The 53,889-nt window shown below is 62.0% G+C and carries 50 protein-coding genes and 4 pseudogenes; 23 read left to right on the top strand and 31 right to left on the bottom strand.

The genetic code is table 11. The features are described from left to right. Positions 1 to 578: ABC transporter substrate-binding protein (locus OBACDRAFT_RS21995; RefSeq protein ID WP_043589065.1), on the top strand; the 578-nt coding region annotated here is incomplete at its 5' end. 66 nt (positions 579 to 644) lie between these two features. On the opposite strand, the gene OBACDRAFT_RS22000 is transcribed toward OBACDRAFT_RS21995, so the two are convergent. Next, positions 645 to 1,667 (bottom strand): PDDEXK family nuclease, encoded by a 1,023-nt coding sequence (locus OBACDRAFT_RS22000; protein WP_043589066.1) that lies wholly within the window; start codon positions 1,665 to 1,667, stop codon positions 645 to 647. Positions 1,668 to 2,014: 347 nt separating this feature from the next. Between OBACDRAFT_RS22000 and trpA the strand changes: the two genes are divergently transcribed. The 14 genes and pseudogenes from trpA (at position 2,015) to OBACDRAFT_RS22080 (ending at position 16,346) form a co-directional block, all read left to right on the top strand. After that, a complete protein-coding gene (gene trpA / locus OBACDRAFT_RS22010; RefSeq protein ID WP_043589068.1) occupies positions 2,015 to 2,836 on the top strand; it encodes a tryptophan synthase subunit alpha in 822 nt (273 codons plus the stop codon). Between the two features lie 380 nt (positions 2,837 to 3,216). Continuing rightward, positions 3,217 to 3,465, top strand: coding sequence for a hypothetical protein (locus tag OBACDRAFT_RS22015; protein ID WP_043589069.1), 249 nt, complete (start codon positions 3,217 to 3,219; stop codon positions 3,463 to 3,465). A 35-nt stretch (positions 3,466 to 3,500) separates the two neighbouring features. Further along, entirely contained in the window at positions 3,501 to 4,157 is a 657-nt protein-coding gene (locus OBACDRAFT_RS22020) for a cytochrome c3 family protein (protein WP_043589070.1), read from the top strand. 27 nt (positions 4,158 to 4,184) lie between these two features. Beyond that, positions 4,185 to 7,539: pseudogene (locus OBACDRAFT_RS31315) on the top strand (TAT-variant-translocated molybdopterin oxidoreductase). Beyond that, on the top strand, positions 7,536 to 8,378 hold the full coding sequence (locus OBACDRAFT_RS31320) for an REP-associated tyrosine transposase (RefSeq protein ID WP_112787797.1): 843 nt from the start codon (positions 7,536 to 7,538) through the stop codon (positions 8,376 to 8,378). Before OBACDRAFT_RS31315 ends, OBACDRAFT_RS31320 begins: the two are co-directional and overlap by 4 nt. Then, positions 8,378 to 9,844, top strand: a complete 1,467-nt coding sequence (nrfD, locus tag OBACDRAFT_RS22040; protein WP_043589072.1) for an NrfD/PsrC family molybdoenzyme membrane anchor subunit — start codon at positions 8,378 to 8,380, stop codon at positions 9,842 to 9,844. Before OBACDRAFT_RS31320 ends, nrfD begins: the two co-directional genes overlap by 1 nt. 12 nt (positions 9,845 to 9,856) lie before the next feature. Continuing rightward, a complete protein-coding gene (locus OBACDRAFT_RS22045; protein WP_043589073.1) occupies positions 9,857 to 10,396 on the top strand; it encodes a DUF3341 domain-containing protein in 540 nt (179 codons plus the stop codon). A gap of 42 nt (positions 10,397 to 10,438) precedes the next feature. Continuing rightward, the gene (locus OBACDRAFT_RS22050) at positions 10,439 to 11,086 is read left to right on the top strand and encodes a c-type cytochrome (RefSeq protein ID WP_043589074.1); all 648 of its coding nucleotides are present in this window, start codon (positions 10,439 to 10,441) and stop codon (positions 11,084 to 11,086) included. Between the two features lie 183 nt (positions 11,087 to 11,269). Continuing rightward, on the top strand, positions 11,270 to 12,640 hold the full coding sequence (locus OBACDRAFT_RS22055; protein ID WP_043589075.1) for a hypothetical protein: 1,371 nt from the start codon (positions 11,270 to 11,272) through the stop codon (positions 12,638 to 12,640). A 155-nt stretch (positions 12,641 to 12,795) separates the two neighbouring features. Continuing rightward, the gene (locus OBACDRAFT_RS22060) at positions 12,796 to 13,125 is read left to right on the top strand and encodes a hypothetical protein (protein WP_043589076.1); all 330 of its coding nucleotides are present in this window, start codon (positions 12,796 to 12,798) and stop codon (positions 13,123 to 13,125) included. Continuing rightward, positions 13,122 to 13,382, top strand: a complete 261-nt coding sequence (locus OBACDRAFT_RS22065; protein ID WP_052362373.1) for a hypothetical protein — start codon at positions 13,122 to 13,124, stop codon at positions 13,380 to 13,382. Before OBACDRAFT_RS22060 ends, OBACDRAFT_RS22065 begins: the two co-directional genes overlap by 4 nt. A 14-nt stretch (positions 13,383 to 13,396) precedes the next feature. Continuing rightward, positions 13,397 to 14,914 (top strand): cbb3-type cytochrome c oxidase subunit I, encoded by a 1,518-nt coding sequence (locus tag OBACDRAFT_RS22070; protein WP_043589077.1) that lies wholly within the window; start codon positions 13,397 to 13,399, stop codon positions 14,912 to 14,914. Continuing rightward, positions 14,911 to 15,657, top strand: coding sequence for a cbb3-type cytochrome c oxidase subunit II (locus OBACDRAFT_RS22075; RefSeq protein WP_043589078.1), 747 nt, complete (start codon positions 14,911 to 14,913; stop codon positions 15,655 to 15,657). Before OBACDRAFT_RS22070 ends, OBACDRAFT_RS22075 begins: the two co-directional genes overlap by 4 nt. Continuing rightward, positions 15,654 to 16,346 carry a c-type cytochrome gene (locus tag OBACDRAFT_RS22080; RefSeq protein WP_043589079.1) on the top strand — a complete coding sequence of 231 codons (693 nt, stop codon included), beginning with the start codon at positions 15,654 to 15,656 and terminating at the stop codon, positions 16,344 to 16,346. The genes OBACDRAFT_RS22075 and OBACDRAFT_RS22080 overlap by 4 nt, the downstream gene beginning before the upstream one ends. Positions 16,347 to 16,575: 229 nt before the next feature. Here OBACDRAFT_RS22080 and OBACDRAFT_RS22085 read toward each other — a convergent pair whose 3' ends face one another. The 8 genes from OBACDRAFT_RS22085 to OBACDRAFT_RS22125 all read right to left on the bottom strand — a co-directional run bounded on the left by OBACDRAFT_RS22085 (position 16,576) and on the right by OBACDRAFT_RS22125 (position 25,561). Further along, on the bottom strand, positions 16,576 to 17,151 hold the full coding sequence (locus OBACDRAFT_RS22085; protein ID WP_052362374.1) for a hypothetical protein: 576 nt from the start codon (positions 17,149 to 17,151) through the stop codon (positions 16,576 to 16,578). Between the two features lie 26 nt (positions 17,152 to 17,177). Continuing rightward, complete coding sequence (locus OBACDRAFT_RS22090) at positions 17,178 to 17,984, bottom strand: hypothetical protein (protein WP_043589080.1); 807 nt, start codon at positions 17,982 to 17,984, stop codon at positions 17,178 to 17,180. A gap of 51 nt (positions 17,985 to 18,035) precedes the next feature. Further along, positions 18,036 to 18,854, bottom strand: coding sequence for a hypothetical protein (locus tag OBACDRAFT_RS22095; RefSeq protein WP_052362375.1), 819 nt, complete (start codon positions 18,852 to 18,854; stop codon positions 18,036 to 18,038). Next, positions 18,851 to 19,657 (bottom strand): hypothetical protein, encoded by an 807-nt coding sequence (locus OBACDRAFT_RS25950; protein WP_052362376.1) that lies wholly within the window; start codon positions 19,655 to 19,657, stop codon positions 18,851 to 18,853. The genes OBACDRAFT_RS22095 and OBACDRAFT_RS25950 overlap by 4 nt, the downstream gene beginning before the upstream one ends. Positions 19,658 to 20,042: 385 nt before the next feature. Beyond that, positions 20,043 to 21,809, bottom strand: a complete 1,767-nt coding sequence (locus tag OBACDRAFT_RS22110; RefSeq protein ID WP_157837250.1) for a hypothetical protein — start codon at positions 21,807 to 21,809, stop codon at positions 20,043 to 20,045. A gap of 776 nt (positions 21,810 to 22,585) precedes the next feature. After that, positions 22,586 to 23,320: a hypothetical protein gene (locus OBACDRAFT_RS22115; protein ID WP_043589083.1), complete on the bottom strand. Its 735-nt coding sequence runs from the start codon at positions 23,318 to 23,320 to the stop codon at positions 22,586 to 22,588. A 9-nt stretch (positions 23,321 to 23,329) separates the two neighbouring features. Beyond that, positions 23,330 to 24,052 (bottom strand): hypothetical protein, encoded by a 723-nt coding sequence (locus tag OBACDRAFT_RS22120; protein ID WP_157837251.1) that lies wholly within the window; start codon positions 24,050 to 24,052, stop codon positions 23,330 to 23,332. A gap of 9 nt (positions 24,053 to 24,061) precedes the next feature. Then, positions 24,062 to 25,561, bottom strand: coding sequence for a hypothetical protein (locus OBACDRAFT_RS22125; protein ID WP_043589085.1), 1,500 nt, complete (start codon positions 25,559 to 25,561; stop codon positions 24,062 to 24,064). 63 nt (positions 25,562 to 25,624) lie between these two features. Between OBACDRAFT_RS22125 and OBACDRAFT_RS27105 the strand changes: the two are divergent. Further along, a pseudogene (locus OBACDRAFT_RS27105) lies at positions 25,625 to 26,388 on the top strand (IS5 family transposase). Between the two features lie 81 nt (positions 26,389 to 26,469). Here the strand turns inward: OBACDRAFT_RS27105 and OBACDRAFT_RS22135 are convergent. From OBACDRAFT_RS22135 to flgB, 19 genes are all read right to left on the bottom strand, one after another. Then, entirely contained in the window at positions 26,470 to 27,228 is a 759-nt protein-coding gene (locus OBACDRAFT_RS22135) for a flagellar biosynthetic protein FliR (RefSeq protein ID WP_043589086.1), read from the bottom strand. Between the two features lie 63 nt (positions 27,229 to 27,291). After that, positions 27,292 to 27,561: a flagellar biosynthetic protein FliQ gene (locus OBACDRAFT_RS22140; RefSeq protein WP_043589087.1), complete on the bottom strand. Its 270-nt coding sequence runs from the start codon at positions 27,559 to 27,561 to the stop codon at positions 27,292 to 27,294. A gap of 30 nt (positions 27,562 to 27,591) precedes the next feature. Continuing rightward, entirely contained in the window at positions 27,592 to 28,485 is an 894-nt protein-coding gene (gene fliP, locus OBACDRAFT_RS22145) for a flagellar type III secretion system pore protein FliP (RefSeq protein WP_081722270.1), read from the bottom strand. Next, complete coding sequence (locus tag OBACDRAFT_RS22150; RefSeq protein ID WP_043589088.1) at positions 28,470 to 28,943, bottom strand: flagellar biosynthetic protein FliO; 474 nt, start codon at positions 28,941 to 28,943, stop codon at positions 28,470 to 28,472. Before OBACDRAFT_RS22150 ends, fliP begins: the two co-directional genes overlap by 16 nt. Next, on the bottom strand, positions 28,940 to 29,245 hold the full coding sequence (gene fliN / locus OBACDRAFT_RS22155) for a flagellar motor switch protein FliN (protein ID WP_043589089.1): 306 nt from the start codon (positions 29,243 to 29,245) through the stop codon (positions 28,940 to 28,942). The genes OBACDRAFT_RS22150 and fliN overlap by 4 nt, the downstream gene beginning before the upstream one ends. After that, positions 29,242 to 30,276 carry a flagellar motor switch protein FliM gene (locus OBACDRAFT_RS22160; protein ID WP_043589090.1) on the bottom strand — a complete coding sequence of 345 codons (1,035 nt, stop codon included), beginning with the start codon at positions 30,274 to 30,276 and terminating at the stop codon, positions 29,242 to 29,244. Before OBACDRAFT_RS22160 ends, fliN begins: the two co-directional genes overlap by 4 nt. A 35-nt stretch (positions 30,277 to 30,311) precedes the next feature. Then, positions 30,312 to 30,869: a flagellar basal body-associated FliL family protein gene (locus OBACDRAFT_RS22165; RefSeq protein ID WP_043589091.1), complete on the bottom strand. Its 558-nt coding sequence runs from the start codon at positions 30,867 to 30,869 to the stop codon at positions 30,312 to 30,314. Positions 30,870 to 30,890: 21 nt separating this feature from the next. Continuing rightward, the gene (locus tag OBACDRAFT_RS22170; RefSeq protein ID WP_043589092.1) at positions 30,891 to 31,676 is read right to left on the bottom strand and encodes a flagellar hook-basal body complex protein; all 786 of its coding nucleotides are present in this window, start codon (positions 31,674 to 31,676) and stop codon (positions 30,891 to 30,893) included. A 71-nt stretch (positions 31,677 to 31,747) separates the two neighbouring features. Further along, positions 31,748 to 32,182, bottom strand: a complete 435-nt coding sequence (locus tag OBACDRAFT_RS22175; protein ID WP_043589094.1) for a flagellar hook capping FlgD N-terminal domain-containing protein — start codon at positions 32,180 to 32,182, stop codon at positions 31,748 to 31,750. A gap of 18 nt (positions 32,183 to 32,200) precedes the next feature. Then, positions 32,201 to 33,901, bottom strand: coding sequence for a flagellar hook-length control protein FliK (locus tag OBACDRAFT_RS22180; RefSeq protein ID WP_043589095.1), 1,701 nt, complete (start codon positions 33,899 to 33,901; stop codon positions 32,201 to 32,203). 9 nt (positions 33,902 to 33,910) lie between these two features. Then, complete coding sequence (locus tag OBACDRAFT_RS22185; protein ID WP_043589097.1) at positions 33,911 to 34,546, bottom strand: MotE family protein; 636 nt, start codon at positions 34,544 to 34,546, stop codon at positions 33,911 to 33,913. A 4-nt stretch (positions 34,547 to 34,550) separates the two neighbouring features. Continuing rightward, positions 34,551 to 35,063, bottom strand: a complete 513-nt coding sequence (locus OBACDRAFT_RS22190; protein ID WP_081722271.1) for a flagellar export protein FliJ — start codon at positions 35,061 to 35,063, stop codon at positions 34,551 to 34,553. Further along, positions 35,060 to 36,409: a FliI/YscN family ATPase gene (locus OBACDRAFT_RS22195; protein ID WP_043589098.1), complete on the bottom strand. Its 1,350-nt coding sequence runs from the start codon at positions 36,407 to 36,409 to the stop codon at positions 35,060 to 35,062. Before OBACDRAFT_RS22195 ends, OBACDRAFT_RS22190 begins: the two co-directional genes overlap by 4 nt. A 175-nt stretch (positions 36,410 to 36,584) precedes the next feature. Next, complete coding sequence (locus OBACDRAFT_RS22200) at positions 36,585 to 37,187, bottom strand: FliH/SctL family protein (RefSeq protein ID WP_043589099.1); 603 nt, start codon at positions 37,185 to 37,187, stop codon at positions 36,585 to 36,587. A 19-nt stretch (positions 37,188 to 37,206) separates the two neighbouring features. Then, positions 37,207 to 38,229, bottom strand: a complete 1,023-nt coding sequence (fliG, locus tag OBACDRAFT_RS22205) for a flagellar motor switch protein FliG (protein ID WP_043589100.1) — start codon at positions 38,227 to 38,229, stop codon at positions 37,207 to 37,209. A 36-nt stretch (positions 38,230 to 38,265) separates the two neighbouring features. Next, on the bottom strand, positions 38,266 to 39,864 hold the full coding sequence (gene fliF, locus OBACDRAFT_RS22210) for a flagellar basal-body MS-ring/collar protein FliF (RefSeq protein WP_043589102.1): 1,599 nt from the start codon (positions 39,862 to 39,864) through the stop codon (positions 38,266 to 38,268). 36 nt (positions 39,865 to 39,900) lie between these two features. Then, a complete protein-coding gene (gene fliE, locus OBACDRAFT_RS22215; protein WP_043589103.1) occupies positions 39,901 to 40,293 on the bottom strand; it encodes a flagellar hook-basal body complex protein FliE in 393 nt (130 codons plus the stop codon). A gap of 156 nt (positions 40,294 to 40,449) precedes the next feature. Continuing rightward, positions 40,450 to 40,872: a flagellar basal body rod protein FlgC gene (gene flgC / locus OBACDRAFT_RS22220; RefSeq protein WP_043589105.1), complete on the bottom strand. Its 423-nt coding sequence runs from the start codon at positions 40,870 to 40,872 to the stop codon at positions 40,450 to 40,452. A 34-nt stretch (positions 40,873 to 40,906) separates the two neighbouring features. Then, positions 40,907 to 41,341, bottom strand: coding sequence for a flagellar basal body rod protein FlgB (flgB, locus tag OBACDRAFT_RS22225; RefSeq protein WP_232767553.1), 435 nt, complete (start codon positions 41,339 to 41,341; stop codon positions 40,907 to 40,909). 173 nt (positions 41,342 to 41,514) lie between these two features. Between flgB and OBACDRAFT_RS30955 the strand changes: the two are divergent. From OBACDRAFT_RS30955 to OBACDRAFT_RS22245, 6 genes and pseudogenes are all read left to right on the top strand, one after another. Then, positions 41,515 to 41,988, top strand: a pseudogene (locus OBACDRAFT_RS30955) (CheR family methyltransferase); the annotation flags it as partial. Between the two features lie 148 nt (positions 41,989 to 42,136). Continuing rightward, on the top strand, positions 42,137 to 42,448 hold the full coding sequence (locus OBACDRAFT_RS30960; RefSeq protein WP_064502887.1) for a CheR family methyltransferase: 312 nt from the start codon (positions 42,137 to 42,139) through the stop codon (positions 42,446 to 42,448). Between the two features lie 15 nt (positions 42,449 to 42,463). Beyond that, positions 42,464 to 43,747 carry a protein-glutamate methylesterase/protein-glutamine glutaminase gene (locus OBACDRAFT_RS22235; RefSeq protein WP_043589107.1) on the top strand — a complete coding sequence of 428 codons (1,284 nt, stop codon included), beginning with the start codon at positions 42,464 to 42,466 and terminating at the stop codon, positions 43,745 to 43,747. A 44-nt stretch (positions 43,748 to 43,791) separates the two neighbouring features. Further along, positions 43,792 to 44,334 (top strand): chemotaxis protein CheD, encoded by a 543-nt coding sequence (locus OBACDRAFT_RS22240; protein WP_043589108.1) that lies wholly within the window; start codon positions 43,792 to 43,794, stop codon positions 44,332 to 44,334. Positions 44,335 to 44,793: 459 nt separating this feature from the next. Continuing rightward, positions 44,794 to 45,129 (top strand): annotated as a pseudogene (locus tag OBACDRAFT_RS31325) (PAS domain-containing protein); the annotation flags it as partial. Between the two features lie 100 nt (positions 45,130 to 45,229). Further along, positions 45,230 to 46,987, top strand: a complete 1,758-nt coding sequence (locus tag OBACDRAFT_RS22245) for a hybrid sensor histidine kinase/response regulator (protein WP_232767554.1) — start codon at positions 45,230 to 45,232, stop codon at positions 46,985 to 46,987. 268 nt (positions 46,988 to 47,255) lie between these two features. Here the strand turns inward: OBACDRAFT_RS22245 and metH are convergent, their stop codons facing one another. The 3 genes from metH to OBACDRAFT_RS22260 form a co-directional block, all read right to left on the bottom strand. Continuing rightward, a complete protein-coding gene (gene metH, locus OBACDRAFT_RS22250; RefSeq protein WP_052362377.1) occupies positions 47,256 to 49,988 on the bottom strand; it encodes a methionine synthase in 2,733 nt (910 codons plus the stop codon). An 88-nt stretch (positions 49,989 to 50,076) separates the two neighbouring features. Then, positions 50,077 to 50,493, bottom strand: coding sequence for a GxxExxY protein (locus tag OBACDRAFT_RS22255; RefSeq protein WP_052362378.1), 417 nt, complete (start codon positions 50,491 to 50,493; stop codon positions 50,077 to 50,079). Between the two features lie 119 nt (positions 50,494 to 50,612). Beyond that, positions 50,613 to 51,737, bottom strand: coding sequence for a homocysteine S-methyltransferase family protein (locus OBACDRAFT_RS22260; RefSeq protein ID WP_043589118.1), 1,125 nt, complete (start codon positions 51,735 to 51,737; stop codon positions 50,613 to 50,615). Between the two features lie 192 nt (positions 51,738 to 51,929). Here OBACDRAFT_RS22260 and OBACDRAFT_RS22265 point away from each other — a divergent pair, with 192 nt between their 5' ends. Then, on the top strand, positions 51,930 to 53,849 hold the full coding sequence (locus OBACDRAFT_RS22265; RefSeq protein ID WP_052362379.1) for a TonB-dependent receptor plug domain-containing protein: 1,920 nt from the start codon (positions 51,930 to 51,932) through the stop codon (positions 53,847 to 53,849). Positions 53,850 to 53,889 lie beyond the last annotated feature (40 nt).

Below are 53,889 nucleotides of genomic sequence, written 5' to 3' on the forward strand. Positions count from 1 at the left end.
CGCCCCCCCCCCCCCCCCGCACCCTTCGTTACAATCCCGACGCCGCCCGCGCCCTCCTTGCCGAAGCCGGCTACCCCGGCGGCAAGGACGCCCCCGTCATCGAACTCCTCTACAACACCTCCGAAAACCGCCGCGCCATTGCCGAGACCCTTCAGCAAATGTGGCGGCGCGAACTCGGCATCGAAACCCGCCTCGTCAACCAAGAGGTCACCGCCACCTTCGAAGCCCGTCGCACCGGCGGCTACGAACTCCTTCGCTCCTCTTGGACCGCCGACTACGCCGATCCCATGACCTTCCTTGATCTCTTCACCTCGGCCAGCGCCAACAACTTCACCCACTGGAAAAGCCCTGCCTACGACCAACTCCTTTACCGCGCCGACCGCACTCCCAATCCCGTCACTCGCGCCGCCCTGCTCCGGGAGGCCGAGTCACTCCTCCTCGACGCCGCCCCCATCATCCCGCTCTACCACTACACACACGTCTTCCTGATCCACCCCACCGTACGCGGCTGGCACCCCACGCCGCTCGATCACCATCCCTATAAACACGTCTCGCTCGACGTGACCGCACAGCCATAGGGTTACTAGCACGGTTCCTGCGCAGCGGGAGACGTGTCAGACATAGATGTTGGTGCTGGCGGCTGGTTATGTTCCTTCTTTCAGAAATATATTTAGTTCCTTTAGCAAAGCATCCGATTCTGTTTTGGACAAATATGGCACCTTTATTGTTCGGGCCCAATAGAAGCTCTTATCTGTAACTAGCGACACCCTTGAAAACGGGAATCCTTTCAATATATTCTCTCGCTTAGGAACGGGAGTAAGAAATTCAACATTGCGAAGGAGAGTATCATCATCTGGAGCTTTAATGTCACCTTTTCTCACTCGTCCAGCGGCAACGATGCCAGTCCACTTGTGCGAAAAAAATACTATATCGCCAGGCTGAACATACTCTATAAAACGCTTTGCCTCACCAAAAGCCGCGACACATTTATTTTCCATCATATACCATACGGAATCCTCATTATAGCTGCGATTAGTATCAAACAGAACACCTTTTACATCACCAGGATTCTGATGTCTATCATAAGGCTGGGAGAAAAATTCAAAGTATTTTTCGCCTGCAAACTCATAGATCCGATAAGGAGAAAACTCAATAGACACCCCTTGAATCCTCCAGTAATTCACCGCATTAATCAGAGCATCATCCGCCGCACTTCCAATAACCACCAAATGCTGTTTGTTGTTGATTTCTTTAGGACTGAGTTCATGGCCTAGGCCAAATGCTTCTCGGTGAGCCTGTGCCAAATCTATTTCCTTGCCAATATATTTTCTATAGTTTTCCTGCAAAGTTGTATAGCTCCACTGTCCGGCATCTTGAGCATATCGCAATGCTTGTTGAAGAGCTCCCTCGCCAGCTGACGCCCTCTTCAGCTCAAATATAATCAAATCCCCTTTTTCATTAAGGGCATATATATCAGCTTCCGCTTGATAAGGCCGTTCTTGAAAAACCGGCATCAGACTAGTGTCTTCATAAAGCACACCGAGTATATTTTGTGCGACAAGCTCCTCTAATTCTTTTTCACTCTTCCCAAAGCTTGCAAAATCCTTGAAAGCTATTGGCTCAAGTTTTTCCGCGTTATCTTGATTCGTTGTAATTTTATATAACATAAATAATTTTTATCAACCAGTGACAATCTCCCTGACCAAACACGGTGTTTTGGCCGGCATCATGGTCAGGTTGGGCGAGTTAAGCGCCGAAGATGACGGCTCGGTGAAATCAAACCTTCCACAACCAAGCGGCCTTTGACGGAAGGATTCCCTCATTGGCCGGAGCGGAGAGTGGATTAAGGGGTGAGGCATGTCGGACTTGTTTTCTTCCGCAATCACCTCTGCCTGGCAATTCAGGAATTTCACATGGAATCTCACCATTGCTTCCAGCCCCCCCCCCCCCCAGCGCACAGCGGCAAGCGCGGCGTTGCCAAGTGCGGCAAAGTTTGCGCCCATGGTCCTCCTCAATGAAAGCAACCGACCGCATCGCCGAGACGTTTCAACGCTGCCACAACGAAAATCGCGCCGCCTTCGTCGCCTACCTCTGCGCCGGGGACCCCGATTTCGACACCTCGCTCGAAGCCTGCCGCGCCGTCCTGCGCAACGGCACCGACATCCTCGAACTCGGCGTGCCCTTCTCCGATCCCCTCGCCGACGGACTTACCAATCAACTCGCCGCCCAGCGCGCCCTCGAAAGCGGCATGACCGCCGCGCGCGTTTTCGACCTCGCCCGCACCCTCCGCGCCGAATTCCCCCAAACTCCCCTCGTATTCTACACCTACTACAACCTCGTTTTCGCCAACGGCATCGACGCCTACGTACGCCGCGCCAAGGAGGCGGGTATCGACGCCCTCCTCACGCTCGACCTCCCCCCCGAGGAGGCGGACGACCTCGCCGCCGCCTGTCGCCAGCATGGCGTGCGCACCGTGTTCATCATCGCGCCCACCACGCCCGACGAACGCATTGCCACCATCGCCGCGGCCACCACGGGATTTATCTATTATGTGTCGCGCGAAGGCGTGACCGGCGTGCAAGACTCCGTCGCCACCGGCTTGGGCGCGGCCATGCAACGCATAAAAAGCCGCACCACCCTGCCCGTGGTGATCGGTTTCGGTATCGGCAAACGCGAACACGTCGCGGAAGTCGCCCGCCACGCCGACGGCGTTGTCGTGGGCAGCGCGCTCGTCAACGTCATCCGGGCCAACCTCGACAACCGCTCCGCCATTGCCCCCGCCATCGGAGCCAGGGCCGCCGACCTCGTCGCCGGAGTCGGACGCGCCAAAACCTGAGAAAATCAACCACTGATGTTACACAAACGGAGCAAGGAGCGGCGGTTTCCAACCGCCGGACGACGCGAAGCGTCGCCAATTTGGATAGCGCACGATTAGCCACCAAGGCGATCCTGTCGCAGTGCTATCAGTGAAAACGATAACTTTTCCAGTTCTCCCCAAAACACCGCTCCACCAGCCCCGCAGGCTGCGCATTTTTTGCGACATCGCCCCACCTCATTTTCCGGGGCTTCCCTCGTAAAGCGATTAGTCTGAGGACGCATTACGCATAAATTGTCTTATAGTTGTGTCCAACTTCTAGCCTCTAGAAAATTTGGTTTACATTGGAAATACCCAGGCATTCGTTCTCCCTTCGACTTTAACCAGACCAACCACGACCAGTGAGCCATCCACACTCGCGAAAGACCTTTTTCGCCAAGCTTCTCGGTATCTCGGCCGCCATCGGCCTTATGCCCCGACTGCTTGCGAAACCCGTATCTTCCACCGCCAACGCGGTCGCCACCCAGGCGTCAGTCCCGGGTGCTCCCGGCTCCGGCCGTCCTGGTTCTGGTGGCCTTGGCAACAAAACCCCGGCATTCATCCTTCGGCCTGACCCGCGCGCCATCGCGCGCACGGCCGGCGCGGAATGAGCGGCACAGTCGTCAACCCGGGAAAACCAACGGCTATGTCCTACCTCTTTCCGAAGTCAGCCAACCGGCTGCCGCTGCAAATCATCGTGTATCTGTTCATCCTCGGCGGCATCGCCACCGCGGCCATCACCTACTACGCCACGCCGAAGTATGCGAATGTCGGATACGCGCCGACGCAGCCCGTCCCCTTCAGCCACGCCCTCCACGCCGGCCAGCTCGGGCTCGACTGCCGTTACTGCCACACCGGCGTGGACAAAGGCCCCACCTCCACCGTCCCCACCTCGCAGACCTGCATGAACTGCCACAACCAAGTGCGCACCGACAGCCCCCTGCTCCAACCCGTGCGCGACAGCTACGAATCCGGCCAGCCCGTGCCCTGGGTCAAAATCCACGCCCTGCCCGACTACGTTTATTTCAACCACTCCGTCCACATCGCCCGCGGCGTCTCCTGCGTCGAGTGCCACGGACGTGTCGATCAGATGGAAGTCGTCCGTCAGGAAAAACCCCTCAGCATGGCTTGGTGCCTTGAGTGCCACCGCAACCCCGCCACTGGCATCCGTGACCCCAAACTCGTCACCCAACTCGCCTGGCAACACCCCGGCGGCGACGACGCCAAACTCAAAGACGGCAAAAAGTTTATCCACGATTGGAACGTCATGCCCCCTCAAAGCTGCTCCGGCTGCCACCGCTAAATCATCCAACGCCGCACCGCCCGCCGAATGAAACGCAAATTTCACCATCCCGAACCCGACACCAACGCCACCACCCCCTCCGGACGCAATTATTGGCGCAGCCTCGACGAACTCGCCGCCACGCCCGGCTTCAAGCAACAACTCGAACGCGAATTCCCCGAAGGCGCCTCGACCCTCGCCGGAGTTGACCGCCGCCAGTTCTTCAAGCTCATGGCCGCCGGCTTTGCCCTCGGCGGACTCGGTTTGGCTGCTGGTTGCCGCCGCCCCGAAAAACACATCCTCCCCTACGGCAAATCCGTCGAAGACATCATCCCCGGCCTCCCCCTCTACTACGCCACCGCCTTCCCCCACCGCCGCGGAGCCATCCCCCTCCTCGCCGAGACGCATCAGGGCCGCCCCACCAAACTCGAAGGCAACCCCACCTACAAACCCTACGGCGGAGCCACCACACTCCTCGCCCAAGCCACCGTCCTCGACCTTTACGACCCCGACCGCGCCACCACCCACATCATCAACCGCGCCGCCGCCACCCCCGCCGCGATTCAAGACATGTTAACCAAAATCGCCAAGGACCACGCCGAGGACAAAGGCGCAGGCCTCGCCCTCCTCGCCGGTCACTCCTCCTCACCCACCCGCGCCCGCCTCGTTGCCGCGCTGCGCAAAAAATTCCCCGCTGCCACCTGGACCGAATACGAACCCATTCAGGACGAACCACCTCCCGCCGCCGCGCAAGCCGCGTTCGGCAACCCCGACATCAAACCCCGCTACCAATTTGCCAAAGCCGCGCGCATCGTCTCCATCGACTCCGACTTTTTCCACGCCGAGTCCGGCTCGCTCTACTATACCCGCGAATTCGCCAAGGGTCGCAAAGTCCAAAAACGCGACGACCCGATGAACCGCCTCTACGCCGTCGAGAGCACGCTCACGCTCACCGGCTCCATGGCCGACCACCGCCTGCGCCTTGCCAGCAGCCACATGCTGGCCTTCATCGCCGCGCTCCACGTCCGTATCACCAAGACCGATACATTCGCCCCGCTCGCCGCCGGACTCGATTTCAAAAACAAGGACGCGTGGCTCGACGCCTGCGCCGCCGACCTCCTCGCGCACCGCGGACGCAGCATCATCGTCCCCGGCGCGCACCTCCCCGCGCAAGTCCACGCCCTCGCCCACGCCATCAACGCCACCCTCGGCAACATCGGCCCCGGCAACCCCGTGGAACTGCTTCAACTCCCCTCCCCCCCCCCCCGGCACGATCCAAACCCTCGCCAAAGCCATCGACAGCGGCTCTGTGACGACGCTCATCATCCTCGGCGGCAATCCCGCCTACGACGCGCCCGCCGACCTCGACTTCCCCACCCTCCTCAAAAAAATTCCCCGCATCGTCCGCCACGGCTATTACGTGGACGAGACCACCGTGGCCGCCAGCGCCGCCGCGCCCGAAGGCACCGCGCACATCGCCGCCGCCCACTTCCTCGAATCCTGGGGCGATGCCCGCACCGCCGACGGCACCATCGTGCCCGTGCAACCGATGATCCAGCCGCTCTTCAACGGCCTCACCGAAAACGAAGTCCTCGCCCACCTCGCCGACCTCGAAAAAACCGATCCCTACACCCTCGTTCACGACACCCTCGTCCCGCTCGCGGGCAAAGGAGCGGGAGGCGCGATCGATGCCGACGCCGCCTTCCGCAAATTCCTCCACGACGGCCTCCTCGAAGGCAGCGCCTACAAGCAGGCCGACGCCACCTTCAACCCCGCCGGACTCTCCCCGCTCTTCACCGGCCCCGCCACCGTCACACTCCGCCCCCCTGCCCTCTCCGCGCAAAACCTCGAAGTCCGCTTCGTCACCGACCACAAAGTCGATGACGGACGCTTTGCCAACAACGGCTGGCTCCAAGAATGCCCCGACCCGATCACCAAGGTTGCCTGGGACAACGCCATCCTCGTCTCCCCGCATCTTGCCCGTCACCTCGGCATCGAACCCGGCGGCTCCAAACTGCAAGTTGCGCGCAAAGAAACCGCTGAATTCGCCGCCGGCAAAGAACGCGCCTTCATCGGACGCGTCACCCTCAACGGACGCACCATCACCGGCCCCCTGCAAATCCAGCCCGGCCTCTCCAACTTTACCATCGTCCTCCCCCTTGGCTACGGCCGCACCGTTTCCGGACGCGTGGGCAAAGGCACCGGCCACAACTTCTATCCCATCCGCACCAGCGACGCGCCCTGTATTGCCGTTGGCGCTACAATCGAAGTCACCACTGACCGCTACCTCCTCGCCAACACGCAGGAGCACTGGTCGATGGAAGGTCGCGACATCGTCCGCGAGACCAACTACGAAGAAGGCGGCAAGACCGACCTCGCCTGGGTCAATCAGATGGGCATGGAGTCGCACGCCCCCGCCAACCTCGGCCCCGACAAAGACAAACCGCTCGCCGAACTCGTCACCACGATCCCCCGCGGCAACTCGCTTTACCAAACGCCCGAGTTCGACGGCCTGCACCAATGGGGCATGTCGATCGACCTCAACACCTGCATCGGCTGCAACGCCTGCGTCGTCGCCTGCCAGGCCGAGAACAACATACCCATTGTCGGCAAAGACCAAGTCCTGCGCGGACGCGAGATGCACTGGATACGCCTCGACCGCTACTACTCCGACGGACGCGCCGAGGGCGCCGCCTTCGGAGGCGAAGGCAACCGCGAGATTCCCGAGGACCCGCAAGTCAGCCTCATGCCCGTGGGCTGCCAGCACTGCGAACTCGCCCCCTGCGAAACCGTGTGCCCCGTCAACGCCACCGTGCACGACAACGAAGGCCTCAACACCATGGCCTACAACCGTTGCATCGGCACCCGTTACTGCGCCAACAACTGCCCTTACAAAGTCCGCCGCTTCAACTTTTTCGACTGGAACAAGCGCGCCACCGACCAGCTCTACATGGGCCCGCTCGGCGAGCAGAAGCAGATGCCTGAACTCGTCAAAATGGTGAAAAACCCCGACGTCACCGTGCGTATGAGAGGCGTCATGGAAAAGTGCACCTACTGCGTGCAACGCATCCAGCAGGCCAAGATCGCGCAAAAACGCAAAGCCGGCGCCAGCGACGCCGTGCTCATCCCTGACGGCACGATCAAGACTGCCTGCCAGCAAGTGTGCCCGGTCGATGGAGTCACCTTTGGCAACCTCCGCGATCCGGAGAGCGCCGTATCCAAAGCGAAAGCACGCGAGCAGGACTACGCCTTGCTCGGCTACCTCAACATCCGACCGCGCACCACGTATCTCGGCAAGCTCCGCAACCCCAACCCCGCGATGCCCGACTACGCCGCGCCGTACAGCCGCACCGAATACGACTCCAAGAACCACCCACCCGCCGCAGGAGGCCACCACGGATGAGTAACAACGCCTCATCTACATTCCCTGGTAGGGAGGCCTCTCCGAGGCCTCCGCAAGACGCTGCGCCCGTCCCCAACGCCACATCCGCCAAATCTGTCCCAATACCATCCGTAGCAGCCCCCGTTGGCGGCACTCCAACCGGAGGCCTCGGAGAGGCCTCCCTACCAGGACAACATGCCTTAATCACAAGGCCACCTGATCGCAAATGGCTGAATCACGAAACTCCGGCATGGATCAAATTCCCCACCTTTTTCATCACGCTCAATTGTAGAAAACGCGGGCACAATCATCTGGCCTGCCCCAGCGTCGGCCCGGCACTTCTCGACAGTGTTCGCTTCTATCAAAAATCGGGCAACTGGTATCCACTCATCTGGCTTTTGATGCCTGACCATCTGCATGCAGTGATTTCAGTGTCTCTCGATAAAGACATCACAAAGCTGCTTGCCTCTTGGAAACGCCACACTGCCACGCATCAACACATTGATTGGCAAGAAGGCTTTTTCGATCACCGCCTGCGCCAAGATGAAAGTGCCAACGAAAAAATTGCCTACATCGCCAACAATCCCGTCCGCGCCAACCTAGTCGCACATCCGGACGACTGGCCGTATCGTCTTTTCGGTTACGAACTAAAAACCACCCCCACCCCTGGTAGGGAGGCCTCTCCGAGGCCTCCGCAAAACGCTGCGCCCGTCCCCAACGCCACATCCGCCAAATCTGTCCCATTACCATCCGTATCCAGCCCCGCTAACGGCACTCCAACCGGAGACCTCGGAGAGGCCTCCCTACCGGGCGCTGCCGCGCCAACATCACTCACCACTCATCCATCCATTTCCCGCTAATGGCCCACGCTGACACATCCGCCGCCACTGCCGACGCGCACACTGCCATTCCACGGCCCGCCATTCTCGACGAAGTCCGGCCCGCGCACCTGCCGCGCGCCACCCTCGTCGAGAACAACCACTCCTTCGCCTGGGTTACCGACAAAATCGCCGGCATCATCGAAGCCAAAACCCCAACCTGGTGGTGGGTCTGCTTCGCCATCGCCTGCTGCGTTGCCTCGTTCACCGTCGCCGGCCTCACCTACCTCGTATCCACCGGCGTCGGCGTCTGGGGACACGCCAATCCCGTCAACTGGGCGTGGGACATCGTCAACTTCGTCTTCTGGATCGGTATCGGCCACGCCGGTACACTCATCTCCGCCATCCTCTGCCTGCTCCGACAAAAATGGCGCACCTCGATCAACCGCGCCGCCGAGGCCATGACGATCTTCGCCGTCGTCTGCGCCGGCCTCTTCCCCGTGTTTCACGTTGGCCGCGTTTGGTACGCCGTCTGGCCAGGCTTCCTGTTCCCTGTTCCCAATTCCAACGCCATCTGGCCCAACTTCCGCTCGCCCCTCGAATGGGACGTCTTTGCCGTCTCCACCTACGCGACGGTTTCCGTTCTCTTCTGGTACGTGGGACTCGTCCCCGACCTTGCCGTGCTCCGCGACCGCTTTGCCCGCGCAGGCAACCGCCTCAAAGCCACCCTCTACGGCCTCTTCGCCATGGGCTGGCGCGGCAGCAACCGCCACTGGAGCAACTACGAAATGGCCTACCTCATCCTCGCCGGTGTATCCACTCCGCTGGTAATCTCCGTGCACACCATCGTGTCGTTCGACTTCGCCGTCTCGCTCATCCCCGGCTGGCACACCACAATATTCCCCCCCTACTTCGTGGCCGGCGCCATCTTCTCCGGCTTCGGCATGGTGCTCACGCTCATGCTCCCGCTGCGCTCGATCTTCAAACTCCAGGACCTCATCACGCAGTATCACATCGACTGCATGTGCAAGATCACCTTGGCGACCGGCACCATCGTCGGCTACGCCTACGGCATGGAGTTCTTCATCGCCTGGTATGGCGCGAACCCCTACGAAGGCTTTGCCTTCATCAACCGCGCATTCGGCCACTACGCCTGGGCCTACTGGATCATGATAACGTGCAACGTCATCACGCCCCAATTCTTCTGGTTCCGCTGGGTGCGCGAAAATACCACGCTCGTCTGGGTGCTCTCGATCTTCGTCAACGTCGGCATGTGGTTCGAACGCTTCGTTATCATCGTCACCTCGCTCGCCCGCGACTTCCTCCCGTCGAGTTGGGGTTACTACAGCCCGTCCATCGTGGAAGTGTTCACCTTCTTCGGCACCTTCGGTGTGTTCAGCGTGCTGTTCCTCCTCTTCATCCGCTTCCTCCCCATCATGCCAATGGCCGAAATCAAAGCCGTCATGCCGCAGGCCGACGTCCACGGCGGCCACGACCACAAACACTAAAACCACAGAATCATGCCCGCGCCCGATCCAACCTACGGCCTGATCGCCACCTTCGAGACCGCGCCCGCGATCTACCACGCCGCGCAAAAAATCCGCGACGCCGGCTACCGCCACTGGGACTGCATCACGCCCTTCCCGATCCACGGCCTCGACGCCGCCATGGGCGTCAAACGCTCCCGAGTGCCCCGCTTTTCCATCACCGGCGGTATCATCGGATTCACTACCGGCATGACCGGCATCTGGGCGATGAACGCCTGGGACTACCCGCTCATCGTCGGCGGCAAACCCATGTTCAGCCCCATGTTCGCCTTCCCCGTCAGCTACGAACTCACGATCCTCTTCACCGCCTTTGCCACCATCGGCGGCATGTTTATCCTCAACCGCCTGCCCATGCACTACCACCCGGTCCTCAAGAGCGACCGCAGCGTCACCGGCATGGACGACAAATTCCACATCGTGATCGAGGCGCGCGATCCCAAGTTCGACTCCGCCCGCACCCGCGCCCTCCTCGAACAAGCCGGCGGCCAGGCCATCGCCGAACTGGAACCCTGACCCTCGCCTACCGCCATCACCACACCACTTCATCGCATCGACATGCGCACCGTTTATCTCGCCACCTTCTTCATCGTCGTGCTCGCGGTCTCGATCCTCGGATTCCGCGGCACGAACTTCTCGCGTCCCCCGCTGGAGATATTTTCCGACATGGACCACCAGGCCAAATACAAGCCCCAAGCCCAGTCGCAATTCTTCGCCGACGGACGCACCGACCGCCCCGCGCCCGCCGGAGTCGTGGCCTTCGGACGCAGCGCCACCACGCCCGACCCCGATTTCCTCCGTGCCGACACCGCTTATTATGCCGGCAAGAACACCGACGGCACCTTTGCCAAAGGCTTCCCCTCCCAAGCCCCCGTGACCGCCGCCCTCCTCGAACGCGGCGCCGAACGCTACGCCATTTACTGCGCCCCCTGCCACGGCGCGCTCGGCGACGGCAACGGCATCACCAAAGCCTACGGCATGGGCGCCACCCCTACCTATCACGACGACCGCCTCCGCATCATGGCTGAAGGCGAGATCTACAACACCATCCTCCACGGCAAGGGCAACATGCTCTCCTACGCCGACAAACTCGACGCCCACGACCGCTGGGCCGTCATCGCCTACGTTCGCGCCCTGCAACGCGCCCAGCACGCCACGCCCGCCGACGTCCCCGCCGCCCACCGCACCGAACTCGGATTGAAGTAACATGCCCCCCTCACACCTACAGCACACACATCCTGGTAGGGAGGCCTCTCCGAGGCCTCCGCAACCACGCAGCACCCACCTCTTGATTTCGAATCCCTCAACCACGCACGACGGAGGCCTCGGAGAGACCTCCCTGCCGGACACCTTAAACGCCACCGTATCCAATTCGTGGATATCCAATCAATGAGCACCCACGCCGCCACCGCCTCAAGCACCGTCGCGCCGACGAACTCCGCCGCCAGCGTCCCCCCCCCCCCCGCCGCCGCCGTTCCCGCTGCTGCTGCGCCCGCTGGCGTCATGCCCGTACCAGCCACTGCCGCCGCCAACCGTGCGCTCCTCGTCGGCATCGCCGGACTCGCCGCCACTGCCGCCGGACTCATCTTATCGGGACTCAAGACCGTCGGTTTCTCCTACCTCGTCGGCATCACCTTCTGGACCGGCATCGCCCTCGGCATGCTCTTCCTCGTCATGATCCACCACATCTTTGACGCCAGTTGGTCCGTCGTTCTCCGCCGCCAGTTCGAGCACGGCCTCTCCGCCTTCAAGTGGCTCGCGCTCCTCTTCGTGCCGCTCATCGTCACCGCCCTCTACGACCCCTCGCTCATCTGGAAGTGGATGGACCCCGCCTACGACCTCGGCAAAGTCGGCGGACACGGCACCGTCGGACACGACATCCTTTGGATCAAAAAATCCGGCCTCCTCGACACCCACTTCTTCATTGCCGCCACCCTCGCCTCCTTCCTCGTCTGGATCTGGCTCTCCGCCCGCCTGCGCCGCGCCTCGTTCGCGCAAGACGCCGACGGCGACATCAAGTGGACCCACCAAAACCGCTTCAACGCCGCCCTCGGCCTCCCGCTCGCCGCCATCACGCTCACCCTCTGCATCATCCTCTGGGTCAAGTCGCTCGATTACCACTGGTTCTCCACCATGTATGGCGTCTGGTACTTTGCCGGCTGCGCCCGCGCCGCGCTCTCCGCCGGCGTCATCATCATGCTCTGGCTCTGGCAGCGCGGAGACTACAAAGGCATCCTCAACGACAACCACCTGCACTCCATCGGCCAGCTCATGTTCGCCTTCACCGTCTTCTGGGCCTACGTCACCTTTTCCCAATACTTCCTCATCTGGAACGCCAACGTCCCCGAGGAAACCTTCTGGTACAACCTCCGCGAACTGAACCCCTCCGACAACTCGCCCAACCAGTGGAAATGGGTCGGCATGTTCCTCCTCTTCGGCCACTTCTTTTTCCCCTTCTTCGCGCTCATCAGCTACCCGGCCAAAATCTGCAAACCCTGGATGAAGTTCATGAGCTGGTTCATCACCTTCGCGTTTCTGATCGACGTCATCTACAACATCCTGCCCTCCAAAAAACTCGCCACCGGCGGACTCGAAGGCGGCAACCCGTATCCCTTTTTCAGTGACAGCCTGATCTGGGTTGTCACCGCCCTCATCGGCATCGGAGGCATCTGCGTATGGTCCTACCTCCGCAGCTTCCCCACCGCCAAGCTCATCCCGATCCGCGACCCCCGCATCAGCGAATGCCTCACACATCATTAAATCATGATTTCTCCCGGTAGGGAGGCCTCTCCGAGGCCTCCGCAACCACGCCTCACTCACCATCGACATCCGAATCACTCAACCACGCTCGACGGAGGCCTCGGAGAGGCCTCCCTACCGGGACAGACCAACACGACCTCCATTTGAACAATCCCATGAGCACCGCCGCCGCCGCTCCTGCCAAGCCCACCCCCTTCCTCCTCACGCTTGCCGCCATCGTGGCCGGCTTCGCCATCTTCGCGCTCATTCTCTTCATCGCGTATCTTCCATCAAAACCGCCCGCGATCCAGGCCGACAACGGCACCCTCACGCCCGCGGAACGCCTCGCCCGACTCAACGAAATGCGCGCCAAGGAACACGCCGCCGCCACCAGCTATGCCTGGATCGACCAGGAAAAACGCATCGTGCGCATCCCCATCGACGAAGCCGTGCGCCTCACCGTCCGCGACCTCTCCGCCGCGCAAACCAAGGAGGCATCCCAATGACCGAGACAACCACCGGAGGCACCATGGAATGGTTTTTCTACGCGGTCGCGTTTCCCGTCACCCTGCTCCTGCTCGCTTCCGCCGCCTATGCCCTTTACTGGGCCTCGCGGCACGGCCAGTTGCAAAACCTCGAACGCGGCGCCACAACCATCTTCGACGACAAAGAACCCATCGGCACGCAGACCGACTATTTTCCCGGCAAAACCAACCAGGAAAAAACATCCCAGCCCCCGCCCACTCCAGACACTAAACTCTAAACCCTGACCCGTTAATGTCCGCCTCTTCCCTCACTGCCACGCCGCCGTCCGCCGCCGACCACGCCATCCGGGCCGAACTCAGCGAGATCGACGCCTCCGCCCGCGCCCCCGCGATCTTCTTCCTCGCTTCCGCCATTGCCTGGCTCCTCGTCGGAACACTCTTCGCACTCATCGCCTCGATCAAACTCCACCTCCCCAGCTTCATTGCGGACATCGAGTGCCTCTCCTTTCCCCACGCCCGTACCGTCCATCTGAATACCGTCATCTACGGCTGGGCCACCAACGCCGCCATTGCCGTCGCCTTCTGGCTCATGGCGCGCCTCTCGCGCTCCGTGATCCGCTACTCCGGTTTCCTCTTCATCGCCGGCGCATTCTGGAACATCGGCGTCACCATCGGTATTGTCGGCATCATGCGCGGCGACTCCACCTCCATCGAATGGCTGGAGATGCCCACCTACGCCACGCCCCTCCTCTTCGTCGCCTACGCCATGATCGGCGCCTGGGCAGTCCTCACCTTCCGCTTCGGCAAATCGCAGCACATCTACGTCTCGCAATGGTACATCCTCGCCGCCCTCTTCTGGTTCCCGTGGCTCTACTCCATCGCGCAGATCATGCTCATCTTCGCCCCCGCGCGCGGCACCGTGCAGAGCCTCGTCAACTGGTGGTTCGCCCACAACGTCCTCGGACTCTGGTTCACCCCCATCGGCCTCGGCGCCGTGTATTATTTCCTGCCCAAAGTATTGGGTAAACCAATACACAGCTACTACCTCTCCCTCCTCGGCTTCTGGTCCCTCGCGCTTTTCTACAACTGGGCCGGCGTCCACCACCTCATCGGCGGCCCCGTCCCCGTGTGGGTGCAGTCCTGCGGCATCGTCGCCTCCCTCATGATGACCGTCCCCGTCATCGTCACCGGCATCAACCACCACATGACCATGGTCGGCAGTTTCGGCGCGCTGAAGACCAGCCCCACCCTGCGCTTCATTGTTTTCGGCGCGGTCAACTACACCCTCGTCTCGCTCCAAGGCTCGTCCATGTCGCTGCGCAACCTCTCCGAGATCACCCACTTCACCCAGTACACCGTCGGCCACTCGCACTGGGGCATGTATGCCTTCTTCACCATGGTGATGTTTGGCGCCATTTACTACATCATGCCTCGCCTCGTCCTCAAGGAGTGGCCCTCGGCCCGCCTTATCAGTATCCACTTCTGGGCTACGGCGGTCGGCATCATCTGCTACATCCTCGCCCTCACCTGGGGCGGCGTCCTGCAAGGCCTGCTCCTCAACGCGCCCAAACTCGCCCACGCCCTCGGCATGCCGCAGCAAACCGGCGACGACCCCGTGGCCTTCATCGAGACCGTGCGCGTGACGATCCCCTGGCTCGAAATCCGCACCTACGCCGGCATCCTCATCACCGTCGGCCACGTGGCCTTTGCCGTTAACTTTGTCTGGCTCCTCATCCGCAAACGCCCCCCCGGTGCCACCGCGCCCACCCTCTTCACCACGGGACAATCCATGGAGGTCAACGCCCGATGAACCGCGCACCACTCCTCTTTCTCGGCATCTTCGTGACGCTGGCCTTTTCCTGGACCGGTATCGTGCTCACCAACCAGATCAGCTACGGCAAACTCACGCCCGTGCGCGACGACGACGAAGGCAAAAGCTACCCGCTCCAACTCCCCGGCGCCGCTGCGCGCGGCAAGGAAGTTTACCGCGAGATGGGCTGCGTGTATTGCCACACCCAGCAAGTCCGCCGCCCCGGCTACGGCGTGGACATCGAACGCGGCTGGGGCGAACGCCAGAGCGTGGCGCGCGACTACATCCGCGAGCAACGCGTGTATCTCGGCACCATGCGCACCGGCCCCGACCTCCGCAACGTCGGCGCCCGCTACGCCGGCCAGGGCGGCATCGACTGGCACATGAAGCACCTCTACGACCCCGTGCTCACCTCGCCCGGATCGATCATGCAGCCCTACCGGTTCCTCTTCGACTATAAACCCGTTGTCGGCGAACCCTCCGCCAAGGCCATCGACCGCCTCTTCACCGCCGAGGAAAAAGCCCGTTACGGCCTCGACAAACCCGGCTACGAACTCGTCCCCAGCCAGCGCGCGCAGGATCTCGTGCAATACCTGCTCAGCCTCAACGACAGCTACACCTACCCCGAAGAAGCCCGCCGCGTTTACGTCGAGCCCCCCCCGCCCAAAACGGACAAGCCCGCCGACGCCACAGCCCAGCCCGCGGACAAGGCAGAGCCCGCAACCAAGGAGGACAAAAAATGAGCCCCCTCCCCCCCCCCCCCCCCTCGGGCAACACCAATCCCAAGCTCGAACAAGCCGCCACGACCGACGAGAGCATCCAGCAAGTCCACTCCATCCTCATCCGCGAAAAACCCGAACCCAGCGAAGGCTACCGGCCCATGCCTCTGTTCCTGCTCGGGTTCATCTCCGCGATGATTTTTATCTGCTCGGTTTATCTCGTTCATTACCGGGGCGACTTCGATCCCCTCGTTTACGACGAACGCTACGACCCCAAGCTCGCCTCCGCCAACGCCGGCCCCGTGCAACTCACTCCCGAGCAAATCATCGCCCAAGGCAAAAAAGCCTACCAAACCTGCTCCACCTGCCATCAAGCCAACGGTCAGGGACTCAAAGGCACCTATCCCCCGCTGGCCGGTTCCGAATGGGTGCAAGGCAGCGAGGAACGCGTCATCCGCATCCTTCTGCACGGCCTGACCGGCGAACTCAAAGTCCACGGCGACACGTTCAACGGCAACATGCCAGCATTCGGCCCCGGCGGCGGCTATAACTGGAAGGACGACCGCATCGCCCAAGTCCTCACCTACATCCGCCAAGAATGGGGCAACACCGCCCCGCCCATCACTACCGATAAGGTCAAGGAGATCCGCACCACCGCCGCCGCCGACCGCAAGACCCCTTGGACCCAGCCCGAGTTGGAAAAAGTCCAGTGACATTAGGAATCTCACGCGGAGGCGCGGAGCCGCGGAGAGAAGAAGTCATTGACGTAACCGAGCGAAATGATTGAAACGGTTCGGAAATCGGCCCGAAACGGGTCAAAATCGGTAACCGGCGCGAAATGGGTGCCCCCCCCCTCCCCCCCCATACATCGTAAATACAAAGCCCCCGCATGAGTCATGCGAGGGCTTGAAACAAACAGGGAAAAACAGCCGGGCCAGTCGATCAGGAAAATTCCGGGTTGCGGTAGAACCTGACCCAGCGGGCGTCCGACTCCTTGTCGTTCGTGTCGATCCGGGTCAGCCGCATCCACTCCACCCATAGAGGCGTGCCATGCACCTGGGTCGGAATCATTACGATGCCGGCCTCGCGGAAAATCCGTAGCCAGCGCTCGATGCTGGGCAGTGCCGCCCCCGGCATCACCGGCGGGACAAGCAGCACCAGGCCGGTGTCCGTGACGATAACCGTCTTGAGCGCGGCCGCCCGTAGCGCCACTTCCACGACCGCCCGGAGTTGCTTTTCCGGGATGGCCGGCCCACCGAAGGCCGGCGCGGAAAGCACCGGGTTGAGCGTCGCCGGCAACACCAGCGGTGCAGCCGGCGCAGGCGCGTCCGACTCCGCTGGCGGTTCAACGTAAGTGAGCAACTCTTCATTGCTCACTTCCGGTCCAAACAATGCGTCAAGATCAAGAAGCTTAGCAGGGGCCGCAGACAGGCTGCCCGCACCCCATGCCACCGCGCAAATTAGCGCGACAGCAGCAAAAGCGAGATGCGCAACAGGCATGTGGTGTGTCAGTTTCATCGTGGATTGCCTCGGTCTGTCGCGAATTACTTTTTGGCGTTGGTCAGGCGCTCCTGGATGGCGTCGATTTGTTCGCGTAATTTGTCGCGGCGCTGCGTGATGGACGGTGTGCTGCCGCCGAGCGAGATCACGCCGTTGAACTCGGCGAGCAAGTAGTCGATGGCCTCTTTTCGGGCCGCATCTGTATTGGGTGCAAGGATGTTGCGCACCTGCTGATTGAACCAGCGGACGTAAGTGGCGCTCAACTGGCCCTTGCCGAGATGCTTTTGGTTCCACGCGGGGAGAAAGTCGGCGTAAATGCCCAGGTCATTGGCACGCTTGAGGGCGGCGGCAAACACCGCAGTCGAATCGGAGCCTTCCAGCGCGGCAAGTTCGTTGGCCGTGGCGTAATACTGGATGTAATAATAGCTTTGCGATCCTTTGGAAAGGACCAGCAGCTTTGAGGCCAGCAGCCTGTCGGCGTCGTTCTGGTCAAACACCTTTGCGAGGTTTCCCTCGGCGTCCGTGTTTCTGTGCCCGAGCACGGTTTTGATCAGCCAGGTTGCCAAGCCGGGATTGACTTCGCCGATGTCCTCCACGTCGGACACGAGGGCATCGAGCGCGGCGATGTTGCCGGCCCTCCAGCTTTGGATGGCGGCTTTGTTTTCGAGACCGGCCGCGCGGATGGCAGCACGGTCATCGCTGGCGCGCGCTTTGCGGATTTTGGCCTGTCCGTCGGCATAGATGTCGTCGTAGGCGGTCTTGAGGGTCATGCAGGTCTGCGCCGGCGTGGCCGCAAATGCGAGGCTCGCGCCAAGGGCGAGGGCCGAAATGATGAGGATGGTTTTTCTCATGATGGTGATGTATTGTGGTTTTGAATACCCGGACGGTTGTCCGGGAAGTGTTTAGGGGGTGGGGAGGACGGGGAGCCAATCGGGTGTGATGGGATGCCAGATGACGCGTCCGGCGGCGTCGCGTTCGTAGTCGGTTGCACTGATGCGGCAGTAGCTCCAGACGAGGTTTGCGTTGGTGGGGCTGATGACGCTGTCGGCCGGGACGATGGCGATGGCGGCGGCAATGGTGGCTTGCGCATCGCTGCGCATTGACCAGATAGACTGCGTGGCCGTCTGTTTGCGCCAGCGGCGGTGATCAGTCCATCCGCTGTCCGTGAAAAACACGGTGGGTTTTGGCCCGGTCTGGCTGGTGATCGTGGTTCGCGCCGGATCAGGAGAGTGGAAATACAGATACAGGTCGGTAAACGGGGTGTGCTCGCCGAAATTGGAGACGGTGCATTTGAGTTCAAACTCCACCCAGATTCCGCCCAGCAGAATCCTGAAGCTGGCGTATCCGAAGTAACCGGGTTGCACGGCGGTTGCGGCGAGGGCTCCCTGAGCGGCGGTGGCGTAGGCAGTGGCGGGTGTCGTCGCCGCCGTGCCGAGGCCGAGCGTGGCGCGTGCGCTCGTCGCGTCGTTGTCATCGAGCAACGTGTAGGCGAAGGTGCTGATGGTTTTGCCGCTGAGAGCGGTCAGGGTGGAGTCGAGCGGTTGCAGCCCATTGACCGTCGCGCCCTCTGCCAACGCCAGCGTGCCGCCGGTGGCGATGGTCAGGGTAGCACCGTCGGCGACGGTGGCGTTGCCGGTGAGGTGGGCGTCTTTGATCGGCGTGGCAGAAAAAAGCTGAAACGCTGAAAGGCTAAAAACTAAAATGAAGAGCGGGCGAATCATGCGGCGGGTGCGATGGCGATGTAGGTGAGATGGAGGCCGGAGGAGCCGGGCGGACCGGAGAGTTCGGCCGTGAAACCTTCGTGCGTGATGGTCTCTTCGATGGGGTTGGCCCAGATGCGGTCGCCGGCGGAGGGCTTGGTGACGGTGGAAACGACATGGGGGGTTGTGCCGGGCTGAAAGGGCGCGGGGAACTGGACTGCCACGGTTTCGGCAGCGGCAGGGATGGCGACGCGGCCGGCACGGATCGGATTAGCGGCGGCGAGGGCGGCAGGGAGTTGGTCGAGGGTGAGGAGGGCTCCGGGCAAGGGGTAGGCGGGAGGGGCGGGCTGGGGAGTGCCTTCACCAGCGTAGATTTGTCGGCGGATCAGCACTTGGAACTGCGCGGAGATGCGGCGGGTGTTCTGGGGGTTCTGGATTTCGATTTCGCCGGTGATAATGAGTGAAGATTGCGTGCCGAGGGCGATCTCGAGGGCGGAGGTGTTGAGGTCGAGGATGGTGGTGTAGTAGGAGCCGGTCGCCTCGTTTTCCACCAGAGCCCAGCCGGTGGCGGAAAAGAGCAAAGCACCGGCGGGGGTAGCCTTGCCGCTGAGGATCATCTGGTCGCCGGGCTCCAGCGTCTCAATCGCCGGGGCCTCGCCGGTCGTGGTCGCCGGCCGCAGGAGCCAGAGGTTGACGGGGAAGGTGTCAGCACTGACCCATTCGGGGCGGGTGGCGGCGGCCTGGCCGTTTTTGTCGCGGAGGAGGATTTTGCCCGGCTCGAGGGCGACATTGAGATAGAGATTGAACTCGCGGGTCCAGGACATGCGGCCCGCACTCTACCGGGGTGGCCGCCAACCTGACCAAGGGGCGTGGGACGTGTGGGGAGGATGGCGCGGCATGCCCATCAGGATGCTTTTTCATTACGTCGTTTGCGTTTGGTTGTGTTTACGCAAACACAACGTTGGCGGTGGCGGACGGGTTTCTTTGCTGAACGCTGTGCGTTCCGAGAGCCTGCCCGGTTGGCACGCTGTTGCAGATAAAAGATCAGCCAAGCGGTGGCCACCGTGGAAATACCGATCAGAATTTGGGTGTTTTGTGCATTCATACGCATGATGCACTGTGTCAAATGACGTCACTGTCTGACCGGTTGCATTACTCGTTTTTTGTTTTTTTTAAGAAAATTTTCGCTGGGAGGGAGGGTATGGTTGGTCATTCGCCGTCCTCGGGTGTCGTTAGATCGACATCACACCAGCCTTCGGTGATGAGGGTGGAAAGCGTCGGGTCGGTCAGTGCGAGCACGCGCCAAGGGGTGGCGAGGGTGGCGTTGGGGCCGCCCGCCGCCGCGCTCTCGGGCGTTTCCTCCATTGCCACATCCGCGAAATCTTCACGCTCGGCGACCTCGCCGTCTGTCTCAACGCGGGTGTATTCTTGGCATTCCAAAAAAACGGCCTTTTTGCCGGCGGCAATATCCGCCGGCGCGAGGCCGGAGTTGTCGTAGTGCGTGGTGACAACGACGGTCAGCGAACCGTCTTCGTTCAGCGTCTGCTCCGTCACCGGCTGGCCGATCTGGGCGAGCCCTAATGAGCCGGGTGGAATGGCGTAGGGATCGCGGATGCTAACGGGCTGGCCGTTGATCGTGTCGGCGGCGGGCCAGCCTGGGACGTTGCCCGTGGTGTGCTCCCATGTCGCCAGCGCGGGCGTGGGGACGGAGCCGCTTACCTTCTGCTGTTGCCACAGCCAGTTGGTCCCACGCTCGATCTCGTTGTCGAGGTAGACTTTTCCGTCAGGGCCGAGAGTCTTGCCGCTCGTGCCTGCGGGGTAATCCTGCATTTGCGCCTCGATGCGGATGTATTCATGCGTCTGTTCTGGTGGGATGCTGTCGCCGTCCGGCGATGTCAGCGAGAGGATGCCGTTCCAGTCCTTGTAACAAAAATCGTCAGGAAGGGTGGTGGCGTCTGACTGGCCGGGTATCGCCGGACGCACTACCATCTCAACGGGGGCGGATTCGCCGCGCAGTCCGGCGGTGAGAGGAAAGACAAGGGGTTCCGCCGGATCGCGCACCGCCCCGGCCTGATGATTGCCTGTAGTTTTGGCCCAATACGTTTTCAGCCGACCGACTACTTTCCAGCCGGATCGTCCATCGCGAGCAATTACGCGCAAGCGGGCGTAGTGGTAGGCGCGGCGCCCGAATTGCGTGAGGTTGGAGATGTGCCAAAACACGGTGGTGTCGTCGTCAGTCGACAGGCCCGTGGGAAAGACTTGGTTTGTCCCAGAGCTAGCAGAAATGTTTGGTTTTTCGTAATCGACCCAGCCGAACTCCGACCACGGGTGCGGAATGGGCCGCATATAGCGGGTGATTTGTTTCTGGGTGTAGGAGCAGGCAAATTGCGCCGGTGGCTCGTCTTCGCCCTGCAAGGGATAGGATGCGCCGCTGAGTTTGCCGACCAGCATCACGGGGAGGGGGGGGGGGAGGGGGGGGGAACCGATGCGTTTGACCGCGTGCGTGTGGGTGACGCGCCCGACCAGCCCGCGCGGGACGGACATCGCGTGCCGGTAGCGGATGAGCATGAGGCGGAAAGCCTCACGACCATCGGCGGCGAAGAGCAGGGAGGCAGGGGCGTCGGTAACGATGGGCAGATTGGGGCGGAGGGCGATGCCGCCGGTGAGGGAACGCAGCCGGTCGTTCCATGGTATCACGGGGTTGTTGCTATTGGCCGTGCCCGGAGGCACGTCCGCCCAGTCCACGTCGTCCGCCGCCCAACCTTGCAGCCGCTCCGCCATTGATGCTGGTGTCATCGGATCGGACCAAGTCTCATGCAGGGCGGCGTGCCAGTGTCTGGAGATACCGCTGCCGTCTGGTCCGTAGTTATACTCGTAGTCAAAATCCACGCCGTCATTCCGGCGTGAGCAATTAACCAGAGCCATGAGCGCGTGGGCATGTTCTGACCAAGCGGCGACACGTTGTTCGGAGGTCATGGAGTCCCAAGCTGGATTGGCTCTGGGATCTTGCGGGAAGCCGTTCCAGCCCCCATTCTGTTCAGCCCATCCATCATAAGCTCTGTCCATGTAGCTGGGCAGATCGTCGTTATATCCTAACTCCTGTCTGTATTCTGGTTCGCCACGCGGCCAGTCTTCTCCAACTTCATCAGGAGGGAACCCGGAAATCAAATCGTGATCAACGACATCGCTCCTCACGCCGTCCGTCCAAGTGATCGTGCGTGTAGTCTTCCAGCTATAAGATGCATAAGGGGGAGGAGAAGATAAACTCTCGGTTTCCACTCCGGACGCGGTGCCGTCCCATACCCATGTTTTAGTAACGGGAGACCAGCGCAAGGTAATCGTTTCAGTATAGGATAAAGAAGACGATGAGGAAAAACCATTTCCAGAGGATGAGTTAGTTCTGTTAATAGATAAATGCCTTGTCCAGAAAACCGGCGGAGGGACCGTTTGCTCATACAAATGACGGAAGACGGCCCTTGCCCATCCCCGCCCCAATCCCGACGAGAATTTCGTAACGACATCGAAAACATCCACGAATCGGGCCGGCTGGTTATTTAAACCAGTGGGTATAACACCAAATGGGGGCACAATTGGCGAATACGCCCGCGCTTCGTATGCTATTATCGGATACGGAAGATCGATGTGGGACTCGCTGTCGGGCACAGTGGTGCCGCCGTCTGCACGGCGGAAGAGCACGCAGGGCGAGCTTGGCATGAGGGCGGGGACGCTGCCCTGCGCGCTGACTTCGCGGCTCATGCCGTGGGTCTCCGGTTGCGAAAGAAAACGACCTCGCGCAGCAGGGTGACAGAGGGCGGATGCTCGGGGAGGTCGGCGGCGGTGAATTGCACGTATCCATTGGTGCTTTGGAGGACGCTGCGAAAGGAACCTTGGTCGGTGTTGTTGGCGACGGGGGTCTTGGTTTGCGATTCCCCGATGCCGGTTACGCTAACGTAACAATAACCGAGGAGCAGGCGGAACTTGAGGCGCCAGCCGGTGGCCGCGTCAATCGGATCGGCAGTGAGGGCGGGCGTGGACGACGTGTAGGCTTCCTCCTTCAGCCAGACGTGAGTCCAAAGTGGATACTGATTGATCGGGCCGCTCCACTCGCACTCCAGATGAACGCGGCGGGTCGTCGTCTGCGAGACGTTGCGGGGGATTTCACAAACTGGCGCAATGAAAGGACTCTGACCATCCACGCGTTCTGGTGCTGAATAATCCACGGTCCCGAATGTCAGCCAGAAACGAAACGGCACGTTGTCCGGGGCGGTCGTGTCGGAGGCCGGCGGCGTCCAGCCAGTGGGCGGGGTTGTTGTGAGGGTCAGGGGCGGCGCGACAGGTTCGTCCGAGCCTCGCGGGCCGGTGGTTTTGGGGAAGCGCAGGGTGTCGAGGCGGTTGGTGAGGTAGCGCAGGTAGCGGATGATCTGGCTGACAATGTCCGCAGTGACGCCTTCACGGGGACGGGGTTCGCGTGGTAGATAAACAGGCATGGCGGATGATCAGGCGGGCGGGTAAATGTCGGCGTCCACTTCGTCGGCGCCGGTGGTTTCGATGACGCGCTCCCATTTGCCCTGCCCGCCCTGGCGGACGGCGCGATCGGCGGTCTGAAGGTATTCATAACCGGCGGGGGCAGAGGCCGGCCGGCCGACCTTGTAGCCGCATTTGGAGGAAGTCGGCCGCCGGTAGCTGCGCACCGTCTTGCGATGCACAGGCGTGTAAACGACGTAGGTATCCTGCCCGCGGCGGAGTTTGGCAACGAAGTGTTTGGCGTTGGCGGAAAGGGCGTTGTAGAGGGTGGTGCGCTTGGCCGCGGTGTCGGCGGATTTCCATTCGGCGATCTTGTCGAGGTCGGCGTCGGTGAGGGTATTGGTCCCGCCCACCTGATAGCGGGGAGCCTGTTCGAGGGGTTTGACGACCTCGGCAAACTCCACCTCTTCCGTGGGCTCCTCGGGGTTGAGGTAGCTGTTGATGATGGTGACGGTCATGGTTCCGGGGCCTTCGAGTCCGGCGCCATCCGGGGATACTTCGACCTTATCGACCCAGAAGTTGCTGTAACCAGCCATCTGCCCACCTTTGCGCGGACGTGTGGACATGAGCACTCGATACGGGCCGCGGTAGGTGAACACGTAGGTTTCACCGCTCGCATCCTCCATATACCGGGGGGAGCCGGCCTGGTGTTCGATCTGCTTCGATCCTCTCCAACGTGGTGTAATGCTGGCCATGATACGCGACTAGATGAAGGCGGATTGAAGGGTTGGCGTGTGGGCATCCAGGCGGACGCTCTTGATGATGCTGGCCAGTTTCTCCACGCCGACGGCGGTGCGGCGGGCGTAGTCGAGAGCGGGGCCGCCGGCACCGCCGACGAAGAGGCCGATCTTGGCGAGGCGGTCGCCTTCGGTGTCCCGCGCCTTGATCGTGCCGGCGGCCGAGATGTCACCTCCGGATTTGGCAGCCGTGGCGGCGGTCGTGGCCTGCGCCTTGGTGAGATTGGCGTCCGCCGCCTTCACGGCATCCTGCCAGATTTCCTCCAGCTTCTTTTTGAGAGCCTGCCGCGAGTCACCGGCGAAGTCGGTGAGGTCCATGTTGGCGAGGTTGCCGACGGCCTGACGGATCACGCTGTCAACAAAGCCGGTGTTGTCCCGCTCCTGCTCCCGCTGGTTGCGGCGCTGGGTCACCTTGTCTTGGGCGAGGCTCTGCTGGAGCGACGCCGGAGCGCCGTTGCCGCCGTGCAGGAGGGAGGCGTAGTCCATCGCCATGACGAGGAGTTCTTTCATGGCGATTTTGGCGGAGAGCCAGACGTTGCCCAGGCCCGTGGCGAAGTTTTTAGCGATAACCTCGAAGGGAGCGCGGAGCACGGCCCACACCGTCTTGGCACTGTTGATCGTGGCATCCAGAAACATCGCCAGGTAGATTTCCACGGCACCGATCAGTGAGACGGCGAGCAGGTCGCCGATCTGGCCGCTTTTGAGGATTTCGATCAGCGGGGCGATGGATTTGCCCACACGTTGGCCGAGCTGCGTGAAATCCATGTCGTTGATTTTTTCCAGCTCGCTCATGAGCGAGGCGCTGATGGATTCCGCCGCACCGACGAAGAAGCCGCGCAGCTTGACCGGAGCGGCGGCCAGGATGGTGCTGGCCTTGTCGAACTGACCGGCATTGCGCTGGAGGACTTCGGCCTGGGTGCCGAGGACTTTGGCGGCTGTTTGCATGGCACTGTCATCCTTGATGACGGCGAGCAGCTTCGCGCCGGTGCGCCCGAAGATCTCCATCGCAGCGTTGACCTGTTCGGTGGGATCTTTGATCCGGCGGATGCGGTCGGCGATGACCGCGAACTGGCCGGGGGCATCCAGTTTTTTAAGTTCGGTGATGCTGAGTCCGAGTTGATCGAAGATTTTTTTCGTAGGCTGGCCCGATTCATTTACGCCGGAGAGGGCACGTTGGAGGAGGTTGAGCACCGGGGCCGCTTCCGATCCGCCGAGGCCGGCGTTGATGAAGGCTTGCTGGAGGAGGGCGATGTCTTTGACCGCCCCGCCGGTTTGGGCCGAGAGGTGTTGCAGTTCGCTGCCGAGATCGATGGCCTTTTTCAGGCCGACAATCGCGCCGGCCGCGCTGAGTGACACGCCGCCGATCGCCGCGATCTGCCCGATGGCGCTGCCCACCATGCCACGGACCGACGACAGCGGCCCGAGGAAGCCCCCGGCATTGAGCGTCATGATGGCGGCGAGGTTCATTTTTTAGGGAGTGTAGTCACGAGATAAGATTGACTGAGTTTTTTTGTGATGGAGAATGTCAGCATGGCGAAAGATCAACACCGTCACGACATTTCGGACCGAGTTTGGAGCGTTCTGGAGCCGCTGCTACCTGGAAGGAAAGGAGCGTGGGGAGGGGTGGCGGAGGACAACCGCAAGTTCCTCAACGCGGTTCTGTGGATTTTACGCACTGGTGCGCCTTGGAGGGATCTTCCAGAGGATTACGGAGGGTGGAGCAACACGCACAGGCGTTTTTGTCGCTGGAGAGACAAGGGGCATTGGGAGCGCCTGTTGTCGGAACTGATGAACGAGCCCGATTTTGAGTGGCTGATGATTGATGCCAGTCATGTCAAAATCCATCCGCATGCAGCGGGAGCCAGAGGTGGAAACGAGGCGATCGGTCTGACAAAAGGGGGCGAAACACCAAACTACATTTGGCCGTGGATGCGCATGGTATGCCGGTGCGAGTCATTGTTACAGCGGGTTCCACGGCTGATTGCACACAGGCTGGCAGGTTGATTGAAGGCATTGCCGCAGACCATCTGATCGCCGACAAGGGATATGACACCAACGCCATCATCGAAATGGCGCAGGCCGCAGGCATCTGCCCGCAGATTCCTCCAAAGACCAATCGCATAGAACAACGCGAATATGACCCTTATCTTTATCGGATCAGGCATCTGGTAGAAAATGCATTCCTACGACTCAAGCAATGGCGCGGCATCGCAACCCGATACGCAAAACGAGCCTCCTCTTTCCTCGCTGCCGTCCAATTCAGGTGTGCTATCCTCTGGGCTTCAATCTCGTGACTACACGCTCTAAGAATCTAAATCAATACTCTCTTTGGTATAATGATTCTGATTGTCCCTCCCTCCCCCCCCCTACCCTTCTCAATTTCGCCCTACCAGTTCCAGCATCGTCCACGGCAGCGCGTCCATGGCGCGCCAGAGGTAGCGGCCGAACAAACCGCCCGCGCCGGCCAGTAACGACAGGCCCACGAGCGTCCGCACGGGATAACTGATGATGAAAACATTCATCCTCGGCACCGCCCGGCCCAAAATCGAAAACGCCAGCGAGATCACAAAGTTGAGCGCGATAAATGGCGCTGCCATCCGCATCCCAAACTCAATGACCTGCGCCGTGCAGATCGTGAGCGTCTCGCCTGCCAGCACGCTGAAACGCGCCGCGCCCGCCGGCGCGAAATCGAAACTCCGCACAAACGCCGCCAGCGCCCCCTCATGTCCGCCCATGAGAAAAAACATCAAGCCCGCGAAACTCCCGATGAAGGCCGGTAACGGCTCCTGCGACGGCGTGGGCACATCAAAGCCCGGCGCGGCGACAAGCCCCAGTTCGTTGGCAATGAGACGCCCAGCCAGTTCTGCGCCCGCGAACACCAGACGCCCCACAAACCCAAGCGCCAGGCCCAGCACCATCTCGCGCACCGCCGCCTCGGCCAGCCACGGCCAGCCGGGCGGCTCCGGCATCGGCGCGTGCGGGATGATGCCCGCCAACAACGTCGGGAACATGAAGGCGCAGGCCACACGCAACATCGCCGGCAATACCTTGCCGCCCGGCACCGGCAGCAACATCACCACGCCCAGCGCACGCAAACCGGTCAAGGTCCAGACAAGAAGCCATTCGACGGGCATGAGTGAAATTGCGATTGTGATAAAAGGTGGGTGTGTTCGTTGCTCGCGCGTATCGCGGCCTGCTCAACCGGATACCGTAGCCATGCGGGCGATACACATGGCGGCAAATTCGCTCAACGTGCGGAGCAGCCACGGCGCGAGCAGGATGAAAAGAAGCCCGAGCGCGACCAGCTTGGGCGCGAAGGTCAGCGTTTGCTCCTGAATGCTCGTCACCGACTGTGCCAGACTCGTCAGCAGCCCGACCACAAGCATCAGCCCGATGAACGGCGAGACGACGTAGAGCGCGAAGAGCACGACTTGCTTCAACAGATCAATGGCGGCTTCGGAGGACATGGTTTGCGGCGCGTTGTAATGGATTATAAACTACACATTAAAGCTCTCCACCAGGCTCTTGACCACGAGGTGCCAGCCATCGACCAGCACGAAGAGCAACAGCTTAAAGGGAAGCGACACGATGGCAGGCGGCATCATCATCATGCCGAGCGACATCAAGGTGGACGACACCAGCAGATCGATGACGAGAAACGGCAGGAACAACAAAAACCCCATCTGAAACGCCGTCTGCAATTCGCTGATGACGAAGGCGGGAATCACCACGCGCAACGGCAGGTCCTGCACTCGCGTCGGCGGAAAACGTCCCAGTTGCAGGAAAAATTCCAAGTCGCGCGTTCGCGTTTGCTTGAGCATAAATTCCTTCACCGGCTCCGCAGCCTTGGCCAGCGCGTCAGCCGAACGCATTTCACCAGCCATGTAGGGCTGCAACGCCTCTTGATTGGCGCGCTGAATCACAGGACCCATGATAAAAATCGTCAAAAACAACGACAGCCCGATGACAATCTGGTTGGCCGGTGCATTGGGCACGCCGAGCGCGGTGCGCACGAGTCCGAGCACGATGACCAGACGCGTGAAGCTCGTCATGAGCAGGATCAACGACGGGGCCACCGTGAGCAGCGTCATCACGACGACGATTTGCAGGCCCACGCTGATTTCGCCGGGCTTGCCGCCGCCTTCGAGATCAATGGCCAGCCGCCAGGGTTCCGCAGGCGCTGAGGCCGGAGCAGCAGCAGAGGCGGGGGGGGGGGGGAGGGGAGCGGTTTGCGCCAAGGCAGCGGGCGTAACAAGACATGCGATCAGCAACAGCAACGCAAAGGCAGCGATCCACCAAACGTGGCGCGGGCCTCGCTCTTCCGGAAGGGCGCGGCTGCGCCGCGTCCGGCGGGTCAGGAGACCCGCCCTCCCAGTCAGATGCGTCGCCATGAGTCTCCTTTTCGTTCGTTCCTGCCGTCGAGGCGGGCGATGAATTGTATCTGTCCCGGCGTGACACCGAGCAGGAACTTGCGATGTTCGTAAGTCGCCACGACGAGGTGCTGGCGGTTGCCGAGAGAGCGGGTCTCCTCGATCGTGAGTTTGCGCTCCGCCCGCGCGAGGGCGAATCCGCCATTGCGGCGCTTCCAATAAAGCCAGCCCGCGCTCGCGGCGAAAAAAAGTGAGACGACCAGCCAGCGCCAGCCACCACCCGCATCGGGCTTGGTTGGAGCGGCATTTTTTTCCGCCGCTCCGTCGTCAGGCGCGTTCACAAGAAGCGTGCCGCCGGGCCGGGTTCCCATGTCCGGCCCGGCGGCATTTGCCGGCTGCGCCGTCTCCAATACGGCGCAGCCGATCAGCACCATGAACAGCCAGCGCAATGCGCTGGAAATTTTGCGCGTGGGTTTCATGCCGTCTGCCCGCCCACGATCTCGGTGATCTTGATGCCGAAGTTTTCCTCAACCACCACCACCTCTCCGTAGGCCACGAGCTTGTCGTTGACAAAGAGTCCCACGGGGTCGGTGGCACGCTGGGCGAGTTGCACGATGGTGCCGGGCGAGAGCGCCAGCACCTCGCGCATCGACAACTGGCAGGAGCCGAGTTGCACGGTGACCCTGACCTTCACGTCGAGGACGAGGTCGAGGGCTTTGCGGTCGTTTTCAGAGACTTTTGTTTCCGATCCAGAGTCGGAGGCGGGCGTGGTGATTGTCATAGAGAGATTCTGGTTGGGAGTTTGCGGTTGATTTTCACGGCGACGCGGTCGCCTTCGACACCCACGGTGCCGGTGAATTTTTCGGCGCCGGCCAGGAGCACGCGCGTGTCGTCGAGGATGCCGGCGGGGAGTTCGAGCACGTCGCCGACGCGCAGGCTGGCAATCTCGCGTAATGAGGCTTCGAATACAGGCCACTCGGCGCGCACGGGCAGGGCGATGTGCTCGTAAACCGGCTTCCAGCCGGTGGCGTCCGGGCGGGCGGCGGGCGCGTTGTCCTGATGGCGGCAGGCTTGCAAGTCGCGCACCACGGTTTCGATCATGTAGTAGGGCACGGCAAGGTTGAGCGCGCCGGTGCAGTCGCCAAAATTCACGTCGAGCGCGAGGACGAGCATCACGGCGTCGCGCGCGGAGGTTTGGAGGAAACAGCCGTTGTTCTCGTGGCCGACGATCTGCGGATGCAACTCGGGACCGGCTTTCCATTGGATGCACCACTCTTCGAGGAGGAGCGTCAGCATGTCCTCCAGCAGGGCGATTTCGATCTCGGTGAGGTGGCGGTCGGCGGTCACGGAGTGGCCGCGCCCGCCGAGCATCCGGTCCACGATCGTGAGAGCGAGGCGCGGATTGATCGTCAGCACGCCGATGCCGGGCAACGGGTCGGCCTTGAAGAGACAGATATGCGAGGGAGCGGGCAGCGACTCGGTGAACTTGACGTGCGTGAGCGTCGTGAGCCGCGTCATTCGGAAGGTGCACTCCATGCGCAAAAACAGAGCGATGCGCGAGCCGAGGTGCCGGATAAATTCGTCGTGCAGGAGGCGCAGGCGGCGCAACTCGACTTCGGAAAGGAAGACTGGGTTGCGAAAATCATATGCCTCCACGCGGAGGTCGGCGGCGGCGTCCTCGCGGCGTCCATCGGCGCGCAACACCGGCGGACGCGCCTCGACGGCCTCTCCCGAGGCTTGGGCGAGGAGGCGGTCGATCTCGCTCTGGTCGAGACCACCCGAGGCGGGAGTGTCGCTGATTTCGTCCGGCATGGGGGGGGGGGGAGGGACTGGTGGTTGCGCGGCGCTTATTGCACGACGAAATCGGTGAAATAAACCTGCTCGGCGAGGCGCCGTCCCAGGGTCTGGTTATAGGAAGAGACGAGGCGTTCGCGCAGAAGATTGCGGGCTCCCGCCTCCTCCAGATCGGCCAGCGAGAGCGAAGACAGCACGTTGATCGTCACGTCCAGGAGTTGCGCCTTCCTCTGCGCAAACTCGGCGGCGAGCGTCTTGTCCGCCCCCGTGGCAATGAAGCTCACCTTCAGGTAGCGCGTGCCCATGCTGCCGGCGAGGTTGACGACAACATCTTCGAATTTGAACGAACCGGCGTCGCTCGCGGTTGCGTTGACCGTGTCGCCCGCGAGGGGACGGGGGGGGGGGGGGGAGGGAATGTTGCCGGCGGCGACGAGCAGGTTTTCCCGTAGTTGAGGAACAACTACAAACTGGACGACGGCCAGCGTTGCCACCGGCGTGAGCAGGATGGCGAGGATGGCCGGGAGCCAGGCCTTGAGCGGGAGGCGGGTGCCCGCCTTGTGGTCGGAGTCGGGAGCCGGGGCGGCGGTGGAGGTTTCGGTTTTTGCGGCCATGGAGCGAGGCGTGGGTTTTGTTTAGCTGCGCTTCATGTTCACGATGTCGTCGAGAATCGTGTCGGAAACGGTCACGATGCGGGCGTTGGCCTGGAAGCTGCGCTGCATGGTAATCATGTTGGTAAGCTCGGCGGTGAGATCGACGTTGGAGAGTTCGAGCGAGTAGGTCTTGAAGGCGCCCGTGCCGTTGGAGCCGGGGATGCCGATGGCCACGGTCGTGGCGCTGTAATCGTAGAGGTTGCCGCCCTCCTTCATGAGTTTCGCCTGGTCGGCGACCTGGGCGAGTCCGACGGTGGCGACGGTGTGCGTGACGCCGGCGGTGTCCACGTAGGAAACGGCGCCGTTGCTGGAGATGCTCTTCGATTGCACGCCTGTAGTGGGAATCTGGATCGGAGCGCTCGCGGAATCGAGCACCCGGAGTCCGCTGGCGTTTACCAGGTAGCCGTTGTCGTCAAACTTGAAGGAGCCGTCGCGCGTGATGTACTGGGCGCCGCTGTTCGGGTCCTGCACGATGAAGTAGCCTTCGCCCGAAATGGCGAGGTCCGTGGACACGCCGGTCGTGGAGATGCTGCCTTGCGTGTAGTTGGTGGAGATGCCGGCCAGTTGCACGCCGGTGCCCGTCTGGCGGGAGGAATCGACGCTGGTGGCGGCGCGCAGGGTGTTGCTGAACGAGTCGCTGTAACTGGCGCTGGAGCTTTTGTAGCCGGTCGTGTTTACGTTGGCGATGTTGTTGCCGATGACTTCGAGCCCCTCGGTGAAGTTGCTGAGGGCGCTGACGCTGGAGGTGAGTGTGCCGATGAGTGCCATGGTGGTTGATGGGTTGATGGTGGTTGGTTGATCGTTGTTGGGAGAAAAAAAAGGGGGGGGGGGGGGAGGGATCAGGTGGTGGCGGCGGATGGTGGTTCGGCCACTTCGACCACGGACGAGTAGGTGTAGTAGGTGTCGCCGATCTTGACATAGACGGCGTCGGAATCGGCGGCGATGGAGGTGACGGTCCCGGTGACCAGTTCGCCGTCGCTCACCACGGTGACTTCCTTGCCGACGAGTCCGGCCGCGGCCTGCATCTGTATGTCGGCTCGGAGATAGCCCATTTGCGTAACAAGTGCCTCGGATTGCGCGAGCGCGCTGAACTGGGCGAGTTGGGCGAGGAACTGGGTGTCATCGACCGGGTTGAGCGGGTCCTGTTTCTGCAACTGCACGCTGAGGAGTTTGAAAAAATCAGCTTGTCCAAGTGTGGATGTAATGGAGGTTGAACTGTTGCTGGCGGACGCCTCTTGCGTGGCGCTGGTGGTGGTGACGGCGGGGACTGTCATGATGATGGTGGGTGTGGGTTAAGCGATGGCGGTGAGGCGGCGGGCGCCGTAGCGTCCGGAGAGTGAGTGAGGCGGATTGGCGGCGCTGGAGTCGGTTGTCGTCGTGGCGGTGGTGGTCGGGAGTTGGGTGGAAACGACGCTGCCATGTTGTGGCCGCGTGTATGAGTCGGGGTGCGGTTGATGCCGGTCGCCGCCATCGCCGGTCTGCGCGCCTGCCTGATCCTGAAACGAAAAGCTTTGTTGCGGGTTTTGCTGCTGCTGTCCGGCTCCGCCGGAAGCGGGCGCTGGCATTGCGCGGAGAGGCAGAAAAACCGGATCGGCCAGCGTCGCGGCCATTTTTTCGGTTTGCGAAGAATAGTGCTGCCAGGCCGTGGCAAGCGTTTCGCGGACATCATGCGAATCGCTGCGAAACACGGTATGCACCGCGCCGTCCTTGAGTGACACTTGCACGGTCAGCGGTCCCTCTTCGCCAAAGTCGAGGCGAACACTGACGGTCCCCGTTCCGTCTTGTCCGCCGAGCGCGGAGGCAATCTCGACCACTTGCTGCACGGTCTCCACCGCGCGCACCGCCCGGGCGGAGTCGCCCGCGGTGGTTGCACTCGTCGTGAGAACAGGCGTCGCCGATGCCGCGGAATACGGATCGGAGAAGGCGGTCGGCGCACTGAGTGTCTCGGCGGGCATGCGTGCGGAGCCTTTCGCAGATTCGATGCCAAAGTCGTCTGCGCTGTCGCGCAGGCGTTTTCCACCAGCGGGTTGCGAAAGATTATTTTCGGCGACCTGCGCCTGCGAAGCCGCGCCGGACAATGTAATGGTGGAGCGGGCGGCAAATTGTGCCGGGGCGCTGGCGGCGTCGCTGGCGGAGACGGGGGGGGGGGGGGGGGGGGACGACGCTGCGCGTCGAACGTCCAACGTCGAACGTCCAACATCCAACATCGAAGTGTCGGAGGCGAGGGAAGCGGGAGCGGCGGGAGGGGCGGAAGGGACAGCAGGGACGGGAGCGGTGGAAACTGTCGTGGAAATATCGATACGATTCTGGCGTATTGCAGAAACGGGGCGCTGGGGCTGCGTTTCTACGCAGTTCATCACTTCGCCGACTGCGCGGCCTGACACGAGGTCGATGGCTGCATCGGCAGGCGGGATGTTTGCCACGCTCGCGCTGGCGCCGCTTCGCGCCGTCGGCAAGGGGATTGTCTGTAAAAGACTGTCGCTCGATCGGGGGGCGGATGGGACGTCCGTGGCAGGCGTGCCGAGCTGGGGCTCGGCGTTCCCAGCGGGCCCATGCAAACGGACGACGTTGTGCGTCGTCGTCCGGCTGTTGGAAACCGCCGCTCCGTCAGAGGCTGTCGTCGCAGCGGCTTGCGTGTGTTCGGCGGGTTGTTGCTCCACCACCGGAGCGGGCACGAACAGGCCGGCAAAGACGAAGGTTGCGGCAGGTGTGCTGACGATGGGGCTGGCGGTATCGGATGTATTGTCGGGATTTTCGTCTGGAGCCTGCGCGTCCTCGTCCATCGTGGACACCGCAAGCGGAGTCCCTGTCGTCTCGCCGTCATCCGGCGCAGCAAGTGCGGGAGACGCCGTGGAAAGGAGGTTCAGCAGCGCATCGAACGGCGTGCCGGTCTGCGCGGTCACGACGGCGACGTTTCCTTCGCCTGCGCAGCCTGGGGCGGACGTGAAATCAGGCTCTGCGAATTTTGCGACAAGTGGGGAGGGTGTGAGCATATTGTGGTGTCAGGGCGTGGCGTTTTTCCTCGCGGATTTGATCACGCGCAGGCGCTCGGAGAGACCGGCGGCGCGTTTGGCCATGTTGGGATCAGTGATGGCGGCCTGCGCCATCTCCTCGAAAATCGCACCGGTGGCGTCGGCTTTCATGAGCGAGAGCAGGCGGGCGGTCATGTCATCGTCGAGTTTCTGCATGATCGCCACGGCCGCCTTGGGCGAGAGGTTGCTGTAAGTCTGGGCGAGCGATTTGAGGTTTTTCATTTCCTCGCCTTCGATCTCGGTGAGCCGGGAGCCGATTTCATCGCGCAGGGCTTCGAGTTCGACGCGGGCCTGGTCCAGCTCGGCGGCGCGGGCATTGAGGCGTTCCTCGCGCAAGGTCAGTTCCTGCTCGCGCTTGGTGAGCAGGGCGCGGGCGTCCTTCAATTCGCTGGAGAGGTTGTCGATCTCGATCGTCCAGAAATCCCACGGTTTCTCGGGACGCGGTTTGGCGAGGCTGGCGGCCTGCTCCGCGATCCAAGCGGCGCGAATGGCGCGCGCTTCAATGAGGATCGGCTGGATTTTTATCCAGAACAACCCGAGCCCGGCGAGCAGTCCGGGAACGACTCCGAGCAGGACAACAACAAGGGGGGAGCGAAGTGTTTTCATTATTTTATGAGAAGGAGGGCCGGGCGCGCGAATCGCGTGAGGGACGGGAGGAAGGGCGGGAGGCGCTGGCCGCTCCGACCGCGCGGGCGACGCGCATGGAGGCAAATTCATCGAGGGCGGCCTGCTCTTCGCGTTCGCCTGTCTGACGGTGACGCTGGCGAGCGCGGACCTTGAGGTTTTCGATCGCCTGCAAATGACGGCGGGCATCGAGCCATGCAGCCCTGGCTTTGTTCATCGCCTCGCCAGCCAGCCGCAGGGTCTCCGTGGCGCGCTTTTCCGTGGCGCAGTCGCCGCGCCAGGAAAGGAGGGCGGCGGCGTGTTCGCCGGGGCGAAACACACGTTCGCGCACCTCGCAAAGCGCGCGGGCGGAGGCGGCAACGCGGGCGCGGGCGGACTCCAGCGCGGCGGCGGCGAGGGCATGGGCGTGCAGGGCGCGGGCAAAGGCTTCGCGTGCCTTTTGCTCCTGAATGTCGCGCAGGGTGAGCACGGAGTGGAGGGAGAATCGAAAGCGTTTCATGCCATGACCTCCCGCCGCTCCTCGCGCCCCATGACCTCCGCCAGCCGGTTGAACACGTCGGCGCGCGCCACGATCTCGTCCACGCGCTGCCGGAGAAATTGTTTGAGCGGCTCGTGCAGCGTGACGGCGCGGTCAAGCGCGGCGCTTGCGCCTTTCTGATACGCGCCGATGGTAATGAGATCTTCATTACGCTTGTAGATGGCGAGCAGTTCACGGGCGCGGGCGGCGGACTCGACCTCGGTGGCGGAACAGATGTCGCGCGTGAGCCGGCTGACGCTTTCAAGGACGTCGATCGCCGGATAGTGGTTGGCGTGGGCGAGCGCGCGCGAAAGCACGAGATGGCCGTCGAGGATGCCACGGACGGCGTCGGCGATGGGTTCGTTCATGTCGTCGCCTTCGACGAGCACGGTGTAGAGCGCGGTGATGGCGCCGGTCTCGCCCGCGCCCGCGCGTTCGAGCAGGCGGGGCAGAAGCGCGAAGACGGAGGGTGTGTAGCCGCGCGTTGCCGGAGGCTCGCCGATGGCGAGGCCGATCTCGCGCTGCGCCATGGCAAAGCGGGTCACGGAGTCCATGAGCAGGAGAACATTTTTCCCCTGGTCGCGGTAGGACTCGGCGATGGCGGTGGCGGTGAACGCGGCGCGCAGGCGGAGCGGAGCGGGCGAGTCGGAGGTGGCGACAACGACGACCGAGCGGGCAAGTCCTTCGGCACCGAGGTCCTTTTCCAAAAACTCGCGGACCTCGCGGCCGCGTTCGCCGACGAGTCCGATGACCACGACATCGGCGGCGGAGCCGCGCGCGATCATGCCGAGCAGGGTGGACTTGCCCACGCCGGACCCGGCAAAGAGTCCCAGCCGCTGGCCGCGCCCGAGCGGCGTGAAGGCGTCGAGCGCGCGCACGCCCGTGGGCAGGGCCTCGCGGATGCGCTGGCGGCGCAGGGGGTGCGGCGGACGGGAATGGACGGCGTCCACGCGGCGCGTTGGCACGGGACCCGCGCCGTCAAAGGGACGCCCCAATGCGTCGAGCACGCGCCCGAGTAGTTGGGCGCCCGATACGGGAATGGGCGGACGGTCGCCGGCGGAGACGGAGCACCCGGCGTGCAGGCCGGTGGTTTCGCCCAGAGGCATGAGGAGCACGCGCTCGCCGCGAAAGCCAACGACCTCGGCCATGACTTCGAAGGCGTCGCGTTCGGAGCGGATCACGCAGATGTCGCCGAGCCCAACGTTGGGGCCTTCGCTCTCGATGATGAGGCCGGTGACCGCCGCGACCCGTCCGAGGCGGCGCATTGCAGGCGCGTGCCGCACCTGCGTGCGGAGGGCGTCAAGATAAGTGGCGGTGTCGGGAGTCATGGGGTTCGGGAGCCTGTTAATTTGCTTCGTGTGCATGGTTGCAAGGTAGGGAGGCCTCTCCGAGGCCTCCGCAAGCGGGGTGTGATGGATGCGAAATTCATAGGTGATTGGAGCGTGGTTTCGGAGGCCTCGGAGAGGCCTCCCTACCGGGAGATGTCAGTAAAATCAAAAGGCTTTAGGTGACGGGGATCAGTTCCTGTCGAAGCGCCTCCAGACGGGCCGGGCCGCGGGCGTCGGTGATGCCAAAGCGGCTGCGCACAAGGCAGTCGCCGGTGACAAGGGTGTCGTCGGTCGTGAGTTTGAGATCGGGGAAATGTCCGCTCCAGGCGGGAAGGACTTTTTGCAAGTGCGCGGCGTCGTGCGGGCTGACGACGAGTTCCAGTCCCTCGCGTTCGGGATGGAGCTGGTCGAGTGCTTCGCGGCATACGCGCTCAATGACTTCGGCAGAGGGTTCGTAGCCGGCGAGCAGGCGACGTCCGACTTCGATGGCGAGGGGGGGGAGGGCGGCGCGCATCTGGGCCTGCAGGGTCTGCTCCATGCCGGAGAGCTTGCTGAACAATCCTTCCTGCAGGGTCTGCACACTGGCACGCAGCGCGGCGAGTTCACGGTCGGCGGTGGCGCGGACTTGTTGTTCGCCTTCGCGGAGTCCGCGGGCGTGCGCCGCCGCGAGTTCGGCGGCGGTGTGGCGGGGCTCGTCGGAGTTGTCATGCGTCGCGGCAACGATGGCCACGCCGGTCAGCGGGCGGTCAAAGGCGATGGTGTGTAGTGGTGAATTCATGACAAGCACCGCGGTTTATTTACGTGACCATGGCGATTTCGCCGCCGTCGAGGGATATGGTCCCCTCCTCTTCCATGAGGCGGATGGTCTGGATGATGGCGTCCTGCGCGGTCTCAACGTCGCGCAGGCGCACGGGGCCGAGCATGGAAATTTCGTCGCGCAAACCCTCGGCGGCACGCTTGGAGAGGGAACTGTAAATCTTGTCGCGCAGGGCCTCGGTGGCGGATTTCATCGCAATGGCGAGCTGGGCGGAGTCCACCTCGCGCAGCACGCGTTGCAGGTCCATGGCGGAGAGGCGGCGGATGTCCTCGAAGCTGAACATTTTTCGGCGAATCGCGCCGCCGAGCTGGTTGTTGCGTTCCTCGATGCGGGTGAGCAGCGCCTTGGCTGCGTCCTTGTCGATGCCGTTGAGCAGGTCGGCCACCGCGCGCACGCCGCCGCTGTGGTGAAAGGCGGGCGCGACCTTGCGGTCAAAATGCCGGCTGAGGTTGCGCACCACCTTGGCAACGAGGCCGAGCGAGGTGCTGTCAATGGTGCCGAGTCGTTCAAGGATTTCCTCTCGCCTGTCGGCATCGAGGAGCGAGAAGACTTCGGCGGCCTTGGGGGCGTCGAGATAGGAGAGGACAAAGGCAACGGTCTGCGGCTGCTCCTGCTTGATGAGGTTATAAATCTGGCGGCCTTCCATCCCGGCGATGTCGGCAATGACATCGACGGTGGAGGCGGCGGCGCTGGCGCCGACGCGGTTGAGGAGCGTGGCGGCCTTGTATTCGCCGCGTGCGATTTCCAAGGCGCGGCGGGCAAACTCAAGGCCGCCCAGCGTGCTGAGGAGCCCCGCGCCGACAATGGGTGCGAACTCGTCGAGCGCCTGCGTGCGCACGGTGTCGCTGATGAGCGTGAACTGGCCCATCTCGCGGCAGAGGAGTTCGACCTCGGAGTCCTCGAATTGCTTCAATACTTCAGCCGCCGCCTCGGGGCCGATGACGATGAGGAACACGGCGAGTTTTTGCAGGCGGGAGAGGTGGGTGTAGTCGATGTCAGCCATGACGGGGAGTGCGGCGGGAGGGCGGGAGGCGGAGGGTCAGGTCTTTCGGGTCGCCATCCAGTCGCGCAGGGCGGCGCCGACGTTGGCGGGTTTTTGTTTGATGAGTTCGTTGAGCATTTCGGGCGTGAGCACGGGGCGCGACGCGGCTCCACCAAGCCCGGTGGCGGCGGCTCCGGGCTGGCCGGCTGTGCCGTCGCCTGACGGCGGTTGATCGAGAAATTCAACCGGCACGGGCGCGGGGTGCTGGCGTTTCAACATGCGCCAGAAGATGAAAAAGATCAGCACGGCGACGGCCACGGCCACATAACGGCTGGCGGCTTCGATCCAGCCCTGCACGCGCGTCTCTGTCCGGATTTGTTCGATACGATCATCCACACCGGCGGCCTGAAACGGCACTTCCTGCAACGTCACCAGTTCTTCGATACGCCGTCCGGGGGAGGGGCGCAGGCCGAGGGCGTTAACCACGACCTGACGCAGGGCGGCGATTTCCGCTTCGGTGCGCGGGCCGGGCGCGGCGCCGCCGGCGGCGGGTGGGCGCGGGGCGATAAAAACGGCGGCGGTGAGGCCGAGGATCGTGCCGGGCGAGCGGGTTGTGTTGGTGAGGGTGCGGTTGATTTCGTAGGAGAGGGTGCGGTTCTTGCGCGTCTGGTCGTTGGTCACGGTGGGGCGCGCCTGGTCGGCGGGGGGGGGAGTGGTGGCGTTGGCCGTGACACCGACGACGCCTCCGGAGCGCGCTTCGCTGGAGTTGGTCACGTCCTCCGTGCTGGTCTGGGTGCGCACGACCTGGCCGTCAGGATCGTAACGTTCCTCGACGCGCGTGGCGGCCTCGGTGTCGATCTCGGCGGAGACGCGCACCACGGCGTTGCCCGCGCCGACGACGGGGAGGAGGAGCGATTCCACTTTTTTGGCAAAATACTCCTCCACTTGCTGGCGGTAACGCATCTGGCTGGAGGCGTCGGCCAGCGTGGGATCATCCTGCAATTCGGAGGAGAGCACGCGCCCTTTCTGGTCAACGACCGCGACCTGCGCGGGCTTGAGTCCCTGGACGGCGTTGGCCACGAGATTGCGGATCGAGTTGACGGCCTCGGTGTCGAGCCGCGGTCCGGTCAACTCGACGAAAACGGAGGCCGTGGGCTTCACGCCTTGGTCAATGAGGAGGAGGCGGTTCTCCGGCTGCACGATCATGACGCGGGCGCGGGCCACGCCGTCGAGTTGCGAGATGGTCCGCGCCAGTTCTCCCTGAAGAGCCCGCGTGTAGTTGGTGCGCTGCACGAAGTCGCTGAGTCCGAACTGGCCTTTGTCAAAGATCTCGAAGCCCACGCCTTCGCCTCCGGGCAGTCCCTTGGCGGCAAGGTCCATGCGCAGGCGGTGTACCTGATTGGCGGGTACATAGACGGAGCCTCCGCCCGCCGAGGCGCGGTAGGGCACGCCTTGCGCCTGAAGCGCGCTGATGATGGAGGCGGCGTCCTTGTCGGCGAGGCGTCCGTAGAGGAGCTGGTAATCGGGCTGGCGCGACCAGATGACAAGCGCCGCGACGGAGCCGATCACCGCCAGCGCGGCGACGACCAGGGAGATTCGCTGGTTGAGCCCGAGTTGTTTCCAGAGGGCGACCAACGATTGCGTGAAGGGTTTCATGTGCGTTGTGCGGCGTGAGGTGGCGTGAGGCGCGCGCTAGACGGGCATGCGCATGAGTTCCTGATAGCCATCAACGACTTTGTTGCGCACCTCCACCATAAGGCTGAAGGCGACGGAGGCTTCCTGCAGCGCGATCATGCTTTGGTGGAGCTTGTCGCTGTTGCCGAGGAGAACGTCGCGGGTTGCCTGCGTGGCGGCGACCTGCTTGTCGTTCACCGCCGCGACCGCCTTTTCAAACACCGCGCCGAAATCCAGCGCCGCCGCGCCCGATGACGAGGCGATGGCGTCGCCCGCGGGAAACAGGCCGGACGCAGCGGATGCACCGGACATGGGCGCAAGCCCGGCAGACGCGGCGAGCCTGGAGTAATCGGGAAGACTGACGCGCGACGCGGCAGCGGCAATGGGAGGGATGGAACCAATGATCGGCATGGGCGAGCGGGGAAAAAGTAGGAAGTAGAAATTAGGAATTAGGAAGTGGGCGGCTTCGCCGTCGCTTCGGGTTGCGGAGGTTTTGAGGTGTTCGTGTGCATGGGTTCGTTTTCTTAATTCTTAATTCTTAATTTTTAATTCCTGCGAAGCGGGCCATCAGCGGCCGATTTCGAGGGCCTTGAGCGCCATTTGTCGTGAGTTTTTCACTACTTGCAGGTTGGCCTCGTAGGTGCGCGAGGCGGTGATGAGGTCAACCATCTCGTAGGCGAGGTTGACGTTGGGCATCGTGACCATGCCGCTCGCGTCGGCGTCGGGATGTTGCGGATCGTAAACGCGCTGCCCCGCCGTGGTGTCGCCGCTCACGCTGCTCACCCGGACGGAGCGCAAGGGAACGCCGTCGATCTGGCCGAGCTTGTTGGTGAGTTCGGATTCGAAGGACACCATCTGCCGTTGATAAGGCAGCCCGTTGGGGCCTCGCGTGGTGTGCGCGTTGGCGATGTTTTGCGCGATGATGTCGAGGCGGGTTTTTTGCGCGTTGAGCGCGCTGGAGGTGGGACCGATGCCGGAAAGGAGGTTCATTTTGGGGAAAGGGTTGGGATTGGGAATAAAATGCTCAGGAGGCGGTGTTGCTGCCGGTGATGGCGAGGCGGAGTTGCTTGATGTGACGGCTGACGACTTCGGTGAGAAAATCGTATTCCACGGAGTTGCGGTTCATCGCCAGGAGTTCGGTTTCGAGTTCCACGGAATTGCCGTCGGGGCGCACGGTGCGCGCGCTTGCATCCTCCATCAGGCGCGGCGTCAGGTCGCTCATCTGCACGCGTTCGGAACCCGAGGCGGCGGCCTCGTTGAAACGCGCCCGGAGTGTCGCCGCAAAATCAGACGAGACATCGAGCCGGCGAAAGCCCGGGGTCTCGGCATTGGCGATGTTGGAGGCGATGGCCTCCTGGCGAAGCACGGCGGCGTCCAGGAGCTTCCGTGCCAACTGATAGTTGTCGGGCTGGAAGACGGGTTCGATCATTGCCCAGCCCGTTAGCAATGCGAATGCCATGCTGGCGCATGGATTTTTAATATATTGATAATAAATGTAATAAAAAACTCTGGTCTCTCGGGAATATTATCCGGACATGAGCATCGGGCATGCCGTGACGCCTGGCGGCAGAATTTGCCGGGGATGCCTTCATTTGCCTCCGAATGCGCCGATAAGCGAAGGGCACACTCATCGTGATTTCCGACGCCGACTATCAATTCATCCGCGATCTCGTTTACCGCCGCAGTCGCATCAATCTTGGCGATGCGAAGAAAGAGTTGGTCTCCGCCCGCCTGGGCAAACGCCTGCGCGTCACGCGGCTGTCATCGATTGGTGAATACTGCCGCTTCATCCAGACGCCCCTCGGACAGGAGGAGATCGGCCACCTGATCGACGCCATCTCGACCAACCACACCTATTTTTTCCGCGAAGAGAGTCATTTTACCGCCTTGCGCGAACTGATACTGCCCGAATTGCTCGCGCGCCGCACGAGTGAAAAGTGGCCCGAACTGCGCGTCTGGAGCGCCGCGTGTTCCAGTGGTGAGGAGCCCTACTCCATCGCCATCACGCTCGACCAGCAACTGCGCAGCGCCAGCGCCTGGCCGTGGTCGATACTCGCCACCGACATCTCCTCGCGCATCCTCGCCAGGGCCCGCGCGGGACTCTATCCCGCCGAGTCCGTGGCCAAAATCGACCGCGCCCTGGCCTCAACGTATTTTATTACCGAATACGAAACGAAGGGACGGGGCGACGGCGGCATGGGAGTGCCCGACCGGGCGGCGGGGGGGGGGGGGGGGGGCCGAACGCGGTGCGTCCATGCACCGCGTTCGGCCCGCGGTGGCGGCCCGCGTGCGTTTCCAACAGGGCAATCTGCTCTCCGGAGAACTGCCGGCGGGGGCGCCGTTTCACATTATTTTTTGTCGCAACGTCATGATCTATTTCGACCGTCCTACGCAGGAGGAATTGGTCTCCCGCCTTTCCTCCCGTCTTGTGCCCGGCGGATGGCTGCTCGTTGGTCATTCCGAAAGTCTCTCCGGCATCCGCCACTCACTGAAAATGATTCGCCCCGCAACCTACCGGGCAAGCGGGATCGGAAATCCCAAAGGCGTGAGCACGACCAAATCCTAAAACTGCGAAAAATTCGTGACGTCTCTGATCAAGCCGCCCGCCATCCGCGTTCTCATTGTGGACGACTCCGCCGTGGTCCGGCGCATCGTCAGCGACACACTTGCAAGCGACCCGGCAATCGAAGTCGTGGGCACGGCGATGGACCCTTACATCGCGCGCGACAAAATCCTGCGCCTCAATCCGCACGTCCTCACCCTCGACCTCGAAATGCCGCGCATGGACGGACTCACCTTCCTGCGCATCCTCATGGCCGAGCATCCGCTCCCGGTGGTCATCATGAGTTCGCTGACCCAGCACGGCTCGCAACAGGCGCTCGATGCCCTGCGGCTCGGCGCGGTCGATGTCATCGGCAAGCCAGACGATTCCGGAACGGTCGGCGAACTCGGTTCGCAACTGATCGCCAAGATCAAGGCCGCCGCCATCGCCCGCCTGCGCAAATCCGATTTGCTACGTCACCACCTCGCGCCGGGCGAATCCATGTTTGGCGGCGGCGCGCGGTTGATCGGAGCGGCGGCTTTTTCCGCCAATCCGCCGCCTGATGGGGCGAAGGACGCTCGAACAGGAGGGGCGCACGGTCGTGCGTCCGACGGCGGATTGACAGAAAAAGCTCCCGCTCCGGCAGACCTGCCGCTCCTTCCGCCCCCGGTCTATGCGGACGGACGCCTCTCGCCGCGACGTCTCATCGTGCTTGGCGCCTCGACCGGCGGCACCGAGGCGTTGCGCGCCGTGCTTACGCGGCTGCCCGCAGGCCTGCCGCCCATCGCCATCGTGCAGCACATCCCGGCCACGTTTTCCCGCGCGTTTGCCGACCGGCTCAACAAACTCTGCGCCTTCGAGGTGCGCGAAGCCGCCGACGGCGACGCACTCACGCCCGGAGTCGCACTCATCGCGCCGGGAAATTATCACATGCTCGTCGAGTGGCATGGCGGCGGCGGCAGCCGTATCCTGTTGCCCACGACAACATCCGTTGCAACGCCCGGCTACCGCGTGCGCATTGTCGATGGGCCGCGTGTCTGGCATCAGCGGCCCGCCGTGGACCTGCTGTTCAAATCCGCCGCCGAGCACGCCGGGCGGCACGCCATCGCCGGCGTCCTCACCGGCATGGGCAAGGACGGGGCCGACGGCCTGCTGCGGCTCCGCCAGATGGGTGCCGTGACTTTCGCGCAGGACGAGGCCAGTTGCGTCGTCTATGGAATGCCTCGCGTAGCCTGGGAAAACGGAGCGGCCCAGCGTCAGGTCGCGCTCGACGCGGTCCCCGAGTATCTCCTGCACGCCGCCACCGACGCGGTTCCCCGCTGACCGCCTCCCCCCCCCCCTCCCCTGCCCTGCCCTTCGCCTTCACCATGCCAGGATCACCCGGACCCGCAGTTCTCTTCCCCCAACGCGTCATCATCGGCGTTGGCGAACTCGCGGTGTCCAACAATCCCAACGTCACCCTCAGCACCTACGCACTCGGCTCGTGCGTCGGCCTCGTGGCCTACGATCCCGTGAGGCGCGGCGGAGGCATCCTGCACATCATGCTTCCGCAATCAGCGCTTTCCCCCGAAAAGGCCGGACAACAGCCCGCCATGTTTGCCGACACGGGTGTGCCCGCGCTTTTCGACTCCCTGCGCGGCATCGGGGCCGAACGCCGCCGCCTGCGTCTCTATCTGGCGGGCGGCGCCTGCGTGTTGAGCGGCCCCGACACCTTCAAGATCGGCGAGCGCAATATCTCCGCCACCCGTCAAATGCTGTCCGTTTACGGTTGTCCTGCCACGGACATCGAACTCGGAGGCACCATCAACCGCACCCTGCACCTGGAAATCGCCACCGGCCGCCTCACCATCAAACGCCCCGACCGCACACAAGAGATTGACTTGGGCCCCCTCTCTTCTTCCGCGATGTAACCCATATATTCGATTTTGCCGATTCGCTCTTGGTTCTTGAAAAAAATAGTATCAATCATTAGTGAATATTCACTCTTACTATTGTTTCCCTAATGATTAACTATATAAAATTGCATTAGCAGGCACGCGCCCCCCTGTTTTTCATATTATTGGATTTTCACGCGTCTTTAATGGAATGGAGTCGCAACATTGCTTGACGAAGAAGGGCAAAGGCTGCTGAATCACTCATTGTCAACATCGGCACGACAGAGTCATCGTTTCATCGCACTACCACACACTTCCGAAGCCCGTCTCGTGTCGCAATTCATTGCAATTAGCAATATATTATCAACAAGCATACGCAAAACAACCTCACCAAGAAAACCGACCAGCAGCAGCATAAGCAAATTTTAATCGCACTATAAATATAGCCGCCGCCACATGGACTCCGGCTTCTTATCATTTCTTCCTCCACCCCTGATGCAGACATATAGTGACACTCACTTGCGATCCCCTCTTGTTATTAGCACCATCCAAGATACTGATGATATCCATGAATTTCGTGCCACAGGTCAGACGCCACCGGGCTCGCCGTCCAGCTTCGGAGCCAGTTGGGAATGGAACCCGACCAGCGGCATCTTCACTTGGTCCGGCGCACATGCGCGTCTTTTCGGACTTCCGCCCGCCACGTTTCAGGAAGACTTGGATGCATTTTGCCTGCGCCTGCATCCGCACGACCGACCCGGATTCGAGGCGGCGTTGATTCGCAGTCGGGATTTTCGTGAGTCGTTTTTCTTCTCCTATCGCATCCGCCTCCCCGATGGTTCGCTTCAGCGTTTGCGTTCGTCTGGCCACCTGCTAACCAGCGAGCGTTCCCCCACCCCGCTCCTGATCGGCATCACCCACTGCCCGGCCAGTGACGGCCCCCTCCCCCCCCCCCCCCCCCCCTGTCCGAACTACAGCCGCGCCGTTGCCTGCCGGCGACGATACGTTGCATCCGCCCCATCGAAACGGCGTCTGGCTGCGCACCCAGTCCCGCCCTGGCACGCCACCATCGGGCGGTGGTATTTCAAGACTCGACGCCACCCGCGCCACCGACGGCGCATCCGGGGAGGTTCTGGACGAACTTTTTCAGGCGAACTCCATCAAGGAACGCTATCAGATGATTTTTCAGCAGATGTCGGATGGTTTCACGCTGTTCGAATGCATCTGCGACGCGCGTGGCGACATCGAAGATTTCCGGCTTATCGACATCAATCCGGCCGCCGAGCGCATTCTTGCGATGAAGGCAGCCGTCTGCATCGGAACCAACCTGCACAGCTTCCTGCCCGACCTCGACCCCGAACTGCGCCAAGCGTTCATCCAAGTCGCCACCACTGGATCTGAGCGTCGGCTCACCACTCATTTTGCCTCGCGGGAAAAGCATTTTTCACTCCTCGCCTTCCGTCCGCGTCCCGGGCAGTTCGCCTGTATCTTCCAGGACATTACCGAACGCAGACAGCTCGAAGCCCAGTTTTTCCACGCGCAAAAAATGGAGGTTGTCGGCCAGCTCGCCAGCGGCGTCGCCCACGACTACAACAACATCCTCACCTCCACGCTCCTGCTCCTCGGAATGTTGCTCGGCGATTCGTCCCAGCCCCGGCACATGGTCGATGCGCTCAAGGAACTGGAAGGGGAGACCAAACGCGCCGCCCGGCTCACCCGCCAGCTTCTCGCCTTCAGCCGCAAGCATCCCGCGCAGATCAAGCCCGTCAACCTGCACGAATTGCTCTCGCACCTTTTCACCATGCTCAACCGGCTCCTCGGCGAGCACATCCAGGTCGAGATCCTGGGCAACGAGACGCCGCTCTGGATCGAGGCTGACGCGGGCATGATCGAGCAAGTGGTCATCAACCTGTGCATCAATGCCCGTGACGCCATGATGCCCGCCGGCGGGCGGCTCACCCTTCAGACCGCGCTCGTTCCCGTCGATGCCGCCCTCCGCCGCAATCACCCGGAAGCCACCCGCCCCTCCTACGCGCGCCTCTCTGTCACCGACACGGGCTGCGGCATGGATGACGTCACGCTGCGCCGCATTTTCGAGCCGTTTTTCACGACCAAGGGACGCCAGCACGGCACCGGCCTCGGGCTCGTCACCGTGCAAAACATCACGCGCCAGCACCATGGCTGGCTCGACGTGCATACGCGTATTGGTTCTGGCAGTACATTTGATGTTTACCTCCCGGTCCTTGTTCCCTCCTCTCCCTCTGCGACCGCGTCAGTCTCTTCCCGTCATGCCTCCGATGGCGATTCCCTGCACGGCACCGAGACGATCCTTCTCGTCGAGGACGAGGCCAGCGTCCGGCAGACCGCCGCCGCCAGTCTGCGCGCCTACGGCTACGAAGTGATCGAGGCCAACGACGCCACCACCGCCCTCCGCTGCTGGCGCCAGACGCAGCACCGCATTGATCTCCTTCTCACTGACATGGTCATGCCCTGCGGGGTCTCCGGCATGGAGCTCGCCCTCCAACTTTCGCGCGAACAACCCACGCTCAAGATCATTGTTTCCAGCGGCTACAACGCCCCGCCCCAAGCCGCGCCCGGCACCCCGTCGATGAATGATTGCTACCTCCCCAAACCCTACGACACCCGCACCCTCCTCGCCACGATCCGACAGCACTTGGATCAGACGTGAGGGAGGATTTGGAAATCCCGTTTTTAACCGCGAATGAACGCGAATAGACGCGAATTCAGAAAGACTGATGAAATACATAATTATTTGAACATGGTTTTTGGTGTGTTTTTATTCGCGCCCATTCGCGTCGATTCGCGGTTACGGTTTGGGTCCTTTGGTTTTGGCTCAGCCGCTCCAAGTTCATTCGCGGTTAAAATGTTTTTTGGAATCCGCCCGTAATGTCCCCCCTTCCCCCCACCCAAAATGAAGAAGGGGGGGAGGAGGGTAATTATGCCGGATCGTAGTCGAGATACGGGCCGAGCCAGCGTTCGGCTTCGGCGAGGGGCATTTGTTTGCGACGGGCGTAGTCCTCGACCTGGTCGCGGGCAAGTTTGCCGACGCCGAAATACTTCGATTGCGGATGATTGAAATACCAGCCGCTGACAGATGAGGCCGGCGTCATGGCGCAGCTTTCAGTCAGGCTTACGCCGGTCGCGGCAGTCGTGTCGAGGAGTCGGAAGAGGATCGGCTTTTCGGTGTGATCGGGACAGGCGGGATAACCGGGCGCGGGACGGATGCCACGATAACGTTCGCGAATGAGGTCTTCGGGAGTGAGGTTTTCCGTGCGTCCGTAGCCGCAAAGATCGCGGGCGTGTTTGTGGAATTTTTCCGCGAGCGCCTCGGCAATGCGGTCGCCAAGGGCTTGCGTCATGATGGCGTTGTAGTCGTCGCCGGCACGTTTGAACTCGGCGGCGAGTTTTTCCACGCCGTCGCCCGCCGTCACGGTGAAACCGCCGATGTAGTCGATGCGGCATGACGGATTCTGCGCGGGGTCTTTGGGCGCGATGTAGTCGGTGAGACAGAGGTTGTGCTCGCCGGTGTTTTTGCTGAATTGCTGGCGGAGTTGGTGGAAGCGGACAAGAGGGGTGGCGCGGGTTTCGTCGGTGTAGAGTTCGATGTCGTCGCCGTCGGCATTGCAGGGCCAAAAGCCAATGACGGCACGGGGACGGAAGCGTTTTTCAGCGGTGATGCGGGCGAGAAGTGCCTGGGCATCGTTGTAGAGTTTGGTCGCCTCGGTGCCGATGACGTCGTCGGTGAGAATTTGCGGGAAACGTCCGTGGAGTTCCCATGCGCTGAAGAAGGGACCCCAGTCGATAAAGGGTATGATTTCGTCGAGCGAGATGCCCGTAAAAACGCGTGTACCCAGAAATTCAGGACGCGGGATGTCTACGGTGGTCCAGTCGGTGGGCAGGGCGCGGGCGCGGGCTTCGGCGAGCGGGATCAGTGTTTTTTTCGCGCGGCGGGCGGCGAAGTCATCGCGTTGTTTTTGCTGCTTCGCGGTGATCCCGGCGAGGTAGGCGGTTTTTTGGTCAGGCGAGAGGAGGGCGCTGGCGACATTAACGACGCGGGAGGCGTCGAGGACATGGATGGCGCCGGGCGCGTATTCGGGAGCGATTTTCACGGCGGTGTGCGCGGGGCTGGTCGTCGCGCCGCCGATGAGGAGAGGGATTTGAAAACCGGCGCGTTTCATCTCGCGGGCAACGTGGACCATCTCGTCAAGCGAGGGCGTGATGAGGCCGGAGAGTCCGATGATGTCGGCGTTGAGGCGTTTCGCTTCGGCGAGAATTTTGTCGCAGGGCACCATGACGCCGAGGTCGTGGACTTCGTAGTTGTTGCAGGCGAGGACGACGCCGACGATGTTTTTGCCGATGTCGTGCACGTCGCCCTTGACGGTGGCCATGACGATGCGGCCTTGCGTGCGGGTGGCTTCACCGGCGGCGGCGGCACGTTTTTTCTCTTCCTCCATGAAGGGGGTGAGGTAGGCGACGGAGCGTTTCATGACGCGGGCGCTTTTGACGACTTGGGGGAGGAACATTTTGCCTGCGCCGAAGAGGTCGCCGACAATGCGCATGCCGTCCATGAGCGGGCCTTCGATGATGTCCAGGGGACGCGGATATTTTGGCGAAGAACGGGCTTCCTCGGTGTCGGCTTCGATGTGGGCGTCGATGCCTTTGACGAGGGCGTGCGAGAGGCGTTGTTCGACGGGAAGGGCGCGCCAGGCGTCGAGGGGGGGGGGGGGGGAGGATGCTGAGTTGGTGTTCGGCGTTCCTTGGGCGCGAGTGGTTTTGATTTCGTCGGCCAAGGCGATGAGGCGGTCGGTGGCGCCGGGGTCGCGGTTGAGGATGACGTCTTCGACGTGGTGGCGGAGTGTGGGGTCGAGGTCGTCGTAGTTGCCGAGCATGCCGGCGTTGACGATGCCCATGTCGAGTCCGGCGCGGATGGCGTGGTAAAGGAAAACGGTGTGGATGGCTTCGCGGACGGGGTTGTTGCCGCGAAAGGAAAAGGAGACGTTGGAGACGCCGCCGGAGACTTTGGCGTGCGGTAGTGTTTTTTTAATGACACGCGTGGCTTCGAAGAAATCGACGGCGTAATTGTTGTGCTCTTCGATGCCGGTGGCGATGGTGAGGATGTTGGGGTCGAAGATGATGTCTTCGGGGGGGAAGTCGGCGCGTTGCGTGAGGAGGTGGTAGGCGCGGGTGCAGATGCGGACTTTGTCGTCGCGGGTGGCGGCCTGGCCTTGTTCGTCGAAGGCCATGACAACGGCGGCGGCTCCGTAGCGGCGGAGAAGGCGGGCGCGGCGGAGAAATTCGGTTTCGCCGTCTTTGAGCGAGATGGAGTTGACGATGCCTTTGCCTTGGAGGCACTGAAGGCCGGCTTCGAGGACGCTCCATTTGGAGGAGTCAATCATCACGGGGACGCGGGTGATGTCGGGCTCGGCGGCGATGAGATTGAGAAATTTAACCATCGTGGCCTCGCCGTCGATGAGCGCTTCGTCCACGTTGATGTCGAGGATGTTGGCGCCGTTGGCGACTTGCTGGTGCGCGATTTCGACAGCGGCGGTCCAGTCACCTGCCTTGATGGCTTTGGCGAACTTCGGCGAGCCAGTGATGTTGGTGCGTTCGCCGACGAGGAGGAAGGTCGAGGCCGCGGAGGAAGTGGTGTTTGTGGTGTTGTCGGTCACGGGTGGTCGGCGCGTGGTGTTTTTTTAACCGCGAATGAACGCGAATGGTCGCGAATAAAGACAGAAATACAGGCAGTGTTTGGTTTTTCTATTCGCGTTCATTCGTGGTTGGTTTGGAGATGGTTCGTGAGCTTAAGACGAGTCGCTCCCACTGGAGGCGTTGATGTTTGAAATTCAAGAGCAGTCCTACTTGGAGTCCGGTAATGTGGAGGTAATTTAGTATTTGTCCGCGCTCGTAGTCGGTAATCTGGTCAATGACTTTGGTGTCCACGATTACCTGTCTGAACGCGATGAGGTCGGGAATGAACTCGGCAACAGTCACTTCCTTGTAAATGACGGGGAATCGGGGTTGTTGCTCAAAGGGGATGCGGCGCAAAACGAACTCGTGAACCAACGCGTTCTCATAGGCTTTTTCGTGGAGACCATAACCGAGAACGTTGTGAACCTCCAAGGCAGCGCCGACTATGGCGTAAACTTCGTTTTTGAAGAGCAGCTCGTTTTTCATCGTTATTGTTTTAACCGCGAATGATCGCGAATGGTCGCGAATAAAGGCAGGAATACAGGCAGAGTTTTGTGGTTTTTTATTCGCGTCTATTCGCGTTCATTCGCGGTTGGTTTGAAAAATCAGGCGATGGTGAGTGGTTCCAATCCGCTGAGGCGGAGAGCGGTGTGGCGGGGCGGGATGGCGCGCGGAGGCAGTCCGCGGACGGCGTCCGCGATGGCTTTGATGTGCGCGGGCGTGGAGCCGCAGCAGCCCCCGACCATGTTGACGAGACCGGCTTCGGCAAACTGGCGCAGCACGCGGGCCATGTCGGCGGGCGTCTCGTCGTAGCCGCCAAAGGCGTTGGGAAGACCGGCATTCGGGTAGCACGTCACGGGGCACTCGGCGAGGCGGGCGAGTTCCTCGACAAAGGGCCTCATGCCGACGCCGCCAAGAGCGCAATTAATGCCAACGCTGAAAGGACGGACGTGACGGACGCTGTTGTAAAATGCCTCGGGTGTCTGGCCGGAGAGGGTGCGACCAGAGGCGTCGGTGATGGTGACGCTGATCATCACGGGTAAGCGGGGGGGGGGGGGGGAGCCTGTCGCGGGATCAGGTTCGCTGAAAACGCCTTCGATGGCAAAGAGCGCGGCCTTGGCGTTGAGGGTGTCGAAGATGGTTTCAACGAGCAGGGCGTCCACACCGCCGGCGATGAGGGCGCGAATCTGCTCAGTATAGGCGGCGACGACCTGCGCCCATGTCACGGCGCGATAATCAGGGCGGTTGACATCGGGGGACATCGAGAGCGTGCGGTTGAGCGGACCGATCGCTCCGGCAACGAAGCAGCGGCGGCCCGGCGTGGCGGTCTCGGTGGCCCGGACGGCGCGTCGGGCAATGGCAGCAGCGGCAGTGTTAATTTCGGTGACGAGGGGTTCGAGGTGGTAGTCGGCCTGCGAGATGGCGGTGGAGTTGAAGGTGTTGGTTTCGACCATGTCGGCCCCGGCTGCGAAATAGGCGGCATGGATGCCTTCAATCACGTCGGGGCGCGTGAGGCTGAGGAGGTCGTTGTTGCCTTGGAGATCGTGCGGATGGTCGTCGAAGCACGTGCCGCGAAAATCGGCCTCGGTGAGCTTGTGCGTCTGTATCATTGAGCCCATCGCACCATCGAGGATGGCGATGCGGCTGGCAAAAAGTTCGCGCAGCGCGGCGAAGGACGGTGACTCGGTGACACTGGAAGGCGGTGCGGCAGATGTGACGGCGGCGGACATGAACGGACAGGTGTTGGCGAAGAAGAGCGTGCAACCAAGCGCAAATTCGCCGGAAGGCAATAAACATATCAACAAATTCCTATATGTTGTATGTTATTTAATTAATGCAAATCAACGGATGACGGAAAATGTGCAATCCGCGCGCATACTTGGGGATTGTCGTTGGCACTCCGGTGTCATTTTTGTGATTCCGTGAAAATTGACACTGACCAGCCAATTTCCCTCCGCCCCAAGACATGTTGCGGCAAGGGAACAACTACAACCCTCCTTGCCGCCGCGTTTGCGTTCGCCGCGTTTGCCGCGCTCGCACCGGCCCAAACCGCCGCAGAGTCCACGACCTCCGCAAAGCCCACGGTGCTCGACGACGTGGTGATCTCGGCCTCGCGCACGCCGCAGGATGTGAAAACGACGCCGAGCAGCGTATCGGTGATTTCGCTACCAGAGATGGAGCGCCAGCAAATCACGGACCTGCGCACGGCGTTGCAAACGGTGCCGGGAGTCGTCGTTCCGCAAAACGGCGGCGGACTCGGCAGCCAGAGCATGGTGTCGATCCGCGGTGCGGATACCGATCACACGCTGTTCATGGTGGACGGCATTCGCGTCAATACGCAGGACTTCACGGCCGGTTACTCCAGTCTGCTCGGTGGAGTGGGGCTCGGCGGGCTTGATCGCGTGGAGGTGCTGCGAGGCGCGCAGAGCGTGCTTTATGGCAGCGCGGCCATCGGTGGAGTGATTTCGCTGCAAACACCGCGCGGACAGGGTCCGGCCTCGGGCGTGCTGTCGGCGGGAGGCGGTTCGTTCAATACATTTGGCGGCTCGGCCAGCATCTCAGGTTCGGGCGACATAGCCACCGGCAGGAACGGCGAAGGCCCATTCAGCTACTCGCTCAATCTCGCGCTTGTGAACACGGAAAATGACCGCGATTACAACGACTTCAAACAGGTCAGCTTCGCGGGTCGCGCCGAGTATGCGCTCTCGGACTTGTTCACCTTTGGCGTTACCTACCGCGCCATGACTTCCGACTATGAGGAACCGGGATCGATCCTGTCTCCCTGGCCCGGATACGCCGAGCTTGAGAACACCCTGGCAACTGCCTACGCCGACTGGCATCCGTCCGATGTCTTCACCTCGCGCCTCACCTATGGATGGGTGCAAAATCTCTATAGTTGGAGCGACTCCACCGGCGAATATCCTTCGCACAGCACGCGCAACATCATTGACTGGCAAAACACCTGGCAGGCCACCGAGTGGCTGCAACTGGTGGCTGGCGTCAACGCCGAGTGGTCACGCTACACCTCCAGCGGCACGCGGATGGACGACGACCTGCGCTCGCTCTACGCCAACGTGCTGATGCAGCCAGTCAGGAATCTTGAATACACCGTGGGTTTCCGGGCCGATGATTACGACACATTCGACACCCACGCCACCTGGCGCACAGGCGCGGCCTATCGTATCGAAAAAACCAACACAACGCTGCGCGCCAACTATGGCACCGGATTCAACGCCCCCGCCCCGCAATACGTCCTTGGCGGAGGTTTCTATGTCGCCAGCCCCAATCTCAATCCCGAGGAATCCAAGGGGTGGGATGCCGGTATTGAGCAGGACATTTGGGACGGTCGCGTGACGCTTGGCGCCACGTATTTCCGCAATGAGTTCACCAATAAATTTTCGACACAGATGGTCGGCTCTCAATATCAATACTACAATCTCCCCGGGGAATCGACCACCGATGGCGCCGAGTTGTCCCTCGCCACCCGTCCGCATGAATCGGTCCGCGCCCGCGTGTCCTACACTTATCTGAGCGCACGCGACGACAACGGCGGACGTCTGCCCTACAGCGTGCGCCATGTGTTGAGTGGCGACGTCAACTGGCAGGCCACGCGCGTCTGGTTGATTGGTGCCGGCGCCAGCTTCTTGGCCGGTCGCGTGGACAACTACAGCTCAGCGATGGACGACTACGTCACCGTGCGCCTCTACACGAGCTACGAACTGCGCCCCGGGCTTACGCTCAAGGCGCGCATCGAAAACCTCTTCGACGAAGGCTACGACTCCATCACCGGCTACCCTGCCCTGCCGTTTGGAGCATATGGAAGCATTGAGTGGCGGTTTTAAGAAAAACTGCCACGGTGCCATCCGTTTTGATGACACAACG

This window comes from Geminisphaera colitermitum TAV2 (genome assembly GCF_000171235.2).
GTDB classification, from domain to species: domain Bacteria; phylum Verrucomicrobiota; class Verrucomicrobiia; order Opitutales; family Opitutaceae; genus Geminisphaera; species Geminisphaera colitermitum.

Bases quoted from the DNA above. Each gene is read 5' to 3' on its own strand.
- OBACDRAFT_RS22095 (WP_052362375.1), bottom strand. From the start codon at position 18,854: ATGATTCGCCCGCTCTTCATTTTAGTTTTTAGCCTTTCAGCGTTTCAG.
- OBACDRAFT_RS22085 (WP_052362374.1), bottom strand. From the start codon at position 17,151: ATGAAACTGACACACCACATGCCTGTTGCGCATCTCGCTTTTGCTGCT.
- fliF (WP_043589102.1), bottom strand. From the start codon at position 39,864: ATGAAACCCTTCACGCAATCGTTGGTCGCCCTCTGGAAACAACTCGGG.
- OBACDRAFT_RS22180 (WP_043589095.1), bottom strand. From the start codon at position 33,901: ATGCTCACACCCTCCCCACTTGTCGCAAAATTCGCAGAGCCTGATTTC.
- OBACDRAFT_RS22090 (WP_043589080.1), bottom strand. From the start codon at position 17,984: ATGAGAAAAACCATCCTCATCATTTCGGCCCTCGCCCTTGGCGCGAGC.
- OBACDRAFT_RS22065 (WP_052362373.1), top strand. From the start codon at position 13,122: ATGACCGAGACAACCACCGGAGGCACCATGGAATGGTTTTTCTACGCG.
- OBACDRAFT_RS22260 (WP_043589118.1), bottom strand. From the start codon at position 51,737: ATGTCCGCCGCCGTCACATCTGCCGCACCGCCTTCCAGTGTCACCGAG.
- fliG (WP_043589100.1), bottom strand. From the start codon at position 38,229: ATGGCTGACATCGACTACACCCACCTCTCCCGCCTGCAAAAACTCGCC.
- OBACDRAFT_RS31320 (WP_112787797.1), top strand. From the start codon at position 7,536: ATGAGTAACAACGCCTCATCTACATTCCCTGGTAGGGAGGCCTCTCCG.
- OBACDRAFT_RS22020 (WP_043589070.1), top strand. From the start codon at position 3,501: ATGTCCTACCTCTTTCCGAAGTCAGCCAACCGGCTGCCGCTGCAAATC.
- fliN (WP_043589089.1), bottom strand. From the start codon at position 29,245: ATGACAATCACCACGCCCGCCTCCGACTCTGGATCGGAAACAAAAGTC.
- flgC (WP_043589105.1), bottom strand. From the start codon at position 40,872: ATGAACCTCCTTTCCGGCATCGGTCCCACCTCCAGCGCGCTCAACGCG.
- OBACDRAFT_RS22135 (WP_043589086.1), bottom strand. From the start codon at position 27,228: ATGCCCGTCGAATGGCTTCTTGTCTGGACCTTGACCGGTTTGCGTGCG.
- OBACDRAFT_RS22165 (WP_043589091.1), bottom strand. From the start codon at position 30,869: ATGGCCGCAAAAACCGAAACCTCCACCGCCGCCCCGGCTCCCGACTCC.
- OBACDRAFT_RS22170 (WP_043589092.1), bottom strand. From the start codon at position 31,676: ATGGCACTCATCGGCACACTCACCTCCAGCGTCAGCGCCCTCAGCAAC.
- OBACDRAFT_RS22120 (WP_157837251.1), bottom strand. From the start codon at position 24,052: ATGGCCAGCATTACACCACGTTGGAGAGGATCGAAGCAGATCGAACAC.
- OBACDRAFT_RS22255 (WP_052362378.1), bottom strand. From the start codon at position 50,493: ATGAAAAACGAGCTGCTCTTCAAAAACGAAGTTTACGCCATAGTCGGC.
- OBACDRAFT_RS22190 (WP_081722271.1), bottom strand. From the start codon at position 35,063: ATGAAACGCTTTCGATTCTCCCTCCACTCCGTGCTCACCCTGCGCGAC.
- OBACDRAFT_RS22080 (WP_043589079.1), top strand. From the start codon at position 15,654: ATGAGCCCCCTCCCCCCCCCCCCCCCCTCGGGCAACACCAATCCCAAG.
- fliE (WP_043589103.1), bottom strand. From the start codon at position 40,293: ATGCCGATCATTGGTTCCATCCCTCCCATTGCCGCTGCCGCGTCGCGC.
- nrfD (WP_043589072.1), top strand. From the start codon at position 8,378: ATGGCCCACGCTGACACATCCGCCGCCACTGCCGACGCGCACACTGCC.
- OBACDRAFT_RS22140 (WP_043589087.1), bottom strand. From the start codon at position 27,561: ATGTCCTCCGAAGCCGCCATTGATCTGTTGAAGCAAGTCGTGCTCTTC.
- OBACDRAFT_RS22200 (WP_043589099.1), bottom strand. From the start codon at position 37,187: ATGAATTCACCACTACACACCATCGCCTTTGACCGCCCGCTGACCGGC.
- OBACDRAFT_RS22175 (WP_043589094.1), bottom strand. From the start codon at position 32,182: ATGACAGTCCCCGCCGTCACCACCACCAGCGCCACGCAAGAGGCGTCC.
- OBACDRAFT_RS22045 (WP_043589073.1), top strand. From the start codon at position 9,857: ATGCCCGCGCCCGATCCAACCTACGGCCTGATCGCCACCTTCGAGACC.
- OBACDRAFT_RS22160 (WP_043589090.1), bottom strand. From the start codon at position 30,276: ATGCCGGACGAAATCAGCGACACTCCCGCCTCGGGTGGTCTCGACCAG.
- OBACDRAFT_RS22000 (WP_043589066.1), bottom strand. From the start codon at position 1,667: ATGTTATATAAAATTACAACGAATCAAGATAACGCGGAAAAACTTGAG.
- OBACDRAFT_RS22075 (WP_043589078.1), top strand. From the start codon at position 14,911: ATGAACCGCGCACCACTCCTCTTTCTCGGCATCTTCGTGACGCTGGCC.
- OBACDRAFT_RS22115 (WP_043589083.1), bottom strand. From the start codon at position 23,320: ATGCCTGTTTATCTACCACGCGAACCCCGTCCCCGTGAAGGCGTCACT.
- OBACDRAFT_RS22240 (WP_043589108.1), top strand. From the start codon at position 43,792: ATGCCAGGATCACCCGGACCCGCAGTTCTCTTCCCCCAACGCGTCATC.
- OBACDRAFT_RS22070 (WP_043589077.1), top strand. From the start codon at position 13,397: ATGTCCGCCTCTTCCCTCACTGCCACGCCGCCGTCCGCCGCCGACCAC.
- OBACDRAFT_RS30960 (WP_064502887.1), top strand. From the start codon at position 42,137: ATGCACCGCGTTCGGCCCGCGGTGGCGGCCCGCGTGCGTTTCCAACAG.
- OBACDRAFT_RS22055 (WP_043589075.1), top strand. From the start codon at position 11,270: ATGAGCACCCACGCCGCCACCGCCTCAAGCACCGTCGCGCCGACGAAC.
- OBACDRAFT_RS22125 (WP_043589085.1), bottom strand. From the start codon at position 25,561: ATGAACCTCGCCGCCATCATGACGCTCAATGCCGGGGGCTTCCTCGGG.
- OBACDRAFT_RS25950 (WP_052362376.1), bottom strand. From the start codon at position 19,657: ATGTCCTGGACCCGCGAGTTCAATCTCTATCTCAATGTCGCCCTCGAG.
- OBACDRAFT_RS22150 (WP_043589088.1), bottom strand. From the start codon at position 28,943: ATGAAACCCACGCGCAAAATTTCCAGCGCATTGCGCTGGCTGTTCATG.
- OBACDRAFT_RS22185 (WP_043589097.1), bottom strand. From the start codon at position 34,546: ATGAAAACACTTCGCTCCCCCCTTGTTGTTGTCCTGCTCGGAGTCGTT.
- OBACDRAFT_RS22050 (WP_043589074.1), top strand. From the start codon at position 10,439: ATGCGCACCGTTTATCTCGCCACCTTCTTCATCGTCGTGCTCGCGGTC.
- OBACDRAFT_RS22060 (WP_043589076.1), top strand. From the start codon at position 12,796: ATGAGCACCGCCGCCGCCGCTCCTGCCAAGCCCACCCCCTTCCTCCTC.
- fliP (WP_081722270.1), bottom strand. From the start codon at position 28,485: ATGGCGACGCATCTGACTGGGAGGGCGGGTCTCCTGACCCGCCGGACG.
- OBACDRAFT_RS22195 (WP_043589098.1), bottom strand. From the start codon at position 36,409: ATGACTCCCGACACCGCCACTTATCTTGACGCCCTCCGCACGCAGGTG.
- trpA (WP_043589068.1), top strand. From the start codon at position 2,015: ATGAAAGCAACCGACCGCATCGCCGAGACGTTTCAACGCTGCCACAAC.
- OBACDRAFT_RS22110 (WP_157837250.1), bottom strand. From the start codon at position 21,809: ATGACCTCCGAACAACGTGTCGCCGCTTGGTCAGAACATGCCCACGCG.
- flgB (WP_232767553.1), bottom strand. From the start codon at position 41,341: ATGGCATTCGCATTGCTAACGGGCTGGGCAATGATCGAACCCGTCTTC.